Source organism: Microbacterium forte, assembly GCF_031885415.1.
Lineage (GTDB): Bacteria > Actinomycetota > Actinomycetes > Actinomycetales > Microbacteriaceae > Microbacterium > Microbacterium forte.
Genome location: NZ_CP116871.1, coordinates 3,299,027 through 3,353,929 on the forward strand (window position 1 = coordinate 3,299,027; position 54,903 = coordinate 3,353,929).

Consider the following 54,903-nt stretch of genomic DNA (forward strand, 5'->3'; position numbering starts at 1 on the left):
CTCCTCGAGGGCGCGATCGCCACCGACGTGCCGGTGCTGCTCACCGAGTCGACCGAGGCCGAGGCGATCAAGCTCTTCGCCAACACCTACCTGGCGCTGCGCGTGGCGTACTTCAACGAACTCGACACCTATGCGGTCGTGCACGGGCTCGACACCAAGCAGATCATCGAGGGCGTGGGACTCGACCCGCGCATCGGGTCGCACTACAACAACCCCTCCTTCGGCTACGGCGGATACTGCCTGCCGAAGGACACCAAGCAGCTGCTCGCGAACTACTCCAAGGTGCCGCAGAATCTCATCGCCGCGATCGTCGATGCCAACAGCACCCGCAAGGATTTCGTCGCCACCGACATCCTCGCCCGAGAGCCCCGCACCGTCGGCGTCTACCGCCTCGTCATGAAGTCGGGTTCTGACAACTTCCGGGCGTCGTCGATCCAGGGCATCATGAAGCGCATCAAGGCGAAGGGTGTCGAGGTGGTCGTCTACGAGCCGTCCCTCGACGAAGACGAGTTCTTCCACTCGGAGGTCGTGCGCGACCTCGACGAGTTCAAGGCCCGGGCCGATGTCATCATCGCCAATCGCTCGACGGATGCGCTCGACGACGTCGCCCACAAGATCTACACCCGCGACATCTACGGCCGCGACTGAGTCGCCTCCCGGGTGGCGGAATCGGCGTGTGGGGTAACATAATCCGATATGCCGCCCGGGTGCACACTCACCGCGTATCGGGGTAGAGAGAGGTAGAGGATTCCGAATGGGAGCGATGGCTGTGCCCGCGACCGCCGGTCTGACTGAGGTCGGAACCCGTCCCCGGCTCGGCGACTACCTCGCGGAGACTTGGCGACTTCGCACCTTTGCGCTGCGGCTAGCCGGCAGCCGCCTCATCTCCGGCCTGCTGCCGAACCGTCTCGGCGTCCTCTGGATCGTCCTCAAGCCGCTGGCGCTCGCGATCGTCTACGGCACGATCTTTAATTTCATCCTCGCCGGGTCCGCTCGGCCAGCGAACTTCGTTCCCTATCTCATTGTGGGCGTCTTTGTTTTCGAATTCTTCACAGGCTGCTTCGGCAGCGGATCGAAGGCGATCACGAGCAACGCCAAGTTGGTCCAGAGCTTCGGGTTCCCGCGTGTGCTGTTGCCGGTATCCGTGATCGCGGAACAAGCGATGCGGATGATCCCCGTCGTGCTTCTGCTCGGGATCCTCCTCCTCATACTCGGTGAACCGATCACCTGGTCCTGGCTTCTCATCGTCCCTATCCTCGCTGTGATGGGTGCGTTCAATCTCGGCGTAGCGCTGGTGGTCGCTCGGATCGCAGTGCGCACGCGAGACATTCAGCAGTTGGTTCCCATCATCAACCGGGTGCTCTTCTACGCGAGTGGCATCTTCTTCAATGTCGATGGCGCTCTCGCAGGTTTTCCGACTCTGCTCACGATCGTCCATCTGATTCCGACGTACGAGTTCATCTCACTCGCGCGCGACGTGCTGCTGTCCGGCTACTCGGCGCCTCTCCTGGCATGGGTGGCGGCGCCGATCTGGGCCGTGGTCATGCTCGTGGGCGGGGTGCTCTATTTCTGGCGCGGCGAACCGAGGTACGGGCTCAGTGACTGATCTCCTCATGCCCGCGCAGCGGGCTTCCGCCGCCCAAGCGCCTCGCGCGATGATGATCGCCGATGACGTACACGTGAACTATCGCGTATATGCCGCGGGCAAGCGGATGACGGCCCGTGACTCCCTGATGAGCCTCAGCTCCATCCGAGGCGGTCGTGATCTCCAGACGGTGCCCGCGCTCCGAGGGGTGAGCTTCACGGCGAGCGAAGGCGAGTCCATCGGCGTCGTAGGTCATAACGGCTCGGGGAAGTCGACTCTGTTCCGGGCGATGAGTGGTCTCATTCCTCCGTCCGAGGGCGCGATTTTCGCGAGAGAGCGGCCGGTGCTGCTTGGAGTGAACGCGGCGCTCGTTCCCGAGCTGTCCGGCGAGAACAACATCAGGCTCGGGCTGCTGGCGATGGGCTTCGCACCGGATGAGGCGGCGGCTCAAGTCGATGAAATCGCCGACTTCGCCGAGCTCAACGACTTCATTTATCACCCGATGCGTACCTACTCGTCAGGCATGGCGGCGCGACTGCGCTTTGCCATAGCCTCGGCGCGGGCTCATTCTATTTTGCTCATCGACGAGGCGCTCTCGGTAGGTGACCGCCGGTTCCGCGCGAAGAGCGAGAAGCGCATCAATGAGCTTCGCGACAGCGCAGGTCTGGTGATGATTGTCAGCCACTCCGTCGGCTCGCTCAAGGAGACCTGCGAGCGTGTGCTGTGGGTCCACAAGGGCGAACTCATCGCGGATGGCCCTGCGGACGACGTGATTTCCGAATACCTCACCTGGACCAGGAACCCTGGCGCCGGCGCCGTTGGCGCCGCGTCGGCGGCAAAACCCGCGACGAAGAACGCACCTATTGCCGTCGGATTCGATGCGGGTTCAGTCGAGGACGACGATCCATCGAGAGCACACTCTTCGCCCGTCGCTCTGTCATCCGGTTCAGACGAGCCGCGCTCTCGTGCACGTCGAGAGCGTCATCGACGTCTCGAGCAGCGAACGAGGAAGCGGAGCGTCCTGCTGATGGTGCTCTCCGGCGTCGCAGTTCTGCTCGCGGTGGCCGCTGGCGCGATCATCGGTACGCTCAGCAGCGTGGCGGCACCGGTAGACCCAGAGACATCCCCGCGTCCGACGTCGGCGCCAGCCTCAGATGCAGCTGATCCGGTGATCCAGAGCTTCTCCACCAATGTGGCGACCGTCGAATGCGCCTCGGAAGAGGCCGAAGCACAAGTGCTGTTGAGCTGGCAGATCGATGACGCGGAGAGTGTCGCGATCGGAGCGGGAGATGCACAGGTCGACGCGCTCGAGCTTCCCATCGCCGCCGCGCTGCCGGCGAATCTGACTGATCGAGCCGTTCCCTTCTCGTGCGCGGCGGAGGCAGTCGTGTACACCGTCACCGCGGAGAACGCCGATGGGGTGAGAGTCAGTGCGTCCGCCTCGGTCGCGCGGGTGCTGCCGGTCGAGACTGAGGAACCGGACTACGAGGAGCCCCGGCCCGACCCGCGACCCTCCCAGCCGGCGGAGCCCGAGCCGGTCACCCCGCCGGCACCTGAAGTGCCTGTCGAGCCCCAGCCGAGCACGCCGCCCACCGAGCCGACGCCGGAGCCCACGACCCCGCCGATCACCGAGCCGCCCGTCTTCGATCCCGGAACCGGCGCGACCACACCCTGAGCACGCGGCGCGCCAGCACCACACCGCTCGGCATCCGTGAACGGCTCGCCTCGGCGAACGGACTAGATTTACCTCATGCGCCGCCGGGATCCACGATCGTCCAGAGCGCCCCGCGCCACCCGAACCTTCGTGTCGCTCACGGGCCCCGCGGGCAACATCGGCGACGCGCTCATCCGCCGCGAGACGCTCGCATGGGCGGTGGGCACGAGTGACGAGCTGGTCGCCTACACCGGAGATGCACCCGATGTGTGGCTGAGGCAACTGGGTGTGCCTGCCGGGTCCCTCGTGCTGCGGACCAAGAAGTCGGTGCCGCGTTGGCTCCGGCTTCTCGTTCTGGCTCCGCGTCACCCGGTGCTGGTGTTCGAAGCGGGAGAGATCCCGCTCGACCGGGGCAACGGTCTCAGGGAGCTCGTCTTCCTGGCCGAGACTCTGATCGTCCGACTCAAGGGCGGCGTGGTCGTCCGTCCACCGAGGGGGATACGTGCGCCCTCGTGGCCGGCCCTCGCCATTCATCGCCTGGCGGCTCGCCTCTCGCAGGTGACGCTGTGGCGTGACGAAGCGACGCTGGCGACCGCGCGGTGCGGCAGGCTCGCACCGGACATCGGCTTCTCGGCGGGGACACGCGCCGGGCTCCCCTGGGGTGAGCGCTCCGAGTTGCTGGTGAGTCTGCGTGGTGCGCGCCCGATGCCGGATGCGGAGTGGCTGGATGCAGTGCGTGAGGCCGCCGAGCGCGCCGGTCTCTCGATCCGCACCGTCGTGCAGGTGCGCGAAGACGAGAGCCGAGCGCGTGAGCTCGCGCAGCTGCTCGGCGGCGAGTTCGAGGCCTGGGGTGACACCGATCCCCTCGTGCAGGAGGAGAGCCTCCGGCAACGCTACGAGGCGGCGCAGGTCGTCATCAGCGACCGCATGCACGTGCTCGTGCTCGCCGCTCTGAGCGGGGCGGTTCCCGTCGAACTGGTTCCCGGCCCCACGGTGAAGATCACGAAGGCGTTCGCGGCCATCGGGCTGCACGGCGTCTCGGTCGACTCGTCCGCGAGCGACCAGACGCGTATGCGCGCGGCGCTTCTCCCGAGGCCGGAACGCGCGGCGGAGGTCTCCGAACGCGTGCGCATCGCGGCGGCGAAGCTCGAGGGCATTCAGCAGGAGATCCGCGACACTGTGCGTCGGGTGCGAGCATGACCGACGCCGTGGCGCGAGCCGCGCCCGCGCGCATCCTGTTCCTCTCGCACAGTCATCCGTTCGGCGCTTTCCGGGTCGGCAGCCACCACTACGCCCGTGTGCTCTCCGAACGCGGAGCGGACGTCGTGCATCTGAGCACCCCGATCTCGCTCATCCACCGGTTGACCGGACGTGTCGATCGTCAGCAGCTGGCAGGCGTGCCACGTCGCGCTCGGCGAGACGATGACGGGGTGCTGCAGGTCGTCCCGCGCACGATCCTGCCGGCGCCGGTCGGAGCTCCCCGCGTCGCCCGGATGCTGCAGCACGACGGCATCGCCGGGGGATTCGACGCCGTGCTCATCGATCAGCCGCTGCTGTGGGACGCCTCTGTGCGATCGCTCTCGCATCGTGTGATCTATCGGCCCACCGATCTCTACCCCGATGGGGTGAAACACGCCCTGCAGCGACGCATTCTCGACGAGGTCGACGGCGTGATCGCCACCTCCGACGAAGTCCTGCGCGGACTCGGCACCCTGGGCACCCCCTCGCTCGTGCTGGGCAACGGCGCTGAGGTCATCCGCTTCGCACCGGAGGTCGGCGAAGATCGCGCCCGTGCGGCGCGGTGCGTCTACGTCGGTGCGCTCGACGGCCGATTCGACTGGGAGCGCGTCTTCGCCTGGGCGCGAGCACGACCAGACGTCGGCTTCGTCATCGCCGGTCCCGACGCTCGCCCGCCGCACACGGTGCCGTCGAACGTCCACATCATCGGGCCCGTTCCCTACGCCGAGGTTCCGGCGCTGCTGCACACGGCGCGCGTCGGCCTTCTGCCGCTCTCCGACAGTCCGCTCAATGCCGGCCGCAGCCCGATGAAACTCTACGAATACCTCGCGGCGGGTCTGGCCGTGGTGGCGCGCGAGACGCCCGGCATCCGCGAATCATCCGATCTCGGCATCGAGGTGTATGACGACGACCGAGGTGCGGATGCCGCGCTGGAACGCGCCTTGGGACACTCGTCGCCGAACCACGCCGGCATGGACGCGGCATCCTCCGCATCGTGGGAGCGCAAGACCGATTCGCTCGAGGACTTCCTCTGGTCGGTCGAGCGACGCAGAACCTAGTCAGCCGAGCAGTCGGGTGATCGTCTCAGAGACGATCCCCGCGGTGCGGTTCCAGTCGTAGCCCTCGGGTGGTGCGACCCGTCGCCGGGCGGCCACGGCCTCGGTCAACGCGTGCGCCCACTCCTGCACATCGCCGGGGGAGGACACGGCGTGACCGCGGTCTCCGACGATCTCCGCGACCGATTCGCACCCTGCCCAGTACACGACAGGGGTGCCGCAGCGGACCGACTCCAGGGCCGGAAGGCCGAACCCCTCGAGCGTCGAGGGCATCACGGTCGCCGCAGCGCCACGATAGAGATCGGCGAGCCTCTCGTCGTCGACTCCGGTCACCCAGCGCACTCGGGCGTCGACGAGCCGCTGCGTCGCCCTGGTCTCGAGGTCGGCGATCTCGCGCTCGGGAACCACGGCGACGAGGCGCACGTCGCGCGCTGAGACCAGGGCGTCGAGGACCACGTCGAGATTCTTGTGGGCGCGGCCGTTGCCGACGAACAGCACGTAGGGATCGGACTGCTGCAGCGCGCCTGCGCGGGGGTGGAAGGCGTCAGAGCACCCATTGCCCGCATTGACGATCTCGACATCGTCGTCGTTCACCCATGAACGAAGCGCTCGGGCCGATGTCTCGGAGACGGTGAGCACGGCGCCTGCTCTGCGGACGACGTTTCTGACCGGACCGGAGTAGTAGGCCGCGAACTTCCAGCGGTCGAGCCCCGGGGCGCTCAGCTGGATGAGATCGTGCAGCGTGAGCAGCTGCTTTCGGGCTCGAACGAGCGCACCGTAGCCGGGCGAATAGACGAGAGTGCCGGGAGCAGCGGCGGCACCCACCGAGCGGAACGCGTCGACCGCGGAGAACGGGGTGCCACCGAGATGCAGGGGTGCCCAGGGCAGAGACAGCCGGGGGAGGACCTCTGCGGCGTAGCGGCCGATGCCGTGCGTGCCGCGATACCGGTCGTCGACGAGAACGGTCACGCGCTCCTCGTCTCCGGCTGGCGTGCGCCGTCGACAGACTCCGCCACCCACTCCCTGATGCGATCGGCGAACACCGCTTCGGAGAACTTCTCCGCCTGCGTTCGGCAGGCTTCGGGTGAGACGCCGGCGGCCACCTCGACCGCACGGCGCAGCTCGTCGCGCGACCAGTGCTCGACGAACGCGCCGGTGCCGCCGTCGACGATCGTCTCGCCCGTCCCGCCCACGGCGGGGGCGATCACAGGTCGGCCCGCTGCCATGGCCTCGACGGGGACGATGCCGAAGTCCTCCACCGCGGGGAAGACGAGGGCGATGCAGCGCTGCAGCAGCGCCCGGTAGAGCTCCGCTCCCGGCGACCGCACGAAGAAGACCCGACCGGGTGCGCGCTCCTCGGCGAACGAGCGCAGACGTGCCTCGTCCGGTCCCGCACCCGCGAGAACGACGGGAACGTCGGCGGCGATGCCGGCCTCGATCACGAGATCAAGCCGCTTGTAGGGAATGAATCGGGAGAAGCCGAGGAGGAATGTCTCGGGCAGGAGCGCAAGGGCGGCCTCATCGCGTTCGTCCGGTTCCGGTGCGCGGAGGAAACCCGTCACATCGACGGGAGGGTGGATCACCGTGCTCTCGCGATGCCACGCCTGGGCGATGCGCTTCTGCACGAACACGCTGTTCGCGGCGATCGCGACCGGTTCCTGAGCACGCCTGCGATCGAGCCCCTTCAGCATGTTCGCGGCGGTCCTCGCGGCGAACGTGTCGCCGCGCTCATCGAGCTCGGGGTTCCAGATGTAGCGCGCCGGGGTGTGGGCGTAGACGAGCTTCGGGGCGCCGCGCCCGGAGCCCCCGAATCTCGCATGGTGTGCGAAGAGATGCGAGCTCGTGAGGATCCAGTCCGCATCGACGCTCGGAAGAGTCCGCCAGGCGAGCGGCATCAGACCGACGGCTGCGGCCTTGCGTCCGCGCAGCGGTGTGCGGGCCAGCCATGTCTCGCCATCGACGACGAAGCGGCCTTCGCTTTCATTCCACAGGCAATAGCGGGCTGCGTCCGGGAAGACCCGGCTCAGTGCCTCGAAGACGTTCTCGGAGCCGCCTCTCGGAGAGAGCCATTCGTGCACCAGCACACCGCTCACAGTGCCGACCTAGCACCACAGGGCACGCGGGCGCGCAGTGTCGGCTGGGCCTCGGCAAGCATGCGTCGAGTCTAGGGAAGTTCTCGGCGGGTGAGCCCCGGACGGCTGTCAGCTTCGTCCCGAGTGCGACCCGATACATTGGAGACGAACATTCGGGGGAAAGGACATGATGGCTCTGCGCGCGACGAAGAAGACGATCATCATCGCGAGCGCGGTCACCGTGCTCCTTGTCGGCGGCGGTGCCGCGGCTGCGATGGTGATCTCCGGACAGCAGGCGCAGCCTCGCACGGAGGCATCGCGGTCGCCTGAGGCTACTCCCGAGCCTGTCGCGACCGAGCCGCCGGCCGTGGTTCCGGTGACGAACGTCGCACGCGCATCGATCGATGCATGGACGCTCGCGGATCGCGGAGTGGTCGGCACGGTTCTTCCCGAAGTCGGAGACGCCGCGGAGGGCGCTGTGTCCCTGCGGGTGGATGCTCCGGCCGACGATGCGGACATCATCGCCGCGTCTGCTCCGGTCGCGCTCGCTCCGGACACGGAGTACACGCTCAGCGTCTCGGTGCGAGTGCTCGCAGAGGAGAAGACCGAGACGGGCGTTCGCTTGACCGCCGCGGGCCAGACCTTCACTCTTCCCGAGCTGGACGCGGACTGGGAGACGATCGAGTTCCCGTTCACATCGGCGGCCGATCAGGCCGCCGCATCCACGTTCGATGTCGTGCTCTCCGGCGCGGTGCGCGGGTTCGGGATCGATGACGTGTCGATCACCGCGGCCGGCGGCGACAACCTCGTGCCCAACGGATCGTTCGAAGCCGTGCAGACTCCGGCGGGCATCGTCAACGACTCTCTCATCATGACGGACGAATCCGCACTGCTCGCCGTCTCCCTCGCTGAGGGGCCCGCGCAGTGGAGCGCCACATCGACGGCCGGCGGTGAGCCGATCACCGGTGAGTTCGGGTCCGCAGGGCCTCTGTCGGCCCTGCCGTTGACCGGCGTGTCTCAGGGACACTACGCCGTCACTGTCAATGACTCCTCAGGGCGGCAGATCCAGACGGATGTCGCCGTGATCGACGCCGACGGCTTCTCCGTGAGCCAGGACGGACGCTTCGGGGTGGGATCCCACGTCGAGAAGGACCCCTTCATCGGCACAGGTTCTCTTGCGGCCGCGATCGGCTTCGCCGAGGTGCGCAACGACATCTCGTGGGAGCGGAACGAGAAGGTCGCCGGCCAGTACGTGTGGGACCAGAACTATGTGCGCGAGTTCGAGCGCATGCACGCGAACGACGTGAAGCTGCTGGGCCTCGTCGTCTACGGCAACAGGCTCTACGGTGCCAGGAAGGCACCAGGAAACGAGGAGGCGATCCAGGCGTACGGCGCTTATGCGAAGGCCGTCGCCGACCGGTTCGACCTCGTCGGTCTCGAAGTCCTGAACGAGTTCAACCATCGTGAGAACGACACGGCCTGCGGGCCGGCGCCCGCCTGCTACGTGCCGATCGCGCAGTCCGTCCGAGACCACGTCAGCACGGCCTATCCCGATCTCCCCATCGTCACGGGCTCCACAGCCCTCTATGACAGCGAATGGTTCTCCGGGTTCTGGCAGGCCGGCGGCATGGCCGTGACCGACGCGGCGAGTTACCACCCCTACGAGTCGTGGATCAACCGCGACGCCGATCTGATCGCCGGGACCGTGCAGCAGTCCTACGCAGACATGCAGGAGTTCGCGGGCGAGACGCGCCCGGTGTGGGTCACCGAGATGGGATTCCCCACGCACTACGACGGCGTCTCCCTGCTCGAGCAGGGGCAGATGATGGTGCGCAATCAGGCCCTGGCCTTCGCGAACGGAGTCGAGAAGTACTTCTGGTACGACCTCGTCAATGACACCCCCGACCCTGCGGCGGGCGAAGCGAACTTCGGGCTCTACGAGAACGCGCCCAGAGCCGATGTGGTGGCTCTGGCGCCGAAGCCCGGAGCCTTCGCCCAGGCGCTGATGATCACGCAGTTGCGAGACAAGGCGTTCGTCTCAGACGAATCGGACGACACGACCACGGTCGAGGTGTTCGGATCAGGAGACGACGAGACCCGCATCGCGTGGGCGAAGCAGGGCGAGGTGCAGCGCACCTTCGCATCGGACGTCCCGCTGACGGTCACTGACATGTCCGGGCAGACGCAGTCAGTGGTTCCCGAGGACGGCGAGGTCACGCTGACTCTGGGCGCGTCGCCTGTGTTCATCTCTTCGGAGTCGGAGTCGGATTCGGAGTCGGAGTCGGAGTGAGTGCGACCCGAGCGGCCCCAGGCGCCGCAAGTACAATTCATCAGATCCGTACAGCACGAGAGGTAAGTCCTTCATGAGCGCAGAGCGTCGGGATGCGAAGGGCATCGACGAACAGGGATCGGGACGTCAGCGTCGGCGGCGCCGCATCTGGACCGTTGTCATCCTGGTCGTCATCGCGTTCCTCGTCGCCGTCTGCTGGGTGGGGCTGCGTGCCATCACTGTGAAGGACGGTCTGGTCCAGAGCCAGGATCTCATCGAGGAGATTCAGGGAGGAGGCGCTGTCGACGAAGTGCTCCCTGAGCTGTCCGAAAGCGCCGCCAGCGCCGGTGCCGCGGCATCCGACCCGGTGTGGTGGGTCATGGAGTGGATTCCTGTGGTGGGTGACAACCTCAAGGGAGTGCGCCTTGCGGCGCAGTCGCTCGATGCGCTCGTCAACGATGTCGCGCTCCCCGTGATGGGCGATGAGAACTCCACCGGATCGATAACGGAGCGGCTTCTCGATGCCACCGACGATCAGGCGCAGCACGTGACTGAACTCGCTGACGGGCTGGAGTCCGTTTCGAAGTCTCCTTTCCTCGTCTCCGTCGTGCGCGAGGGCGTCGACCAGGTCGAAGAGGTGATGTCGACGGCGGCCCCCATGATCGGTGTTCTTCCGAAGCTTCTCGGAGGTGATGGCGAGCGCAAGTATCTGCTCGTCTTCCAGAACAACGCCGAGACGCTCGCCCTCGGGGGCAGCGCTGCCGCGCAGACTCTCGTGAAGGTCGATGAGGGCGCGATCGAGATAGGCGCGCAGGGCGACAGCGGCAACTACCAGAACGGCGTCGCGGTCGACGTCGACGTGCCCCCCAGCGCCATCGAGCTCTACACGAGCTATCTCGTCGACCACATCAACACGAGCATGAGCCGCCCCGACTTCCCGACCGCGGCGAAGATCATGCGGGCCTGGTGGCAGCGGGACATCGCCGACGACGAGATCGCCGGCGTGATCTCCATCGACCCTCTTGCACTGTCTCGGATCCTCAAGGCGACAGGGCCGATCGAGCTGGCCTCAGGTGAGGTCCTCTCCGAGGAGAATGCGGTCTCGCTGCTGTTGAGTGAGGTCTACGGGCGCTGGGACTCCTACGAGGAGCCCGAGCTCGTCGACGGATTCTTCGCCGACACGGCGGCTGCGGTCTTCGACAAGATCGCAACCGGTGACTTCGATCCGAAGGACATGCTGTGGGCCATCTCGGAGAGCGCGTCGCAGGGCAGCGTGCTGGTCTGGAGCGACGACGAGCAGGTGGCCGATGCGATCGAAGGGGCCAAGATCAGCGGTGTGCTTCCCGCTGACAACTCCAACGTGACCACCATGGGCATCTATTTCAACAACAGCAACGGCTCGAAGATCGACTACTTCACGGAGACCGCGACGACGGCGACGGCCGTATGCGAGGCAGATGCGGCCACGTTCACCGCCACCGCATCGCTCACGCTGCCTCTGACGCAGCGGCAGGCCGAGGCGCTGCCCCGCTACGTGCAGAGCATGACCTTCGGCGCTCGCTTCCGCGACTGGATCTTCATCTACGGGCCTCCGGGAACGACGTTGAGCGACGCGACCTTCAACGGTGACGAGGTCTCGGTGATGCACCGCGACGTCGATGACCTCGGCCGGCCGGTCGTCGCATTCGAGGCCTGGTTCGACCCGGGCGACTCGGTCGATGTCGCAGCGACGTTCGTCGGTGGCGATGGCGACTACGGACCCCTCGAGGTGAGGACCAACCCGATGGTGCGGGGCGCGAAGCCCGTCGTCACCGACGGCTGCGGCGGTTAGGGTCTGTCCCGGCCTCCGGGCAGACCGATATACTTGCTCGCGTTCTGGCGTCAGTACAGCCGAGGGGGTGAGAGTCGTCGTCGTTCAACTTGAGCACGGTGGCTTCAGCGCCCCGCGTGAGTCGACGAGCACCGCCCAGGTTCGCGTGAAGAAGACGCGGCGTGCAGCATGGACCCGGCTCTACGCGAGCCGTCTGTTCTACAACGACGTCGTGGTCGTGCTGCTCACGCTGATCGTCGCCGCGATCATCGTGCTTCCCGGACTGTTGACCGGCGTCTCCTGGCCCGGCGGCCCCCGAGTGTCCTACCTCGTGGTCCTCGCTGCGATCGGCTTCCTCTGGCTGATCGCCCTGGATGTGGCGGATTCGCGGGACCGCCACACCGTGGGACACGGAGCGGACGAATATCGACGCATCTTCAACGCGTCGATCGGCGTATTCGCGGTCACGGTCGCCGTCGCCTTCTTCCTCGGGATGGAGCTCTCCCGCGCCCTCGTCGCGGTCGTCTTCCCCCTCGGCCTGGTCCTTCTGCTGCTGTCGCGGTGGATGTGCCGACAGTGGCTGCGTGGGCGGCAGAAGACCGGACAGTATCTGCACAGAGCGGTGGTGATCGGCGAGCCGTCCAAGGTCGCCCTCGTGGGTCGCGAGATCCGGCGGGCGAAGAGCAGCGGGTACGAGATCCTCGGAGTGATCACCGAGAACACCTCCGCTGCTGACATCTCGGGCTTCGAAGTGCTCGGCGACATCGCCAACGTCGAAAGGGTGCTCGATGAGGTGCGCTTCGACGCGCTGATCATTGTCGGATCCGACGACCTCGACCCGCTGACGATGCGCCGCCTCGGGTACTCCGTCTCCGACCGAGACATCCAACTCATCATGGCTCCGGTGCTGACGGATATCGCCGGGCCCCGCATGCATGCGACCCCCGTCGCCGGTCTTCCTCTCGTCCATGTGGATTTCCCGCGCATGGAAGGGGCGAAGCGCTTCCTTAAGCGCGCCTTTGACATCGTCGGATCATCGTTGCTCCTTGCTGTTCTTTCGCCGGTCTTCCTCATCGCGGCCGTCGCGATCCGAGTCGACGGGCCTGGCGCCATCTTCTTCCATCAGGAGCGGATCGGCCGCGGCGGGCGCACCTTCGGCATGCTGAAGTTCCGGTCGATGGTGGCCGACGCCGACGACCAACTCGCGACCCTTCTCGACCTGCAGGGCGACGCCGGCACGCCGCTGTTCAAGATCAACGACGACCCGCGCATCACCAGGGTCGGACGCTTCTTCCGCAGACACTCCATCGACGAGCTGCCCCAGCTGGTCAACGTGTTCCTCGGGCACATGAGCCTCGTGGGACCGCGGCCCCAGCGGGCTTCCGAGGTCGCGCTCTATGATGACTTCGCGCATCGCCGGCTGCTCGTCAAGCCCGGCATGAGCGGGCTGTGGCAGGTGAGCGGACGCTCCTCGCTCTCGTGGGAGGAGACCATCCGCCTCGACCTCTACTACGTCGAGAACTGGTCGCTCATGCAGGACCTCATCATCCTGTTCCGCACCGTCCGCACAGTGGTCGCCCCCGGCGCCACCGCGCACTGAACCGGAGTCGCGAAGATTCCCGGCGACTGTCCGCGTCGCATCCACGGCTCGGGCGCGGCGCTGGGTACATTCAAAATCATGAGATCCCCCCTTGCCCGGTGTGTCGCCGCGAGTGCTCTGGCCGTCGTCCTCATCGGTGGCGTCTCGGGCTGCGCCGTGCTGCCAGGCGCGTCGAGCCCGGCGCCGACCTCGACGGCCACGACTCCTGATCCCACGCCGTCCGTCGCAGAACCCACCTCCGAGCCCTCGGCCGCCCCGGAACCGACGCAGACTCCGGCTGGCGACTACGGCGGGTTCGCCGGCGCGGAGCTGGCGCAGATCTGCATCGATGCGACGCTCTCGGCGTTCCCGGCCGACGTCGCCTTCACCATCGAGGACACCCGCATCGAGCAGCGGCTGGTCTCGCCCGAGTGGCTCGTGCTGGTTCCGGCGCAGGCATCTGGGCTCGAGGCGCAGGCCCAGTGCACGATCGGCGGCTCGCTCGCCGCGCCCGAGCTCGGCATGTCGTCGGCGTCGCTCGAGCCGCTCCCGGAAGAGCAGATCGAGAACCTGATCCGCGGCGAGAACGAAGGCGGCGATCGCTAGTGTGTGACGCGGGGGACATAGAACCCTCGACGAGACACGTGCCGCAGCCGATCTTCTCGCGGCGCGTGATGCTAATCGCTGCCGGTGCGGCGTTCGGGGCCTCCGCCGTCGGGTGGGACCTGTTCTCGCCGGGGCTCAGCGCGACCGCGGCAGGAACCTATCTTCGGCCATGCGGCAGCGTCCCCATATCGAGCTCCTGGCAAGGACACAAGAACCGTAATCCACCCTCCGGCGAGCCTGGCACCGACTATGCGGTCATCACCGGCACACAGATCCGGGCGGCGGCGAACGGCGTGATCGTGGATCGGAAGGACTCCACGACGACCGCGACCGGACGGTATCTGGCGCTCCGAACCGACGACGGCAACTACATCCGCTATCTGCACCTGCAGTCGAGCACAGTGCCCTTGGGTGCGCGCGTCGCCCGCGGACAGGTGATCGCCTACTCGGGGGCATCAGGCTTCGGAAGCGAGTCGGGCTATGGCCCCCATGTCCACGTCTCCCTCTGGATCGGCGGCACGCCGCTGCAGCTGGGATTCACCAACTCGGTCGACTTCGAGAACTACGCCCAACCGGAGGATCCCGTGCCTATTCATCAGTCCAGCACCTATTCGTGGAATGCCATCGTGCCAGTCGGAGTCTGGACTCGGGTGCCAGTCGCCGCAGACCTGTACTGGCTTGCTCACAGCAGCGCAACAGTGAAAGAAACCGGCGACCTCACGATCTACTTCACCGCGAGTGGAGTTACGAGAGGCTTTCAGGTACGAGTGGTCGCGGAAACGCTCAACGCGAGTGGAGGCGTCACAAACGTCGCTCCTCAACCCGCACTCGAGATCCACGGGACCATCGCCACGACCAGGAACTCTCCTACATACGGTGATTATTCTCTTCCGTACTCGCTCTCCGGGCCGATTCGTCTGTTCGCTGAAGTTCGCGCTCTGAACGGTGGGCTTCGGATCCAGCAGGTGACGGTGAAGAAGAACTACTGGGTCTCGTAAGAGATCAGTACCGAAATACTTCCACCGGAAACCCGTTGCGTGCAGAATGAACGTGCGTCGGGGACCCGGCGCATCAGAACGGATGCAAGGGGGCCCGCAATGGGTATCGATGAGACCGTCAACAAGGGCAAAGATCTGTACGAGCAGAACAAGGACAAGATCGCCGAGGCAGTGAAGAGCGAGCAGGCCGAGGACATCAGCGACAAGGTCCTCGACGGCGTCGCCGACTTCGCCAAGAAGATCGCGCCCGGGGCCGCCGACAAGATCGACGAGATCCGCGACACCGCCGACAAGGCTGTCGGCAACGAATAGGACTCTCGACTGAGACCGAGAGCGGCGACTCCTCCATCGGGGGAGTCGCCGCTCTTCTGCATCCGGCACCAAGTATTCCGCCCGGCGGTATCGCGTTTCACGACAGCGTCCCCTTAGAATGGATGACGATCGCCTGGGGAACTTGCGATCAGGGATGTCGAAGGGGTTCGACCTCCCGCACTCACGCGGTTCGCCGCGTCAAACTGGGGATAACGATTTTGGGGATCATCGTGCGACGCGCGCACTCTGTGCGCTCAGACGTCATCCCGCCCGCGCGGCGGTCGCTTCGCCGCGCCCTCGGTCGAGGATCCCGGCGTCCCTTCACGCCGGGCTCCTCGCGTTCGGTGTGCCCCCTCGCACTGAACGCCCTCCCCAAGCGGGGCGAGGCATGGGGATGCCTCGCCCCGCTCTCACCGCCTTTCTGACGATCGCTCGGGGCATCGCGGGCACGTCGATCCGACCCCGGACGGACGAGTCCAGCGGATGCACAGCGAATGCGACACGCCCGGGTTTGCGCAAGTGAAATCGGCCGTGGCAGAATAGACAGGTTCGACATTCCGGCGCGCTCAGCGTGGCCGGATCACCATCACGACAGTGCATAGGCGGCGCAGACGCGCAGGGACCTAGGCCGCGGGTGGCAGAACGATCCCGACATCTTCATCACGAGGGCTTCGCCGTGCGCGGCGGAGGTCGGACACCCGCTCGCTGCGAGGCGTGCGGGATGACAGCAGAACAGTGGTGCAGCAGATCGACTCGCGAGAGCCGTCTGAGTGCCGAGGCGCGAACAGCGCCGACGTGCGTCCAATGCCCCTGGGTCACCCGGCCCAGGTCGGTAAGACGCTTAAAGAGAGAGAGCAGACAATGGCGGGACAGAAGATCCGCATTCGCCTGAAGTCGTATGACCACGAGGTCATCGACACGTCCGCACGCAAGATCGTCGACACAGTGACCCGCGCGGGCGCAACGGTCGTCGGCCCCGTGCCCCTGCCGACCGAGAAGAACGTCGTGTGCGTCATCCGGTCGCCCCACAAGTACAAGGACAGCCGCGAGCACTTCGAGATGCGCACCCACAAGCGTCTGATCGACATCATCGACCCGACGCCCAAGGCTGTCGACTCGCTGATGCGTCTCGACCTGCCTGCCGATGTCAACATCGAGATCAAGCTCTGAGGTCGGACATGGTTGATATCAACTCCAAGATTTCCAAGGGCATGCTGGGCACCAAGCTCGGTATGACCCAGGTCTGGAACGAGAGCGGCAAGCTCGTTCCCGTCACCGTCATCGAGCTCGCCTCGAACGTGGTCACGCAGATCCGTACGCCCGAGAAGGACGGCTACAACGCCGTTCAGATCGCCTACGGCCAGATCGACCCGCGCAAGGTGAACAAGCCGCTGACCGCCCACTTCGAGGCCGCCGGCGTCACGCCGCGTCGTCACGTCACCGAGATCCGCACCGCGGATGCCGGCGACTACACGCCGGGCCAGGAGCTCACGGTCGACGGCACCTTCGAAGCAGGCCAGCTCGTCGACGTCGTCGGCACGAGCAAGGGCAAGGGCTTCGCCGGTGTCATGAAGCGTCACAACTTCAAGGGCGTCTCGGCTTCGCACGGTTCGCACCGCAACCACCGCAAGCCCGGCTCCATCGGCGCATCGTCGACCCCGAGCCGCGTCTTCAAGGGCATGCGCATGGCCGGCCGTATGGGTGGCGAGCGCGTGACCGTCCTCAACCTCACGGTGCACGCCATCGACATCGAGAAGGGTCTGCTGCTCGTCAAGGGCGCCGTCCCCGGTGCTCGTGGCCGTATCGTCTACGTCCGCAACGCAGTGAAGGGTGCCTGATCATGGCTGACTCCACTCTCGCGCTTGACGTCCTCAACGCAGACGGCAAGAAGGCTGGCTCGATCGAGCTTCCCGCCGCGCTGTTCGACGCCAAGACGAACATCCCGCTCATCCACCAGGTCGTCGTCGCGCAGCTCGCGGCGGCTCGCCAGGGAACCCACTCGACCAAGCGTCGCGGTGAGGTCTCGGGTGCCGGCCGCAAGCCCTTCAAGCAGAAGGGCACGGGTAACGCCCGTCAGGGCTCGATCCGCGCGCCGCACATGACCGGCGGTGGAATCGTGCACGGCCCCAAGCCGCGCGACTACTCGCAGCGCACGCCCAAGAAGATGATCGCGGCCGCCCTCCTGGGTGCGCTCAGCGACCGCTTCCGCGGCGACCGCATCCACGCCATCGAGACCTTCGGCATCAACGGCACGCCTTCGACCAAGACCGCGGTGAACTTCCTCACCAACGTCGTCTCGTCGAAGAACGTGCTCGTCGTGATCGAGCGCAACGACGACGTGACGCTGAAGAGCATCCGCAACCTGTCGAACCTGCACGTACTGACGTTCGACCAGCTCAACGCCTACGACGTGCTCGTCTCCGACGACATCGTCTTCACCCAGGCCGCGCTCGAGGGCTTCATCGCCTCCAAGTCCGGCGCCAACCAGGAGGTCTCCGCATGAGCGAGCAGGCAGCTGTTCTCCAGACGGCCCTGAACAAGGACCCGCGCGACATCATCCTGAAGCCGGTCGTGTCCGAGAAGAGCTACGGTCTCATCGACGAGGGTAAGTACACCTTCCTCGTGGACCCGCGCGCTTCGAAGACCGAGATCAAGCTCGCCATCGAGAAGATCTTCGGCGTCAAGGTCGCTGGGGTCAACACCCTCAACCGCGTCGGCAAGGCTCGTCGCACCCGCTTCGGCGCAGGCAAGCGCAAGGACACCAAGCGTGCCATCGTGACCCTGAAGTCGGGCACCATCGACATCTTCACGGCAATCGGCTGATCCGGGGGATAAGGACAATAATGGCTATTCGCAAGTACAAGCCCACGACCCCGGGCCGTCGCGGCTCGTCGGTGGCTGACTTCGCCGAGATCACCCGATCGACGCCGGAGAAGTCGCTGCTGCGCCCGCTCTCGAAGACCGGTGGTCGCAACAACCAGGGCCGCATCACGACCCGTCACATCGGTGGTGGCCACAAGCGCCAGTACCGCGTCATCGACTTCCGTCGCAATGACAAGGACGGCGTGGACGCCCGTGTCGCTCACATCGAGTACGACCCCAACCGCACGGCTCGCATCGCGCTGCTGCACTACTTCGACGGCGAGAAGCGCTACATCCTCGCGCCGGCGAAGCTGAAGCAGGGCGACGTCATCGAGTCGGGCGCTGGTGCCGACATCAAGCCGGGTAACAACCTCCCGCTGAAGAACATCCCGACGGGTACCGTCATCCACGCGATCGAGCTCCGTCCCGGTGGCGGCGCGAAGATGGCACGTTCGGCCGGTGCATCCGTCCGTCTCGTCGCCAAGGATGGCAACTTCGCCCAGCTGCGTCTGCCCTCGGGCGAGATCCGCAACGTCGACTCGCGCTGCCGCGCGACCATCGGCGAGGTCGGCAACGCCGAGCAGTCGAACATCAACTGGGGCAAGGCCGGCCGCATGCGTTGGAAGGGCGTCCGCCCGACCGTCCGTGGTGTCGCGATGAACCCGGTCGACCACCCGCACGGTGGTGGTGAGGGCAAGACGTCCGGTGGACGTCACCCCGTCTCCCCGTGGGGCCAGGCTGAGGGTCGCACCCGTCACGCCAACAAGGAAAGCGACAAGTACATCGTGCGTCGTCGTAACGCCGGCAAGAAGCGTAAGTAGGAGTAAGAGAAGATGCCTCGCAGTCTTAAGAAGGGCCCCTTCGTCGACGATCACCTGCTTCGCAAGGTGGTCGTGCAGAACGAAGCCGGCACCAAGAACGTCATCAAGACCTGGTCTCGCCGGTCCATGATCATCCCGGCCATGCTGGGTCACACGATCGCGGTCCACGACGGTCGCAAGCACATTCCTGTGTTTGTCTCCGAGACCATGGTCGGCCACAAACTGGGCGAGTTTGCGCCCACCCGCACCTTCCGCGGCCACGAGAAGGACGACAAGAAGGGCCGCCGCCGCTGACGCGGTGGCGATAGAGGAGAGAGAAATGGTGGAGTCCATCGCACGCGTGCGACACATCCGCGTGACCCCTCAGAAGGCTCGTCGTGTCGTCGCGCTCATCAAGGGCAAGCAGGCCCAGGAGGCTCTGGCGATCCTGAAGTTCGCACAGCAGAGCGCCAGTGAGCCGATCTACAAGCTTGTCGCGTCGGCCATGGCCAACGCGCAGGTCAAGGCGGATCGTGACGGCGAGTACCTCGACGAGCAGGACCTGTACGTGGCTAACGCCTACGTAGACGAGGGCACGACGCTCAAGCGTTTCCGCCCCCGTGCACAGGGTCGCGCTTTCCAGATCAAGAAGCGCACGAGCCACATCACGGTCGTGCTCTCGACGCCTGAGGCGGCCCCGGCCGCTGCAAGCGACAGCAACAAGAAGGCGAGCAAGTAATGGGACAGAAAGTAAACCCGTACGGCTTCCGCCTCGGCATCACCACGGACCACGTGTCGCGTTGGTTCTCGGACTCGACGAAGCCGGGTCAGCGTTACGCCGACTACGTCGCCGAGGACATCAAGATCCGCAACCTGCTGAAGACGCAGCTCGACCGCGCCGGTGTCTCGAACATCGAGATCGAGCGCACCCGTGACCGCGTCCGCGTCGACATCCACACCGCCCGTCCGGGCATCGTGATCGGTCGTCGTGGCGCCGAGGCCGAGCGCATCCGCGGCGACCTCGAGAAGCTCTCGGGCAAGCAGATCCAGCTGAACATCCTCGAGGTCAAGAACCCCGAGGCTGACGCTCAGCTCGTCGCACAGGGCATCGCCGAGCAGCTCTCTGCTCGCGTGGCGTTCCGTCGTGCGATGCGCAAGGGTCTCCAGGGCGCTCAGCGCGCTGGCGCCAAGGGCATCCGCATCCAGGTCTCCGGCCGCCTCGGCGGCGCCGAGATGAGCCGCTCGGAGTTCTACCGCGAGGGTCGTGTGCCGCTGCACACGCTGCGCGCGAACATCGACTACGGCTTCTACGAGGCGAAGACCACCTTCGGCCGCATCGGCGTGAAGGTCTGGATCTACAAGGGTGACCTGACCAACAAGGAGCTTGCTCGCGAGCAGGCCAACGCACCGAAGTCCCGTCGTGACGACCGTGGTGGCGACCGCCGCCGCGCGCCGCGCAACGAGGCCCCTGTCGCAGAAGGAGCGTCTGCCTGATGCTTATTCCCCGCAAGGTCAAGTTCCGTAAGCAGCACCACCCCGGTCGCAGCGGCCAGGCGACTGGTGGCACGAAGGTCTCCTTCGGCGACTACGGGATCCAGGCGCTCACGCCTGCCTACGTGACGAACCGTCAGATCGAGTCCGCTCGTATCGCGGTCACGCGTCACATCAAGCGTGGCGGCAAGGTGTGGATCAACATCTACCCCGACCGTCCCCTCACGAAGAAGCCTGCCGAGACCCGCATGGGTTCCGGTAAGGGTTCCCCCGAGTGGTGGGTCGCCAACGTCAAGCCGGGTCGCGTCCTCTTCGAGGTCTCAGGCGTGAGCGAAGAACTCGCTCGCGAGGCACTCACCCGTGCCATTCACAAGCTGCCTCTCAAGGCACGCATCATCAAGCGCGAGGAGGGCGACGCGTAATGGCGATCGGCACCAAGGAGCTCGCTCCGGCAGAGCTCGACACGTTCGAAGACCAGCGCCTCGTTGAGGAGCTGCGTAAGGCCAAGGAGGAGCTGTTCAACCTCCGTTTCCAGTCGGCCACCGGCCAGCTGGAGAGCCACGGCCGCATCCGCGCCGTCAAGCGCGACATCGCGCGTCTCTACACCGTGATCCGCGAACGTGAGCTGGGCATCCGTGCGACGCCCGCTCCCGTCGAGGCTCCGGCCAAGAAGGCGACCAAGTCGAAGGCGAAGAAGGCGGACTCCGCCGACGACGCCGTGAAGGAAGAGGCTGAGTGATGGCCACCAAGAAGGAAGCTGCCGTCGAGGCTGAGCACGCAGCACACGATGTTCGCGATGCGGATGCCCGTGGGTACCGCAAGTCGCGTCGTGGCTACGTCATCAGCGACAAGATGGACAAGACCATCGTGGTCGAGGTCGAGGACCGCGTGAAGCACCCGCTTTACGGCAAGGTCATCCGCCGCACCTCGAAGGTCAAGGCGCACGATGAGGCGAACTCCGCCGGCATCGGCGACCTCGTCCTGATCAACGAGACCCGCCCGCTCAGCGCCACGAAGCGCTGGCGTCTGGTTGAGATTCTGGAGAAGGCCAAGTGATCCAGCAGGAATCCCGCCTCAAGGTCGCCGACAACACCGGCGCGAAGGAACTGCTCACCATCCGTGTGCTCGGCGGCTCGCGCCGTCGTTACGCCGGTCTCGGTGACACGATCATCGCGACCGTCAAGGACGCGATCCCGGGCGGAAACGTCAAGAAGGGCGATGTGGTCAAGGCCGTCATCGTCCGTACGGTCAAGTCCACGCGTCGTCCCGACGGCTCGTACATCAAGTTCGACGAGAACGCCGCCGTGATCCTGAAGAACGACGGGGAGCCCCGCGGCACCCGTATCTTCGGACCGGTCGGTCGCGAGCTTCGTGACAAGAAGTTCATGAAGATCGTCTCGCTGGCGCCGGAGGTTATTTAAGTCATGGCGAAGATCAAGAAAGGTGACCTGGTTCAGGTCATCACCGGAGCGACGCAGGAGCGTGGCGGAGATCGCGGCAAGCAGGGCAAGGTCCTCGAGATCCTGGCCGACAAGAACCGCATCATCGTCGAAGGCGTGAACTACGTCACCAAGCACACGCGCGTCGGTCAGACGCAGCGTGGCACCAAGACGGGCGGCCTCGAGACTGTCGAGGCCTCCATCCACATCTCGAACGTCGCACTCGTCGACCCCTCGACCAAGAAGCCGACCAAGGTCGGCCACCGGGTCGAGGAGCAGACCAAGGACGGCGTCAAGCGCACCGTTCGTGTGCGGTACGCGAAGAAGTCAGGTAAGGACCTCTGATGGCAACCACCGACGCTGCGGTGGCTGGCAAGATCCAGCCCCGCCTGAAGGCGAAGTACAAGGCCGAGATCCAGCAGAAGCTGCAGGATGAGTTCGGCTACACCAACGTGATGCAGATCCCCGGTCTGGTCAAGGTCGTCGTGAACACCGGTGTCGGTGAAGCGGCCCGCGACAGCAAGGTGATCGACGGCGCGATCGACGATCTCACCAAGATCACCGGTCAGAAGCCGCTCGTCACGAAGGCTCGCAAGTCGATCGCGCAGTTCAAGCTGCGCGAGGGCCAGGCCATCGGCGCACACGTCACCCTCCGCGGTGACCGTGCATGGGAGTTCCTGGACCGTCTCGTCTCGCTCGCTCTGCCCCGCATCCGCGACTTCCGCGGTCTGTCGGGCAAGCAGTTCGACGGGAACGGCAACTACACCTTCGGTCTCCAGGAGCAGAGCGTGTTCCACGAGATCGATCAGGACAAGATCGACCGGGTTCGCGGTTTCGACATCACTGTCGTCACCACCGCGAAGACGGACGACGAAGGTCGCGCGCTTCTGCGTCACCTCGGCTTCCCCTTCCGTACGGAAGACGCCAAGGCGTAAGCGGTTTCGGGCGGGGCGCACAGCGCCCCGCCCGATCCCGTACAATTGAAGATTGCGTGTCATCGCAGGCCGTCTGTCGTGTAACGGCAGCCGGAACCTCATGAACAAAGGAAAACAACAATGACAATGACAGACCCGGTCGCAGATCTGCTGACCCGTCTGCGCAACGCGAACTCGGCGCATCACGACTCCGTGACCCTGCCGTCGAGCAAGCTCAAGACGCACATCGCCGAGATCCTCCAGCAGGAGGGTTACATCGCCGGATGGGAGACGACTGACGCTCGCGTCGGCACGAACCTCACCCTGCAGCTGAAGTACGGTCCCAACCGTGAGCGTTCGATCGCGGGCATCAAGCGCGTGTCGAAGCCCGGCCTCCGCGTGTACGCGAAGTCCACCGAGCTGCCCAGGGTCCTCGGCGGACTCGGCGTGGCCATCCTGTCCACCTCCTCCGGTCTTCTCACTGACCGTCAGGCAGAGCAGAAGGGCGTGGGCGGAGAAGTTCTCGCCTACGTGTGGTAATCGAAAATGTCGCGTATTGGACGACTTCCCATCGACGTTCCCGCGGGCGTGACCATCTCGGTCGACGGCCGTGAGGTCGCGGTGAAGGGCCCCAAGGGTGAGCTCACCCTGACGGTCGCCAAGCCCATCGAGGTCGCGGTCGAGGAGAACCAGGTTCTCGTCACCCGTCCCGACGACGAGCGCGAGTCCCGGTCGCTTCACGGCCTGACCCGCACGCTCATCAACAACAACATCATCGGCGTGACCCAGGGCTACACCAAGGGTCTCGAGGTCGTCGGAACCGGTTACCGAGTGGCACAGAAGGGCAGCTCGGTCGAGTTCGCCCTCGGCTTCTCGCACCCGGTCCTCATCGACCCGCCCGCCGGTATCACGCTCACGGTCGAGGGCACCAACAAGCTCACGGTCAGTGGTATCGACAAGCAGGCTGTCGGCGAGGCAGCTGCGAACATCCGCAAGATCCGCAAGCCCGAGCCGTACAAGGGCAAGGGTGTGCGCTACGCCGGCGAGATCGTGCGTCGCAAGGCCGGAAAGAGTGGTAAGTAACCATGGCTCTCAAGTCAAAGTCTGACGCCCGCGCGCGTCGTCATGCCCGCCTTCGCAAGAAGGTCGTCGGCACCGAGTCGCGTCCGCGTCTCGTCGTCAACCGCTCGGCTCGCCACGTCTTCGTGCAGCTTGTCGACGACAGCAAGGGTCACACCGTGGCGTCGGCATCGACGCTCGAGACCGACCTGCGCTCGCTCGAGGGTGACAAGACCGCCAAGGCCCGCAAGGTCGGCGAGCTTCTCGCCGAGCGTGCGAAGTCTGCCGGCGTTTCCGAGGCAGTGTTCGACCGTGGCGGCAACCGCTACGCCGGTCGTGTCGCCGCCATCGCCGACGGCGCCCGCGAAGGGGGTCTGGCACTGTGAGTGACAACAAGGAGAACGAAGTGACCGAAGCGGCAGCTGCCACTTCCGAGACTGCCACCGGCACCACGCAGGCAGAGCCGTCTCAGCGCGACAACCGCCGCGGCGGTGGCCGTGGTGACCGCAACCAGGGTGGCCGTGACCGCAACTCCCGCGACCGTGGGGACAACCAGTTCCTCGAGCGCGTGGTCACCATCAACCGCGTCTCGAAGGTCGTGAAGGGTGGTCGTCGCTTCAGCTTCACCGCTCTCGTGGTCGTCGGTGACGGCAACGGTCTGGTGGGCGTCGGCTACGGCAAGGCTCGCGAGGTCCCCCTGGCGATCGCCAAGGGTGTCGAAGAGGCCAAGCGCAACTTCTTCCGCGTGCCGCGCGTCGGCAGCACCATCCCGCACCCTGTGCAGGGTGAGGCCGCAGCAGGCGTCGTCCTGCTCCGTCCGGCCGCTGCCGGTACCGGTGTCATCGCCGGTGGTCCCGTCCGCGCCGTGCTCGAGTGCGCCGGCATCCACGACGTGCTGTCGAAGTCGCTCGGCTCGTCGAACACGATCAACATCGTGCACGCGACGGTGACGGCCCTGAAGATGCTCGAGGAGCCCCGTGCGGTCGCCGCACGTCGTGGCCTCGAGTTCGACCAGGTCGCACCCGCGCGTCTTGTCCGTGCGGAGGCTGACGCCATCGCCGCACAGAAGGTAGGTGCCTGATGGCTGCGCGCCTGAAGGTCACGCAGGTCAAATCCAAGGTGAGCGAGAAGCAGAACCAGCGTGACACGCTGCGCAGCCTCGGTCTGAAGCGCATCGGTGACAGCACCGTTCGCCCCGACGACGCGCAGACGCGCGGTTACGTCAAGACCGTCGCCCACCTCGTCAAGGTTGAGGAGATCGACTAATGGCTGAGAAGAACGAAGCCGTCGAGGCCGAGAAGGCCCCGAAGAAGGCTGCCGCTCCCAAGGCCGCAGCCGAGAAGAAGCCCGCCGCCAAGAAGGCACCTGCAAAGGCGTCTTCGGCAAAGGCCGACGCCGTCAAGAAGCCCGCTGCCAAGAAGGCTGCGCCGAAGAAGGATGCTCCGGCATCCCGCCCCGGCGTGCTGAAGGTGCACCACCTGCGTCCGGTTCCCGGATCCAACACCGCGAAGACCCGTGTCGGTCGCGGTGAGGGCTCCAAGGGCAAGACCGCGGGTCGCGGTACCAAGGGTACGAGGGCTCGCAACACCGTTCGCGTCGGATTCGAGGGTGGGCAGATGCCGCTGCACATGCGCACCCCGAAGCTGCGCGGGTTCAAGAACCCGTTCCGCGTCGAGTACCAGGTCGTGAACCTGGAGAAGCTCGCGGAGCTGTACCCCAAGGGTGGCGACGTCACCATCGGCGACCTGGTCGCCAAGGGTGCCGTTCGCAAGAACGAGAAGGTCAAGGTTCTCGGAAACGGCGACATCGCCGTGAAGCTCACCGTAGCGGTCGACAAGGTCTCGGGTTCTGCCGAGCAGAAGATCGTGGCGGCCGGCGGATCCGTCAAGTAACCACTTCATGAGAGGGGTCGGAGATTCTCCGGCCCCTCTTATGGGTTAGCCTGTTCTTTCAGCCGTCCTTCAGGGATCGGCAACCTTTCAGGAGGACGTCCTTGTTTAGCGCCATCGCGCGGATCTTCCGCACGCCCGACCTGCGTCGGAAGATCGGTTTCACCCTCGCCATCGTCGCCATCTACCGGCTCGGCTCGAATGTGCCTGCTCCGTTCGTGAACTTCCCGAACGTCGAGGAGTGCCTCGCGTTGAACTCCGGGACAGAGGGACTCCTCGGGCTCGTCAACCTGTTCTCGGGTGGCGCGCTCCTCCAGCTTTCGATCTTCGCGCTCGGTGTCATGCCGTACATCACCGCGACGATCATCACGCAGCTCCTCCGCGTCGTGATCCCTCACTTCGAGGCTCTGCACAAGGAGGGCCAGGCCGGCCAGGCCCGCCTGACCCAGTACACGCGGTACCTCACGATCGCGCTGGCGCTGCTGCAGTCGACCACGCTCGTGACCGTGGCCCGCAGCGGCCAGCTCTTCGGCACGACCGACATCGCGGCGTGCCAGAACCTCCTCACCAACGACGTGTGGTGGGCCCAGCTGCTCATGATCATGACCATGACCGCAGGCACCGGGCTCATCATGTGGTTCGCCGAGCTCGTCACCGAGCGCGGCATCGGCAACGGCATGTCACTGCTCATCTTCACCTCGATCGCCGCCACCTTCCCCGGCGCCATGTGGCTCATCTGGGAGAGCAAGGGCTTCGAGGTCTTCCTCCTGGTGCTCCTGGTCGGAATCATCGTGATGGCGCTCGTCGTGTTCGTCGAGCAGTCGCAGCGGCGCATCCCGGTGCAGTACGCCAAGCGCATGGTCGGTCGTCGCACCTACGGCGGCACCAACACCTACATCCCGATCAAGGTCAACATGGCCGGCGTGATCCCTGTGATCTTCGCCTCGTCGCTGCTGTACATCCCTGCGCTCATCGCGCAGTTCAACACTCCGCAGGACGGCTCCGAGCCGGCTGCATGGGTGACCTGGATCAGCGCGAACTTCACGACAGGCAACAGCCCCATCTACATGGCGGTGTACTTCCTGCTGATCATCGGCTTCACGTACTTCTACGTCGCGATCACCTTCAACCCGGTCGAGGTCGCAGACAACATGAAGAAGTACGGCGGGTTCATCCCCGGCATCCGTGCCGGTCGTCCCACCGCCGAGTACCTCGACTACGTGCTCACCCGCATCACGCTTCCCGGTTCGATCTACCTCGGTCTGATCGCGCTGATCCCGCTGATCGCTCTCGCCACCGTCGGCGCCAACCAGAACTTCCCGTTCGGTGGCGCGTCGATCCTCATCATCGTGGGTGTCGGTCTCGAGACGGTCAAGCAGATCGACGCCCAGCTGCAGCAGCGTCACTACGAAGGGCTTCTCCGATGACTCGATCAGCTCGTCTTCTCATCGTCGGTCCGCAGGGCTCGGGCAAAGGCACCCAGGGTGTCCGCATCGCCGAGTCGTACGGCATCCCGGTCGTCTCGACCGGAGACATCTTCCGCGCGAACATCAAAGAGGGCACGCCGCTCGGCCAGCAGGTCACGGCCGTCCTCGACAAGGGAGACCTCGTTCCCGACGAGCTGACCAGCGAGATCGTTCGCGATCGCCTGTCGCAGGACGACGCCGCGAACGGCTTCCTCCTCGACGGCTACCCGCGCAACGCCGCCCAGGTGCAGCATCTCGACGCGTTCCTGTCCGCTCGCGGCGAGTCGCTCGACGCCGTCATCCTTCTCGACGTTCCCCGCGAGGAGAGCATCGAGCGGTTGAAGCTCCGTGCGGCCGAGCAGGGCCGTTCGGACGACACCGACGAGGCCATCGCGCACCGCCTGGACATCTACGAGCACGAGACGGCCCCGATCCTCGAGGTCTACGGGCCCCGTGGCATCGTCGACCGGATCGACGGCGTCGGCTCGCTCGACGAGATCACCGAGCGCGTCTTCGCGGCTCTCGTCGCTCGCGGCCTGCGTCTCGCGGCCTGAACACCGCGCGATGTTCCGCAAGTCGATCTACAAGAATGCGGCTCAGCTGCGAGCGATGGTCGAGCCCGGCCTCATCACTGCCGCGGCGCTGGACGCCCTCCGGCCGTTGATCCGACCGGGGGTCACGACCCTCGAGCTCGACGCCGAGGCCAACCGCGTGATCCTCGCCCGTGGTGCCGAGTCGAACTTCCAGCTGGTTCGCGGCTACAAGCACACCACGTGCATCTCGGTCAACGAGGAGGTCGTGCACGGCATCCCCGGCGAGCGGATCCTGCAGGCAGGCGACATCGTGTCGATCGACTGCGGCGCGCAGTTCCAAGGGTGGAACGGCGACAGCGCGATCACGGTGGTCGTTCCCGATGACACGCGTCCCGAGCTCGTCGCGCAGCGACAGGAGCTGTCGCGCGTGACAGAGGGGTCCATGTGGGCCGGTATCGCCGCAATGGCGTCCGCTTCCCACCTGGGTGACATCGGCGCCGCCATCCAGGGTTACATCGAGGCTCAGGGACCGTCAGCCGTCTCGGGGGAGACCTACGGCATCCTGCGCGAGTACGTCGGCCACGGCATCGGTCGCAAGATGCACGAGGCTCCGAGCGTCTTCAACTACCGGACGCCCGATCCCGGTGCAGAGGTCAAGCCCGGTCTGGTGCTGGCCATCGAGCCGATGGTGACCGCCGGCAGTGACGATACCTTCGTCGAGGACGACGACTGGACGGTCTCGACGGTCGACGGCACCGACGGATCGCACTGGGAGCACAGCGTCGCCCTGCACGAGGACGGCATCTGGGTGCTCACCGCCCCCGACGGGGGAGCGGCAGGCCTCGCGTCCTTCGGCGTGACGCCGACGCCCATCGCCTGACCTCTCTGCGCCCTCAGACGCGGCGCGAACTGTGATCCTGCACGCGATCACAACGTGCGCATAGGTTTCTCCGGGCACAATGGGTGTATGGGTGCGCATGCACCCGAAGACTTCAGGCCGGGTCCGCCACGTCGGGCCTCGACAGAAACGGAAAGCAATGGCAGCCGCGAAGAGCAACACCAACTGGTTCGTGATCGGCGTCTCGGCGGCAGTGGTGGTCGTGCTGGCCGTGCTGGCCTTCGTCGTCGTGTCCCTGAACAACCAGGCCACCGACCCCGGCACCGCCCCGCAGAGCTCCATCGTCAACGAGGAGACCGGGGCCATCTCGTTCGGCTCCGGCGAGGACGAGATCGACACCTACGTCGACTTCATGTGCCCCGTGTGCGGACAGTTCGAGGACGCCTACGGCGAGCAGCTGCAGGCAGCAGCCGCTGATGACAAGATCACGCTCAACATCCACCCCGTGTCGATCCTCAACAGGCTCTCGACGACCGGGGAGTTCTCCTCGCTGTCGGCCGGCTCGATGTACTGCGTCGCCGCAGAGGCTCCCGACGCCACTCTGGACTACTTCAACCTGCTGTTCGCGAACCAGCCCGAGGAGAACTCCGCCGGACTCAGCGCTGAGGAGCTGAGCGCCCTCGCCGAGCAGGCAGGAGCGGGGGCCGCGGCGGACTGCATCGCCGACGGCACCTACAACAAGTTCGCCGACTCCCAGACCAAGGCGCACGAGATCTCGGGAACCCCGACCGTCGAGATCAACGGCACCCGCATCGACAACAGCGAGATCGCCACGGAGTTCGCCAAGATCCTCGGCTGATCCGCGTCAGTCGCACAACGGGAGTTCCGGCATCCTGGCCAGGTTGCCGGAACTCCCGTTGTCGGATAACATAGATCCTTGGTGCCTTGCGCCTTGATTCGGCGTGTCTGAATCGGCAAGAAGCACCGCAATCCCATCACCCACCGCAGATCGACCGGTCTGCAGAAGCGTCAGCGAGGCTATGGCTAAGAAAGACGGTGTCATCGAGATCGAGGGCGTGATCTCCGAGGCTCTGCCCAACGCGATGTTCCGCGTTGAGCTCTCCAACGGACACAAGGTCCTTGCAACGATCTCAGGCAAGATGCGGCAGAACTACATCCGCATCATCCCCGAAGACCGTGTCGTCGTGGAGCTCAGCCCCTACGACCTCACCCGTGGACGAATCGTCTACCGCTACCGCTGATCGGTCGAGAAGTAACACCCCAGGCACTCAGCCTGCCCGGTGAAGACAGCGAATAGGAAACATCATGAAGGTCAACCCCAGCGTCAAGCCCATGTGCGATCACTGCAAGGTGATCCGCCGCCACGGCCGCGTCATGGTCATCTGCAAGAGCAACCCGCGCCACAAGCAGCGCCAGGGCTGAGCGCCCGTCGGCCTGGCCGGCGGACTCTTCGGAGCTGACTCACAACTCAATACACACAACGGCAGGATCAGATCCCACGAGAGTGGGGGACACCTCGGGGCGGAGGCCCGAGCACCGATCCTGCTCCATACCTCCACAACACTCAGGAGAACCGCATGGCACGTCTTGCCGGCGTTGACATCCCGCGCGATAAGCGCGTGGTGATCGCCCTTACCTACATCTACGGCGTGGGCCGTACCCGCTCGGTCGAGATCCTCAAGGCTACGGAGATCGACGAGAGCATCCGCGTGAAGGACCTCAGCGATGACCAGCTGATCGCCCTCCGCGACTACATCGAAGGCACCTACAAGGTGGAGGGTGACCTGCGCCGCGAGGTCGCAGCAGACATCCGCCGCAAGGTCGAGATCGGCTCCTACGAGGGCGTCCGCCACCGTCGTGGCCTCCCGGTCCGTGGTCAGCGCACCAAGACCAACGCCCGTACCCGCAAGGGCCCGAAGCGCACCGTCGCAGGCAAGAAGAAGGCCCGCTAAGCGCGGCCCCCAGGGACTAGGAGAACACTTTCATGGCTGCACCCAAGGCCGCCGCGCGCAAGCCGCGCCGCAAGGAAAAGAAGAACATCGCGCTGGGCCATGCCCACATCAAGTCGACGTTCAACAACACCATCGTTTCGATCACCGACCCGTCCGGCGCTGTCATCAGCTGGGCATCGTCGGGTGGCGTGGGCTTCAAGGGCTCGCGCAAGTCGACCCCCTACGCCGCTGGTCTGGCCGCCGAGTCGGCTGCCCGTCAGGCGCAGGAGCACGGCGTCAAGAAGGTCGACGTCTTCGTCAAGGGACCGGGCTCGGGTCGCGAGACCGCGATCCGTTCGCTGACGGCCGCCGGCCTCGAGGTCGGCTCGATCCAGGACGTCACCCCGCAGGCGCACAACGGTTGCCGCCCGCCGAAGCGCCGCCGCGTCTGATCCGGCTTGTTGAGCCGCTCGGTCCTTCGGGGCCGAGCGGCTCGACGCCCGCCAGCGCGGGCATCGACTCCCAAAACTCAAAACCTCACCCCACCACATGTCATATAGCGGGCATGTGATCGAAAGGAACACAGAGTGCTTATTGCACAGCGTCCCACACTGACCGAGGAAAAGATCGTCGAGAACCGTAGCCGGTTCATCATCGAGCCTCTGGAGCCCGGCTTCGGATACACGATCGGCAATGCGCTTCGTCGCAGCCTGCTGTCGTCGATCCCCGGCGCCGCGGTCACCAGCGTTCGCATCGACGGCGTGCTGCACGAGTTCAGCACCATCCCCGGCGTGAAGGAGGATGTCACCGAGATCATCCTCAACATCAAGCAGCTCGTGGTCTCGTCGGAGCGCGACGAGCCCATCACTGCTTACCTGCGCAAGACCGGTTCGGGCGAAGTGACCGCCGCTGACATCTCGGCTCCGGCCGGTGTCGAGGTCCAGAACCCCGAGCTCGTCATCGCGACGCTCAACGAGACCGCGAAGTTCGAGCTCGAGCTCACGATCGAGCGTGGCCGTGGCTACGTCTCGGCGACGCAGAACCGCAACGAGTACGCCGAGGCCGGTCAGATCCCGATCGACTCGATCTACTCGCCGGTTCTCAAGGTCAGCTACCGCGTCGACGCCACCCGTGCGGGTGAGCGCACCGACTTCGACAAGCTCGTCCTCGACGTCGAGACCAAGTCCGCCATCAGCCCCCGCGACGCTGTCGCGTCGGCTGCGAAGACGCTCACCGAGCTGTTCGGTCTCGCTCGCGAGCTGAACGTCGAGGCTGAGGGCATCGAGATCGGCCCGGCACCGGTGGAGGCAGTGAACTCCAGCGAGCTGTCGATGCCGATCGAGGACCTCGACCTCTCGGTCCGCTCTTACAACTGCCTGAAGCGTGAGGGCATCAACACTGTTTCCGAGCTCGTCGCCCTGTCGGAGACGCAGCTCATGAACATCCGCAATTTCGGCCAGAAGTCGGTCGACGAGGTGCGCGACAAGCTCATCTCGCTCGGTCTGTCGCTCAAGGATTCGGTGCCCGGTTTCGACGGCGCCCACTTCTACGGCGGCAGCGAAGACGAGTCCTTCTGAAACCCGACCTTTCTGACCAGGAGTTAGACGATTATGCCCAAGCCCACTAAGGGTCCCCGCCTCGGAGGCGGCCCCGCACACGAGCGCCTGCTGCTTGCCAACATGGCGGCGCAGCTCTTCATCCACAAGTCGATCAAGACGACCGAGACCAAGGCCAAGCGCCTGCGTCCGCTCGCGGAGCGTCTCATCACGCTCGGCAAGCGCGGCGACCTGAACGCGCGTCGTCGTGCGATGACCGTGCTGCGCTCCAACAAGGACGCCGGACACGTGCTCTTCACCGAGATCGCCCCGCTCGTCGCAGACCGTGAGGGTGGCTACACCCGCATCACGAAGGTCGGCAACCGCAAGGGTGACAACGCCCCCATGGCAGTGATCGAGCTCGTTCTCGAGCCCGTCACCCCCAAGGCGAAGTCCACCAAGAAGGCTGCCAAGGCTGAGAAGCCCGCCGAGGTCGTCGAGGAGGCTCCCGCTGAGGAGGCTCCCGTCGAGGAGACCACCGACGCCGGCGCCGAGTCGCAGGCCGAGGGAGAGGCAGCCGAGGCTGCCGCCGAGGACGCTGTCGAGAAGAAGTCCGAGTAAGCACCTCGCTCGTTCCAAGAAGCCCGCCGCCCCGAAAGGGACGGCGGGCTTCTTCGTCTCCGGGCGCGGGGATCAGCGCGTGCGCAGATCCTTGCGCAGGATCTTTCCGGATGCCGATTTCGGAATCGTGTCGATGAACTCGACCTGTCGCACCTTCTCATGGGGTGCGACGTGCGCGGCGACGTGTGCCATCACGGCATCCGCATCGAGTTCCGCTCCCTGCTGCAGCACCACGAACGCCTTCGGGACCTCCTGTCCATCGGCGTCCGGCACGCCGATGACAGCCGCATCGGCGATGGACGGATGCTCGAGCAGCACCGCTTCGAGAACCGCCGGCGCGACCTGGTAGCCCTTGTACTTGATGAGTTCCTTGAGCCGGTCGACGATGCGGAAGATGCCGTCGTGCGTCACTGTCGCGACGTCGCCGGTGTGCAGCCAGCCGTCGGCATCGAGCATCTCGGCCGTCGCGTCGGGTCTGTTCAGGTAGCCGGCCATCACCTGGGGTCCGCGGATCAGCAATTCCCCCGGCTCGCTGGCGCCCTCGTCCGGCGCATCGACGTCGGTGCCGTCCTCTGCGACGAGCCGCGCCTCGGTGTTTGCGAGCAGCATGCCGACCGACGACCGGTCGATGTCCGGTCGGTCGTAGGGGATCGCATGGGTCACCGGGCTGGTCTCGGTCATGCCGTACCCCTGGCACACCGTGCAGCCGAGGCGATCAGCGACCGCAGACGCGAGGCCGCCGTCGAGGGGAGCGGCCCCGGAGAAGATGACCTTGATCGCCGAGGTGTCGTACTGGTCGACGAGCGGGTGCTTCGCGAGGGCGACGGCGATCGGCGGCGCGATGAAGACCCAGCTGGTCCGGTGCTCCTGGACGACCCGAAGGAAGTCCGTGAGATCGAACCTGGGCATCGTGACCAGGGCCGCGCGCTGACGCAGCGCGAAGTTCAGAAGCACCGTCATGCCGTAGATGTGGAAGAAGGGCAGGACGGCGAGCACGCGGTCGTCGTCACCGAGAGAGATCGTGGAGCGGCACTGGCTGACATTGGCGATCAGGTTGCGGTGCGTGAGCATGACGCCCTTGGGACGACCGGTGGTGCCTGAGGAGTACGGGAGCACCGCGAGATGTGTCTCCGGATCGAAGCTCACCTCGGGTGCAGTGCGCCCCTCGCCGAGCAGGGCGGGCAGCGACGGATGCCCGTCGGCGCCGTCGAGGACGATGACGTGGTCGTCGTCGAGGCCCACAGCCGCGGCTGCCGCCTTCGCCCCGGCAAGCAGCGGTGAGACGGTGATGAGCCATGTCGCCTCGGCATCCGTCAGCTGAGTCGCGATCTCATCGGGTGTGTAGAGGGAATTGATCGTGGTGGCCGTCGCCCCTGCGCGCAGGATGCCGTGGAAGACCGTCGCGAAGGCAGGGATGTTGGGGCACAACACGCCCACCTTCGTTCCGACGCCCACTCCACGTGCGGCGAGGGCGCCCGCGAACAGGTCGATCTGTGCGATCAGCTGGCGATAGGTCGTGGTGGCACCGCTGACACCGTCGACGATCGCGATCGCGTCGAGGCGGTCGTCCTCGACATCGCCGAACAGGAAGTCGTGGATCGAGACCGCCGGGATCTCGACATCGGGATAGGAACTGCGCACCATGAGATCTCCTTCGATCCGGGTCATCGACGACGCCGTCTGATGCGATCCAGTGTCGCACAGGAGGAGACCGGGTCCCAGGGGGGATCCTTCGCGCGGCGGTCGGGACGAGGGCCCCCGTGGTGCGGCGCGACTGGGGGAGGTCGCCTGCGAGTAGGCTGATCCGGTGACTGATGCAGAGACCCTGAGCAGAGGGCCTCGCGCCTATACGGCATTCATCGGCATCGGCCTGATCGCGGGCCTCCTCTCCGGCCTCTTCGGCGTCGGCGGCGGCACGGTGATCGTTCCGCTGCTCGTGCTCTTCCTGCACTTCAACCAGCGGCTCGGTGCCGGCACGTCGCTCGCCGCGATCGTCCCGACCGCGACGGTCGGCGTCATCTCGTACGCGATCAACGGATCGGTCGCCTGGATCCCCGCGCTGATCCTCGCCGCCGGCTCCGTCGTCGGCGCGCAGATCGGCACCCGGATGCTGCCGAAGATCTCGCAGACCGTGCTGCGCTGGTTCTTCGTCGGCTTCCTCGTCGTCGTCATCGTCAGCCTGTTCCTGGTCATCCCCTCGCGAGACGCGCAGTTCGAGCTGCAGCTGCTCAACGGGATCGCCCTCGTGCTGGTCGGCGTCGCCACCGGCATTCTGGCAGGGCTCATCGGGGTCGGCGGAGGCGTGATCGTCGTGCCGATCCTGATGCTCGCATTCGGCACCAGCGACCTCGTCGCCAAGGGCACGTCGCTGCTCATGATGATCCCCACCGCGATCTCCGGCACGATCGGCAACCTGCGCAACCGCAACGTCGACCTCGTGGCCGCGGCGCTCGTCGGAGTGTCAGCGTGCACCACCACCGCGCTCGGCGCGTGGTTGGCCACGCTGATCGACCCGCAGGTCGGCAACATGCTGTTCGCGGCATACCTCGTGGTCATCGCCGTGCAGATGGCCATGAAGGCGATCAAGGGACGCAAGAAGAAGGACTGAGCAGCTTTTGAACCGGCCTTCGGTCACCGAGCTCCACGACCGAGAACGTAGGATCGAGGGGTGGCAGTGAACCAAGATCTTCTCGGCCGGGAGTTCCCGCCGACGTCCCCCTATCTCGTCGGTCGCGAGAAGGTGCGCGAGTTCGCGCGCGCGGTCTTCGCCGACGCTCCGCAGCACACCGACGTCGAGGCTGCGCGTGCGGCCGGTTTCGCCGATGTCGTGGCGCCGCCCACCTTCGCGATGGTCATTCAGGATCTCACGCTGCAGCAGTTGCTCGCCGAACCGGACTCGGGCATCGTGCTGGCGCGCACGATCCACGCCGAGCAGAAGTTCGCCTACTCGCGCCCGATCGTGGCGGGCGACGAGCTCACCGGCCGGCTGCGCGTGACCGCCATCCGCATGATGGGTGGCAACGCCATGATCACCAGCGCGGCAGAGATCACGGATGCCGCCGGCGAGCACGTCGTCACCGCCACCAGCGTGCTGCTGGTCGGCGCCGAAGAAGGAGCAGAGTGATGTCGTTCGCTGTCGGAGACGTCGTCGCAGAGCGCACGGTGCACATCACCCGCGAGTCGCTGGTGCGCTACGCGGGAGCGTCGGGCGACTTCAACCCGATCCATTACCGTGACGACATCGCCGCCGAGGTGGGTCTGCCCGGCGTCCTCGCGCACGGCATGCTCACGATGGGCATCGCCTCGTCGGTGGTCGTCGCGGCCCTCGAACCGGGCACCCGCATCCTCGACTACGGCGTGCGATTCACCAAGCCGGTCGTGGTCGACCCCGCAGACGGAGCCGACCTTCACGTCGTCGCCACCGTCGGCGCCGTCGATGAGGAATCGACGCGCATCGACCTCAAGGTCACGTTCGGCGAGACGACGGTCCTCGTCAAGGCGCAGCTGCGCGTCGCCTCCTGATGGGCGACGGCGTGGTGCGCGAGGTCGAGCCGCTCAAGCTGGCCACTCTCACGACCCTCCGAACGGGTGGGGCCCCCGAGCGGATGCTCGAGGCGTCGACCTCCGCCGAGCTGGTCGATGCGCTCACCGACGTGTGGTCACGCGGCGACGAGTGGTTCGTCCTCGGCGGCGGCTCCAACCTGTTCATCGGTGACGAACCGTTCGAGGGAACCGTCATCCGGATCCTCACCCGCGGCATCGAGGAGCTCCCGTCGCCGCATGCCGGACGCATCCGCCTTCGTGTGCAGGCGGGGCACGGCTGGGACGATCTCGTCGCCTACGCCGTCGAGCACGGGTATGCCGGACTCGAGGCGATGAGCGGAATTCCGGGCACCGTCGGCGCCTCGCCGGTGCAGAACATCGGTGCGTACGGTCAGGAGATCCAAGAGACCCTGGTCGAGGTCGAGCTCATCGACGAGGCGACGGGCGAGGTGTCGGTCGTCCCGGCATCCGAGCTCGGGCTCGGGTTCCGAACCTCCGTGCTCAAGCATCACTACGGCGGTGTGCCGCAGCGCCGTGCCGTCATCCTGTCGGTCACGGTCGATCTTCTCGTCGCCGAGGAGCGCGTCGTCCGCGGCGAGCAGCTGCGCAGGGCGCTGGGGCTCGACTCCGACGCCCCTGTGCCGCTCACGTGGGTGCGGGAGCGGATCCTCGCCACGCGCGCGTCGAAGGGGATGCTGCTCGATGAGAACGACCCCGACACGCACGGCGTCGGCTCGTTCTTCCAGAATGCGATCGTGCCCGAGGTCGTCGCCCGCGCCCTTCCGCCCGAGTGCCCGCGGTGGCCGGTGACCCCTGACCTCGACACCGTCACGGTGATCCCCCTCGCCTCGTACGACGGCTATGTTCCCGCCGCGAAGCCAGAAGCGCCCGACGTGAAGGTGAGTGCCGCCTGGCTGATCGAGCAGGCCGGGATCCGCAAGGGTTTCAAGCTGCCGAGGTCACGGGCATCCGTCTCTACCAAGCACGCCCTCGCCCTCACCAACCGCGGCGGCGCGACGGCCGCCGAGGTCTCAGAGCTCGCCCGCTTCATCCAGAGCCGCGTCCATGCGGAGTTCGGGCTCGTGCTGCAGCCGGAGCCCGTGCTTCTCGGCGTCGAACTGTAGCGGCCCGTGTTCGAGTGGCTCCAGGCCGAGTGGCCTCAGGTTCTCGGCTTCATCACGGGCGCGGTCTGCGTGTGGCTCGCGGGCCGCCGTAACGTCTGGAACTACCCGATCGGCATCGCCAACAACGTGGTGCTGTTCGTCGTCTTCATCGGCGCGGGGCTGTACGCGACATCGGCCCTCCAGGTCGTCTACCTGCTGATGGGTCTGCATGGGTGGTGGCGATGGACGCGCGGTGCGGAGCAGAGTCGCACGTATGTCGTCAACACGCCGCGTCGGGCATGGCCATGGCTGGCTCTCGCCGCGGTCGCGGGCACGGCCGTGCTGGTGTGGGTGCTCACGACGTTCACCGACTCGCAGGTCGCGATCGCCGATGCGGCGACCACTGCGGCGAGTCTCGTGGCGCAGTACATGCTGAACCGCAAGTGGATCGAGAACTGGTTCGTGTGGATCTGCGTCGACATCGCCTTCGTCGGCCTCTCGATCGCCGCGGGTCTCTGGGTCATCGCGGCGCTGTACGTGCTCTTCATCGCCCTGTGCGTGATCGGCTACCGCTCGTGGCGTCAGGCGGCCGTCGCCGACCGCGAGACCCCTGCGGTCGCGGCGTCCGCCCGAGCGTGAGGTGAGGCGCATGAGCGGACACGGTCTCGTCCTCGGCAAGTTCTATCCCTTTCACAGCGGGCATTCGCACCTGATCCGTCGGGCGCAGCGCGACAGCGACCGGGTCACCGTGCAGGTGCTGGGCGCGTCGGTGGAGTCGATCCCGCTGGAGGTGCGCGCGAGCTGGATCCGCGAGTCGCACCCCGGCGCGCGCGTCGTCGCGGCGATGGACGACGCCCCGGTCGACTTCGAGTCGCAGGCAGCGTGGGACGAGCACATGGCGCTGATCGCCTCGCTGCTCGACGGCCCGGTCGACACGGTCTTCTCGTGCGACTCGTATGGCGGCGAACTGGCCAGGAGCCTCGACGCGCGCTGGGTGCAGATCGACGAGGGCCGCCGGATCAATCCCGTCTCCGGCACGGCGATCCGTGCCGACGTCGCCGGCAACTGGCATGAGCTCGCACCGGCCGTGCGCGCATGGCTGACCGCGCGCGTGGTGGTGCTGGGCGCGGAATCCACCGGCTCGACGACTCTCGCCGAAGCGCTCGCCGATCGGCTGGGCACGCTCTGGGTGCCGGAGTACGGCCGCGAGCACTCCGTCATCCGCGAGGGCGGGCTGAGCGCGCCGTGGCGCAGCGATGAGTTCGACCTCATCGTCGACCGGCAGATCGCCCTCGAGCAGCAGGCGCTCAGGCAGGTACCGGTGCCGGTGCTCGTGTGCGACACCGATGTGCTCGCGACGGCACTGTGGCATGAGCGCTACGTCGGCGCGGTGGCGCCGCGCCTGCATGAGGCGGCAGCCGCGCACCCGCCGCTCCTCTACGTGCTCACCGGCGACGAGATCCCCTTCGAGCAGGACGGCCTGCGCGACGGCGAGCACATCCGTCACGACATGCAACAGCGTTTCCGCGACGTGCTCGCCGCGCAGGACGTGCCATGGCTCGAGGTGCATGGCGATGTCTCGAGACGGGTCGACGCCGCGGCATCCGCGCTCGCACCGCTCCTCGCCGAGCACCTGAGCTTCGCCCTTCCGCTCGAAGCTCGGCCCCTCGACGAGCAGCGGGCGCTCCAGCAGAACGCCCGATCGACATCGTTAGGATGATCGCATGCCCGACCGCTGGAACCGAGTGTCCGCCTCACCCACGAACCCCGGCAGCGGCCACGGCGTCGAGTCTCTGACAGCCGAGGATCTCTTCCGCCCGGCCGCGCGCAGCACGGTGCCGCTGGATGAGAAGCTGCGCCAGGTCTACTACTGGATCGTCAACCGCGCAGTCATCTCGCCCTACTACGACATGGAGTTCTCGCACGGAGAGCCGCTGTCGATCGGGCTGGGGGATGCCGGCGCCGCGGTGTCCCTCCCGACGCAGGCGTCGTTCTCGTCGAACGTCCTCGTGCCGCTGCTCACCTTCGCTGTCGGGGGCAAGTGCCTGCTCATCGGAGGTCCGGGGCGCGGCAAGACGACGGTCGCCGTGCTCATGGGCGTGCTGGCCGGCACCGCCTCCGACGACGTGCGGCGCAGCGTGCAGCAGGGGCAGCCGCAGCTGACGGTCAGCGACCTCGTGGGCATCCCTCTTCCTCGCGACCTGGTCGCCGCCGAGCGTCTCACCGACATCCGCATCGCCTGGCGCGACTGGCTCGGGTTGCCCGTCAAGATCATCGACGAGTACAACCGCATCCCCACCAAGACCCAGTCGGCGCTGCTCACCATGGTGGCCGAGGGGTATGTCGAGAGCCACGACCAGATGCGCCGCACCGCGCCGGACGGCGGTGTGGAGAGCTGGTTCTTCACGGCCAACGACGATGCGGGCGGCGGTACCTTCCCCGTGATCCAAGCCCTTCGCGACCGGATGGACGTCACGGTGCAGGCGGCCGGATTCAACAGCCGATTCTTCGATGAGCTGATCACCCGCGTCGAGGCGGGGGAGAAGCCCGAGGAGCATGTGCCCGCCGAGCTGACCTTCGATTCGGCCGAGCAGACCGAGATGCGCGCGCAGATCCGCGCGGTGCCGATTCCGGATGCCGTGCGCGAGCGCCTGCGATTCTTCCTCAGCCACTTCGAGTTCGTGCAGCACGGCGGGCGCCGCTTCGAATACCGCACGAAAGACGTGGTGACCACCGCGGGCGGCCGGGTCGGCGAGGTGATCGAGGCGAACAGCGGCGCCGACCTCGAGATCGACCTCGGCGCGCAGACCCGCAACGGCGTGTCGGTGCGCGCCTTGCAGACGCTCATCATCTACGCGAAGGCGATCGCGTGGTTCCGGGGTGCGGATGCCGTCGAAATCGATGACGTCGCGGCGGTGCTGCCGTTCGTGCTCCGCGGAAAGCTGCTGCCGAACGCCACACATCCGCGGTTCGATGTCGGGGCGGAGCGCGAGCTCAGCACCGACACGGTGAGTTGGCTGGCCGACCTGTTCACGCAGTCATGCCGCCAATACGACGCCCTCGGGCGCGACGCCGACGATGCGGTCGCTGCCCTGCTCAGCGAGTTCGACCGCGGGCTCGATGGCCTCCCGGCGCTCGAGGCATCCCGCCGCATCACCGCCGTCGAGGCCCAGCTGCGCCGGATCGCGACGGTGGGCAAGCTCTACGGTCGTGACTTCGACGACGTGATCGCGCTGAAGTATCTGCATCAGCGGTACACGGCGTATGTGCGCTGGCAGGAGCTGCGCGGGTGAATCGCATCCCCGTGCAGCTGGCGAATGCGCCGGCTCCGTTCCCTCCCGCTGACCTGCCCGATCTCTCCGCCGCCGGACTCGACACCGCGCTGGCGTCGACCTCGGTGCGGGTCGCGCACGGCACTCCGCTGCTGTTCGCCAGGGCGCTCGCCGCGGGACTGGCGCAGGATCCGGCGGCGGCGACCGACCGCGACCGGGCGCTCGATCTCGTGTCGGTCGCCGCGTGGCGGTCGGGCGCTCTCGGTCTGCGCGTCGACGCACTTGATCGGCTCGAGCATCTCGACACCCCCGAGCAACGTCTGGCCGCTGCGGCGACGCTCGGACTCGGCGTCGACGTGCTCGACGAATTCCGTCGCAGGCAGCGGAAGGATCGCTTCTGGTGGCCCGGTCGCGCCGACCAGCGCGGGTATGTGCTCGCTGTCGGGGGGTTCCGCGGAATCGGGGGCGCCTGGATCCGGCCTCCCGAACGCGTCGACACTCTGGCGGACGCCGGAGCCTTCGCGATCCTCGTCGCGGGTTCGTGGTGGCGACTCGACAGCGACGTCTGGGGTGCGCGTCTCTCCGTGCTCTCCGAGGCGCCCAGCGAGGTGCATACCCGCGACGACGGGGTGAGCATCGTCATCGGACCCGACACCCATCTCGCCTGGGTGCATGTGCGGGAGCAGGAGTGAAGGCTCCTGTCGATCGGGTGCCGCTCACCAACGATGCCCGCGCGGCGTGGGAACGGGCTCTGGATCTCTGGCGGGTGCGGCTCGACGATCCGGCGGTGCGTCCGGGCGCAGCCGACGAGCACGGTGCGCCGGCCTGGTTCTCGTTTCCGCCGTCGGTGACCGTCGACCCTCGCTACCTGGCCGAGCGCGGCCTGGCCGATGAGCTGTGGAGCATGTTCGCCCACGAGATCGGCCACCACGTGCTCGCCCCCAGCACGCGGATCGACTCGCTCAAGATCGACCATCAGATGGCGAAGGCGATCGCCGCCGTGTCGCTGCGCCCGAATCCGGGGGAGGGAGCGCGGCGGCTGTCGAACCTGTGGAGCGATCTGCTGGTCAACACGCGGCTCGCGCAGCTGCAGCGGGCCGAGCAGCGGAGTGCGGGCACCGCCACGCGTGATCTCGGCATCGTGCGCCTCGGTCGAGCGCTCTACCCGGCACCCCAGGGAAGCACGGACCGCCTCTGGTGGGTGTACTGCCGAGCGTACGAGCTGCTGTGGCAGCTGCCGTCCGGCACCCTCTGCGAGCTCGACCCGCCTCCGCGGCCGGCGCGGGCTCTCGCGCACACGAACCTCGTGCCGCTGAGCCGGATCCCCGAGAAGCACCGTGAGAAGGAGCGACTGCTGCGTGCGGCACAGGCGGAGAGCGCGCGGGTGGCTGCCGAGCTCGCCGGCGCGACCGCCACCAACCCCGCCGTCGACGCGGCCTTCATCGCCGACGCCGTGCGGACCTTCAGCACCGACCCGGTGTCGGGTGCCGCCCGCTTCGGCGTGGTCGCCGCGCCGTACCTGGCCGAGCTCGAGGGTGCTGCTGAGAGCGGTGCCGGCGAGCCGGTCAGCGGATGCGGTGTCGACGACGCGCCGGCGACGGCCGAGGAGCTCGGCCGCATCCTCGCCGACCAGCGCCTGCGAGACGACCTGCCTCGGCATCCGGGCATGGTGCTCGACCCCGAAGGCGAGGACGCTGCAGATGACGCATCGGATGCGGGTTCCGGCAAGGACGGCCAGCGTCTGACGATCGCGCGGACGCTCTCGCTCTATCGGGAGAGCGGTGAGGACGCCGTGCTCTCGGCCTGGTACCGCAACGAGGCGGCCCGGTGGGTGCGCCCCTACACCCGCCCCGCACCCATGAGGCCGGTCGGCGGCATCCCCGGTCCTGTCGAACTGTGGGAGGTGGGCGATGCGCTCGCCGACCTCGACTGGCCGTTGACGATGCGCTCGGGCACTGTGATCCCCGGCGTCACCACACGCCGGCGTTCAGAGCTCGCCGACGAGCCCCTCGTGCAGGAGACGAGTCTCGAACTCGACCTCTACATCGACTCCTCGGGTTCCATGGCACATCCGCGACAGGGCTCACCCGCGGTGCTCGCGGGGACGATCCTCGCGCTGTCGATCCTCCGCGGCGGTGGCAGGGTCAGAGTGACCAGCTTCTCGGGAACCGGAGACGTGGCGGGGATGCCGCGCTTCGGCCGCGATCCGTCTGAGATCATCGCCGCGATCTCGCTGTTCTTCGGTCGATCGACGTCGTTCCCGCTCGACCTGTACTCCGCCAGATACGCCGGTCTTCCCGCGGCAGCAGAAGACGCGCCCCGTCATGTGGTGGTGCTGTCGGACGACGGACTCGTATCGATGTTCGGGGTGGGCAACGAACCGTACGCCGGCGTCGCCAGGACCGTTCGCGAGGTGCTCACGACGGGTACGCTCGTGCTCATGGACCCCCGACGCCAGGTCGCGACGCTCGCCGAGCGCGACGGCTACGACGTGGTGTACCTCCGGACGATGGCCGATGCACCGGCTGCGTGCGCGGCTCTGGCGGCGGCGCTGCATGGCTGACACCGAGGCGCTGCTCGCCGCCTGGAGCGAGCGCTCGGACGGAGAGGCTGCGGCCTGGGCTCGCGCGAGGCCGGGGCCGTCGCTGGAGTCCGTCGCGACGCGGATCTCCCGCATCCCTCAGGAGTTCCTCGATGAGCGCATCTCGCTGCGAGCGCTCGCCGGAGACATCCTGGGCGGGCAGATCAGCGCTTCGGCATTCGACGAAGACCCGCGCGTGCGCCAGGGTGCCGCGATCGGCCTGTGGCTCGTCGCCAGCGAAGACGTCCTCGAGCCGCTCGAGCCGGCACTCGCGAGCGGCTGGGCCGCCCTCGCGGTCGACGCGCTCGCACTGCGCGTGGCCCCGGTCGCGTCGCCGTCGGACTGGACCTCAGACGATGAACGGCGCACCGAAGCCGCGCGCACGTTCCTGCTCTGGTGCGGGTTCCTTCCGGCAGGCGAGGATGCCGCGACCGCCGCCTCCCTGCTGGCGGCCTGCGACTCGCTCGCCCGCAACCGGGCGCTCGCCGAGGCATTCGAGGGGCACCGGCACAGGGCCGAGATCGCTCGGAAGCTCGCAGAGGCACGCCGCAAGGAGGCGGCTGCGAGGTACTCCAGTGAGTGACCCCGACCTCCGAGGGGCGCTCGCGCTCGCCGAATACGCACCGGGGGAGGCCGCGGTGCTCTCCGATGCCGAGCGCTGGCCGACGATCGACGCCGCAGGCACTGCTCGACTGACCCGTTGGCGGGAGCATCCCGACGCTCCGCACTGGACGCATGCCACGGGCGACCGCCTCACCGCAGAACAGGTGCAGCGGGTGCGGCATCCGCTCTCGACCGATGGCTGGCTGGTCGATCATCTCGCCGCCGCGCGACGCACGCTGCGGTATCGCGGGATGCCGACAGATGCCGCGCTCGACGACTTCCCCACGATCTCGCGGTCGGACCTCGTCGACGACCTCGCGGCGTTCGTGCCGCTCGATGCGGATCTCTCCCGGATGCTGCACGGCACGAGCTCCGGTTCGACGGGCGCGGCGCTGCTCATCCCCGATGACGTCGAGGAGGTCGCGCGCGGCTTCCACCTGCTCGTCGCGCTCGCGGCGTCTGCGGGGGCCACGGTGACGGCCGACGGCGAGCGGGTGGCGGTGGCGAACCTCGTCTTCCAGCGTCAGGCCTTCACCTACGTGTCCACGATCTCGAGCTTCGCACACCGGGCGATGGCGCGGCTCAATCTGCATCCGACGGCGTGGAGCGGTCTCGATGCCCGCGCCCGATTTCTGGCCGAGGCGGACCCGCAGATCCTCAGCGGACACCCGACGAGCCTCGCCGAGCTGCTCGACGCCGGACTCGACGCCGTGCTGCATCCCGCCGTGGTCTTCTCCGGCGCGATGGCGCTGTCGGCTGCGCTGCGTGCACGACTCCACGCGGCGTTCGAGTGTCCCGTGGTCGACGTGTACGGCTTGCACGAGACGCGCCCGATCGCCGCGCGCACCGATGACGAGCCGTTCCGGGTGCTCGATCGCCGCGTGCACGTCGAGGTGTGGGATCCCCGGCGCGAGGTCGCGCTGCCTCTCGGCGAGATGGGCGAGATCGTCGTGACCGCGGGAGAGAACCCCCTGCTGCCGCTGGTGAGGTACCGCACGGGCGACTACGGGCGCCTGGTGCACCTCGACGATGGGGTGCTCGGCATCGCCGACCTCGAGGGGCGCCAGAACACGCGGTTCCGGGCCGGCGACGGCACTCTCGTTCCCTGTGTCGAGCTCACGCAGCATCTGCAGGCACGCGGTGCCCAGGGGTGGTCGATCGAGCAGGCTGCCTCCGGTCGCGTGCACGCCGTGATCGTCGGCGGAGACGAGCCCGCCATCCGCGTGGCGCTGGACGCGCTGCTCGGGGTCGAGATCGAGCTGCGGCAGGTCGAGCGCCTGATCGACCTCGGCGAGGGCAAGCCCCGGCGCTATCGCAGCGCCGTGCCCGACTGACAACGTCGCCCGTTCGCCGTACACTCGCGGCATGAGCGGACCGATCCCCTACCTTCTGTTCCCCGGGAACGCAGCCGAAGCGCTGGAGCACTACCGTTCGGTCTTCGGGGGTGAGCTTCAACTCCTCGACTACGCCGGCGCCGGACGACACGACGGGCCGGGAGATGCGATCGCACACGGCCAACTCGCGGGGCCGGTCGGGCTCGCGGGTGCGGATGCCGGAGCCGACGACGACGCGGTGCAGATGAGCGGGATGTTCCTGTCGCTGCTCGGCACCGCGGATGCCTCGACGCGGACCAGCTGGTACGACCAGCTGGCCTCGGACGGTCGCGTGATCGACGCCCTGCAGAAGCGCCCCTGGGGCGACTACGACGGCACGGTCATCGATCGCTACGGCATCCGCTGGCTGATCGGATTCCACGACGAGGAATGAGCGCGAGCGGGACTCTGATCATCGAGTCCGGCCATGACGCCGAGACCCCCTCACATCCATGTGGAGTGAGGGGGTCCCGGGTGTCGCGGCAGAGTGGGAGTGCGACTCAGGCGAACAGACGCTGCAGGCGCTGCACGCCCTCGAGGAGCTGGTCGTCGCCGAGCGCGTACGACATGCGGATGTAGCCGGAGGGACCGAACGCCTCGCCGGGAACCACGGCGACCTCTGCCTGCTCGAGGATGAGGTCGGCGAGTTCGAGCGAAGTGGTCGGCGTCGTGCCGCCCCAGGTGCGGCCGAGCAGACCCTGCACGTCGGGGTAGACGTAGAACGCGCCGAGCGGGTTGGGCACGACGAGTCCGTCGATCTTCGACAGCTCCGACACGATCAGGCGGCGACGGCGGTCGAACGCCTCGCGGAACTGCTCGGCCTCGGTCTGGGGGCCGTTGAGTGCGGCGATCGCGGCCTTCTGGGCGACGTTGTTCACGTTGCTCGACAGGTGCGACTGCAGGTTGGCGGCGACCTTGATGGCATCCGCCGGTCCGACCATCCAGCCCACGCGCCAGCCGGTCATCGCGTAGGTCTTCGCGACGCCGTTGACGAGGATCGTCTGGCCGGCCACCTCGGGCACGGCCTCGACGATCGAGGTCGCCTTGACGCCCTCGTAGGTCAGGTTCTGGTAGATCTCGTCGGAGATGACCCAGATCCCGTGCTCGAGAGCCCACTCGCCGATGGCCTTGGTCTCTTCAGCCGTGTAGACGGAGCCCGTGGGGTTCGAGGGGGAGACGAACACGAGCGCGGTGGTGCGCTCGGTGCGAGCGGCCTCGAGCTGCTCGACGGTGACCTTGTAGTCCTGGTCGGCGCCCGCGAACACCTCGACGGGGGTGCCGTCGGCGAGGCGGATCGCCTCGGGGTAGGTGGTCCAGTACGGAGCGGGAAGAAGCACCTCGTCGCCGGGGTTCACCACTGCCTGGAACGCCTGGTACACGGACTGCTTGCCGCCGTTGGTCACGATCACCTGGCTCGGTGAGACCTCGAGTCCCGAGTCGCGCAGCGTCTTCGCGGCGATGGCCTCCCGCAGCGCCGGAAGACCCGGAGCCGGGGTGTAGCGGTAGCTCGCCGGGTCGGCGAGAGCCTCGGCCGCTGCGTCGACGATGAACTGCGGCGTCGCGAAGTCGGGCTCGCCCGCGGCATACGAGATGACGGGCTTGCCTTCGGCCTTGAGGGCCTTCGCCTTGGCGTCGACCTTGAGGGTCGCGGATTCGGCGATGGAGGAGAGCTTGCGAGAGAGAGGAGCGCGTTCGGTCACGACTACGAGCGTACTCGGGTGGGGCGCCCGGATGACGGGTCGGATGCCGTCAAGAATCGTGGTTCTTTCCGGCGCTCGCCGCGGACTCGACGGGCGCAGCGTCTCGTGCCCACGGAACTCGTCGGTGAGCGCGGTCGAGATCGCGATCGCCGGCATCAGCACGGCGCCGACGATCGCACCCGGCCGTGAACCCCGCACGGACTATCTGGTGTGTCCGCAGCTGCTCAGGCGGACGTGAGGCCGTGGGCCTTCGCCACGGCATCCAGGGTGATGCGTCCACCCTGGACGTTGAGGCCCTTGGCGAGTGCAGCGTCGTCTGCCGCAGCGCGCTCCCAGCCCTTGCCGGCGATGGCAGAGACGTAGGGGAGGGTGGCGTTGGTCAGCGCCCTCGTGGCGGTCTCGGGCACGGCGCCGGGCATGTTCGCGACGCAGTAGTAGATCGAGTCGTGCACCGCGAAGGTGGGGTCGTCGTGCGTCGTCGGACGGGATCCCTCGAAGCATCCGCCCTGGTCGATCGCGATGTCGACGAGCACCGAGCCGGGCTTCATCCCGGCGACCATGTCGTCGGTGACGAGCTTCGGCGCTGCGGCACCGGGGATCAGCACCGATCCGATCACCAGATCCGCCGTCGCGAGCTCTTCGGCGATGTCGTACCGGCTCGACGCACGCGTCTGGAGAGCGCCGCCGTAACGGTGCTCGAGCTCGCGCAGACGCGGAAGCGAGATGTCGATCACCGTGACCTGGGACCCGAGGCCGAGCGCGTTCGCAGCCGCATGCTCGCCGGCGACGCCGCCGCCGATCACGACGGTCTTGGCGCGCGGGGCCCCTGCGATGCCGCCCATCAGCACTCCGCGTCCCCCCGCGGATCGCATGAGTGAGTATGAGCCCATCGTCACAGAGAGGCGACCGGCGATCTCGCTCATCGGCACGAGCAGAGGCAGGCTGCGGTCGGGCAGCTGCACCGTCTCATAGGCGACGGCCGTGGTTCCCGCGTCGACGAGCGCGGTCGTCAGCGCCCGATCTGCGGCGAGATGCAGATACGTGAAGAGGGTGAGGTCCGAGCGCAGGAATCCGTACTCCTGGGCGATCGGCTCCTTCACCTTGATGAGAAGGTCTGCCTCGCCCCAGGTCTCCTCGGCGGTCTCGACGATCTCGGCGCCGGCGATCCGGTACGCCTCGTCGGAGATGCCTGAGCCGACTCCCGCTCCTGACTGCACGAGCACGCGGTGGCCCTCGTGAACCAGCCGATCTGCACCCGCGGGGGTGAGCGCGGTGCGGTTCTCGTTGTTCTTGACCTCGGTCGGCACGCCGATCTTCATCGATCCTCCAAGTGACGGTTGCGTGAGTGCATCTCAGAATCGCAGAAACGTCGATGATTCGACAGATTCCCTGAAGAACATTCGTTTCACCTGCGAATCCTGCATAATCATTCGCATGGAGACGTCATCCGAAGCCCTTCAGGCGAACACCCTTCGGGCGCCGGCACTCGATGCAGTCGATGCCAGGATCGTACAGCTGCTGAGCGCGGACGGCCGGATGACCAACGCAGAGCTCGCAGGCCAGCTCGGAGTGGCACCGTCGACCGCGCACGCCCGTCTGCGCGCACTCGTCGAGCGGGGAGTCATCAGCGGCTTCCACGCGAGCGTCGACGAGCGGATGCTGGGCGCCGGACTGCAGGCCATCATCGGCGTGACCCTGCGTCCCAGCGGGCGCAGGGAGAGCATCGTCGAGTTCGCCGACCGGGTGCGGGTGCTGCCGCAGGTCATCCAGGTGTTCTTCCTCGGCGGAGACGACGACTTCCTGTTGCACATCGCCGTGGCGGACTCCTCGGAGATGCGCGAATTCGTGCTCGAGCACCTCTCTGCGCAGAGCAGCGTCGCCTCGACCCGGACCAGCATCGTGTTCGACTATCACCGCAACTCGGTCGCCGCGTCCTTCCGCTGAGCTGCCGACGTCACCCGCCGTCGGACCGCGCATCCGCCGCCTCGGTGCGCGGCGTCGACGTCGTGCGGGGCTCGGTCGAACGTATATATTGCTGTGCCTCATCGAGCGGAATTATCGTGAGGGCGGGGATTGGGGCGGGCGCAGAAGGCCGCTCGCACCCGCTGGGGGATGCGATGGCACGAGTACTCGATGATGCGGAGATGGCCGCATGGCTGGGTCGGCTCTCAGGCGGACTGTGGTCGCCGCCAACAGGAGGAGCAGACGGTGGGGTGCCGGCGTGGTTCGGCACCGAGGTGATCCGGCTCGACGGCCATCACGGGATGCTCCAGCTGTCGAACTTCGGGGCGATGAGATCCGACGATCCCGACGCGTTCGAAGCCGCGCTCCTTCGTCGGTCCATCGGCATGACCATGCTCTACAGCACACTCGAGACAGCTCACACCGTGAGCTACGACGGCGCCACCCTCGAAGACGAGGACATCATCATCATCGGAATGGTGAGCCAGGGTGGACAGCGCCTACACACGGCCGCGGGAGTGCAGTCCATGGTCGTCGGGAGAATGGGATTCATGTCGAGCCTGGGGCCATCGGCCGTCGAGCAGCTCGGTGTGACCGACACGACAGGAGTCGTCGTGCCCGCCGCTGCTGTCGCGGGCTATCGGCATGTCCTGGCCCGCGGAGCCGACATCTTTCCGGATACCCCGCTCACCCGCGCGGCCGGTGCGTCTCTGGCGCGGATGCTGTTCGAGTGGGCCCAGGATCCTGACCAGGGTGTGGGCGCGCTCGCCGGCACCGAGGCCGCACTGCTCGCGATGGTGCGGGGCTTGTTCCGGCAATTCCCCGGTGACGGCGAGATGGACAGGGCCAGCGAACTCCGCGCCGAGGCCGGAAGGATCATCGAGCGACGCCATCGCGACGCGTCGTTCGGCATCGAGGATCTCGCGGTCGAACTCCACGTGAGTCGACGCCAGCTGTTCCGGCTGTATGCGGGAACCGACGAGAGTCTTGCGGCGCGCCTGCTGCGACGACGACTGATCACTGCACGAGAGGAGCTGCTGTCCGTTCCCCCGCAAGACCTCTCCGCGGTCGCCGAGCGATCGGGCTTCTCCGATGCGGCAGCCTTGCGCGCGCAGTTCTCGCGCCACGTCGGGCACAGTCCCAGTGCCTTCCGTCTCGCTGCGCGCAGTCGACCAGCGCGTCTGGCAGAGGCGATGCTCCTCAGCGATGAGCAGCAGGGGCCGTCCGTCTGATCCATCGCCACCATGTCGGTCCGCTCGTGGCCGCAATGAGTCGATCCGCGGTCTTCTTCCGCATGTCAATGCCTGCACCGGGCGGGGCGCAGGCGAAGAACGCTCTGAACCGGCGCGCGGGAGACGTGGTGTGCACGGTGCGCGAAGTGACGCCCGACCGCGAATCCGGCGCCATCGGGCGCACTGAGTGCCGAAGTTCGTGCTCCCGGTGACAGGTCGATCGCGAGCGCTTCTGGTTCGGCCGGCCGCGTGCATAACCTGAACCTGCCCGTGTCCCCAGGCGGGCCATGACGGCAGGTGAGGGAGAAGCCGCGGCTTCCGACACGCCCGTCGTCACGGCTTCCGGACGAGGCGGGATCGCCCGTCCGGAAGCTCGGGGGAAGGCGCGAGAGCGTCGGGCACGACGGATCGTCGGCGCGCAGCGCCGGCGGACGTGCGGGTGCCTCGGTCGGGGGGACCGAGGCGCCCGCGAACCCGGCTGCGGAGGATGCTGTCAGGCGCCGAACGACGAGGGCAGTGCGCAGTAGTCGGCGAAGCGTCGGGTCGGCTGATCGGGGTCTGAGACATCGACGATCGCAGTGGCGATCGAGTGCGGCGTCTCGTCGCCGGCGAGCTGCCACACGATGAAGTTCCAGAGTCCGCGCGCTGTCGTGCTGAGCAACTCGGGCGGACCCGAGACGATGAGAACGGTGCCGCTGTCGGGTGCGGCGCGGAACGGAGCGATGATGTCGGCGCGCAGAGCCTGCTCGTCGCCGTCTGCGCTGTGCTTCCGCTCGACCTGCTGACCCGCGGACGTCAGGGCGGAGGCGAGGTCGTCCGCTGCGCGGCGTGAGCGCTCGGCATCCGCTCCGGCGACGACGACCAGCCGTCGCCCGCGAGGATACAGGTGCAGGAACTCGGAGGAGATGTCGGACCAGACGTCGCTCATGATCTCAGGCTACGCCCGTTCTCGAGGGGCGGACCCGACCCTTCGGCGAACGTCCGGCGTCGCGTGACAGAGCCCCTCGGATGCCGAACTGCGGCATCCGAGGGGCCCTTGTGCAGAGGGTCAGGCCTCCTCGACGAGGAAGCGGCTGTAGGCGCCGAGCGTCAGGAACGCCGGGAACTCCTCGTGCAGCGCGACATCGCGGAACACGGATGCCGCGTCGTCGAAGCGGTCGTCGTCGCGTCGTTCGACCTCGTCGAGCACCTCGCCGATCAAGCCCTCGATGTACTCGGCGGTGATCGGCGTGCCGTCCTCCGTGGTGCGGTCCTGATGGATCCACTGCCACACCTGCGAGCGACTGATCTCGGCGGTCGCGGCATCCTCCATCAGGTTGTCGATGGCCACCGCGCCGAGGCCCCGCAACCACGCCTCGAGGTACCGGATCGCCACAGACACGTTGTCACGCACGCCCTGAGCCGTGATCGGGCGACCGATGTGCAGGTCGAGCAGCTGCGACGCGGTCACGGTGACCTCGGGAAGCTGACGGTCGACCTGGTTCGGGCGATCGCCGAGAACGGCGTCGAATTCGGCCTGCGCGGTCGGGATCAGGTCGGGGTGCGCCACCCATGTGCCGTCGAAGCCGTCGCCGGCCTCGCGCTTCTTGTCGGCCGAGACCTTCTCGATCGCCCGTGCCGTCACCTCAGGGTCGCGCCGGTTCGGGATGAAGGCGCTCATGCCGCCGATCGCGTAGGCGCCCCGCTTGTGGCAGGTCTGCACGAGAAGCTCGGTGTACGCCCGCATGAAGGGAACGGTCATCGTCACCTCGCTGCGGTCGGGAAGCACGAAGCGCGCGCCCCGGCCGCGGTAGTTCTTGATGATCGAGAAGATGTAGTCCCAGCGTCCGGCGTTGAGGCCGGCGCAGTGATCACGCAGCTCGAAGAGGATCTCGTCCATCTCGAACGCCGCGGGGAGGGTCTCGATGAGCACCGTCGCGCGGATCGTGCCGTGCGGGATGCCGATGTACTCCTCGCTGAAAGTGAACACGTCGTCCCACAGCTTCGCCTCTTCGCTCGACTCGAGCTTGGCGATGTAGAAGTACGGTCCGCGGCCGTTTGCGATCAGTTCCCGAGCGTTGTGCAGGAAGTACAGTCCGAAGTCGACGAGCGAACCGGATGCCGCAGTGCGGCGCCCCGCGCGATCGGTGAACTGCAGGTGCTTCTCGGGCAGGTGCCAGCCGCGAGGGCGCATCACGATCGTCGGCGTGCGTTCGGCGGTGACGCGGTACTCCTTGCCCGGCCCTGCGTCGCTCGCAGGTCCGGTGAAGGAGAGCTCGCCGCGGATCGCGTCGCGCAGCGAGAGCTGACCCTCGATGACGTTCTTCCACGTGGGGCTCGTGGCGTCCTCCTGGTCGGCGAGCCACACCCGCGCTCCGGAGTTCAGCGCGTTGATCGTCATCTTCGGATCCGTCGGTCCGGTGATCTCGACCCGACGGTCTTCGAGTCCGGGGCCGGGGCCGGCGACACGCCAGTCGGCATCCTGACGGATGTGCGCGGTGTCGTCGCGGAAGCGCGGGTCGTGCCCGTTGCCGATCTCGAACCGGCGGCGCATGCGGTCGGCGAGCCGGTCGTGACGGCGAGCGGCGAAGCGGTGGTGCAGTTCGGTGAGGAACGCGATCGCCTCGGGGGTGAGGATCTCGTCGTAGCGCTCACGCAGCGGGCCGGTGACGCTGATGGCCGGGCCCTGCTGTGTCGTCTGGATCGGCGCGGTGGTCGGGGGAGCGGTGGGAGTGGTCATGATCTGAGTCCTTTGGAAAGGCTTAGTGGAACTGCGCGGCTTCGGTGGAGCCGGCGAGGGCGAGGGTCGCGCTGTCGGGGTTGAGCGCGGTCGAGATGACGTCGAAGTAGCCGGTGCCCGCCTCGCGCTGGTGCTTGGTGGCGGTGTAGCCGTTCGCCTCTGCGGCGAACTCGGCCTCCTGCAGCTCGACGTACGCGCTCATGGCGCGATCGGCGTAGCCGCGGGCGAGGTCGAACATCGAGTGGTTCAGGGCGTGGAAGCCGGCGAGCGTGATGAACTGGAACTTGTAGCCCAGGTCGGCCAGCTCCTGCTGGAACGTCGCGATCTCGGCGTCCGACAGGTGGCGCTTCCAGTTGAAGCTGGGGGAGCAGTTGTAGGCGAGCATCTTGCCGGGGAACTGCTCGTGGATCGCCGCGGCGAACGCACGCGCCAGCTCGATGTCGGGCTCGCCCGTCTCTACCCACAGCAGGTCGGCGTACGGCGCGAATGCCAGGCCGCGACTGATGACCGACTCGATGCCGGGGCGGATGCGGTAGAAGCCCTCGGTCGTGCGCTCGCCGGTGGTGAACTGCTGGTCGCGCTCATCGACGTCGCTCGTCAGCAGATCGGCTGCGAGAGCATCCGTCCTGGCGATGATGACCGTCGGGACCCCCGACACGTCGGCCGCGAGACGTGCCGCGTTCAGCGTGCGGATGTGCTGCTGAGTGGGCACGAGCACCTTGCCGCCCAGGTGGCCGCACTTCTTCTCGCTCGCCAGCTGGTCCTCCCAGTGGATCGCCGCGGCGCCCGCCTGGATCAGCGATTGCGCGAGCTCGTAGGCGTTGAGCGGCCCGCCGAACCCGGCCTCGGCATCGGCGACGATCGGGGCGAGCCAGTCCTGGGTGATCTCTCCCTCGGCGTGCTCGAGCTGGTCCTGACGGATCAGCGCGTTGTTGATGCGACGCACGACCGCCGGTACCGAGTTCGCCGGGTAGAGCGACTGGTCGGGGTAGGTCTGGCCGGCGAGGTTGCCGTCGGCGGCGACCTGCCACCCCGAGAGGTAGATGGCCTTGAGGCCCGCCCGCACCTGCTGCACCGCCTGGCCGCCGGTGTAGGCGCCGAGCGCCCGCACGTAGTCCTCGGTGTGCAGCAGGTTCCACAGGTTCTCGGCCCCGCGGTGGGCGAGGGTCGCGTCTTCGCGCACCGAGCCGCGGATGCGGATGACGTCTTCGGCCGAGTAGGTGCGCTGGACGCCGTCCCAACGGGGATCCGTCTCCCAGATCTCCCGGAGCTCGGCGGCCGTCTGAACCTGGTCGCCGGCGCGCAGACCGGCGGGGCGAGGTGCGGGGTTCTGAGCGGTGTTCGTCATGGTGTCTCCTCCGTTGGATGCCCGGACCGTGAAGCCGGGTGGCGTGTTTCCACTGTGCGTGAAGATCTACCCTGAAACCGGCCACTCGGCTTGTGAAGATCGCGCGAAATTCTGTTTCTGTGACAGAATCGGCCGCATGAGCACTTCAGCGGTCGAAGAAGACGCCGACTCCCTCACGATCGGTCGACGCATCCGTCAGCTGCGCACCGCGCGGGGAATGACCCTCGACGACCTCGCGGCGGCCGTCGATCGAGCACCGAGCCAGATGTCGATGATCGAGACCGGCAAGCGCGAACCGAAGCTCACCCAGCTTCAAGCGATCGCGCGCGCTCTCGGTGTCACGATCGATGCGCTGCTCGAGGGTGAGCCACTCGACGAGCGCAGCGCGATCGAGATCGCCCTCGAGCGCGCCATGAAAGGCCAGACGTTCCAGGCGCTCGGGATCGAGCCTTTCCGCATCGCCAAGAGCATGCCGACGGATGCGCTGAAGGCGCTGCTCGCGCTGCACGGCGAGATCGACCGGCTCAGGGACGAGCGGGCCGCGACCCCGGAGGAGGCCAGGCGAGCGAACGTCGAGCTGCGTCACCTCATGCGCAGGCAGGACAACCATTTCGTCGACCTCGAGAGCAAGGCCGCCGAGATACTCGCGGCGGTCGGGCACCCGGGTGGACCGCTCACGCAGCGCACCGCATCCGAGATCGCCGCCTATCTCGGATTCACCCTGCACTACGCGCCCGATCTGCCGCAGACCACGCGCAGTGTCGCCGACCTCGCGAACGGGCGGCTCTATCTGTCGAGCAGTGTGCCGGCCAAGGGCGATGCGAGAACGGCTGTGCTGCAGGCGCTGTCCAGCCGCATCCTCGGGCATGCCGAACCGCGCAGCTATGCC

At 67.0% G+C, this 54,903-nt stretch carries 65 protein-coding genes (2 of these 65 only partly in view); 57 read left to right on the forward strand and 8 right to left on the reverse strand.

Features of this window, described 5'->3' with window-relative positions; genetic code table 11:
- The 5 genes from OB895_RS15900 to OB895_RS15920 form a co-directional block, all read left to right on the forward strand.
- Positions 1-648: the 3' portion of a nucleotide sugar dehydrogenase gene (locus OB895_RS15900; RefSeq protein WP_309690876.1), read on the forward strand. It extends 519 nt beyond the left edge of the window; only the last 648 of its 1,167 coding nucleotides appear in the window; its start codon lies off the left edge, out of view; the stop codon is at positions 646-648.
- A 106-nt stretch (positions 649-754) separates the two neighbouring features.
- Entirely contained in the window at positions 755-1,606 is an 852-nt protein-coding gene (locus OB895_RS15905; RefSeq protein WP_311878131.1) for an ABC transporter permease, read from the forward strand.
- 49 nt (positions 1,607-1,655) lie between these two features.
- A complete protein-coding gene (locus OB895_RS15910) occupies positions 1,656-3,260 on the forward strand; it encodes an ABC transporter ATP-binding protein (protein ID WP_311878132.1) in 1,605 nt (534 codons plus the stop codon).
- Positions 3,261-3,335: 75 nt separating this feature from the next.
- Positions 3,336-4,439, forward strand: coding sequence for a hypothetical protein (locus OB895_RS15915; protein ID WP_311878134.1), 1,104 nt, complete (start codon positions 3,336-3,338; stop codon positions 4,437-4,439).
- A complete protein-coding gene (locus OB895_RS15920; protein ID WP_311878139.1) occupies positions 4,436-5,536 on the forward strand; it encodes a glycosyltransferase in 1,101 nt (366 codons plus the stop codon). The genes OB895_RS15915 and OB895_RS15920 overlap by 4 nt, the downstream gene beginning before the upstream one ends.
- Here OB895_RS15920 and OB895_RS15925 read toward each other — a convergent pair whose 3' ends face one another.
- Together OB895_RS15925 and OB895_RS15930 are read right to left on the reverse strand one after the other, a co-directional pair.
- Complete coding sequence (locus OB895_RS15925) at positions 5,537-6,502, reverse strand: glycosyltransferase family 4 protein (protein WP_311878141.1); 966 nt, start codon at positions 6,500-6,502, stop codon at positions 5,537-5,539. It abuts the gene before it with no gap.
- Positions 6,499-7,626, reverse strand: coding sequence for a glycosyltransferase (locus OB895_RS15930; protein ID WP_311878143.1), 1,128 nt, complete (start codon positions 7,624-7,626; stop codon positions 6,499-6,501). The genes OB895_RS15925 and OB895_RS15930 overlap by 4 nt, the downstream gene beginning before the upstream one ends.
- A gap of 166 nt (positions 7,627-7,792) precedes the next feature.
- Between OB895_RS15930 and OB895_RS15935 the strand changes: the two genes are divergently transcribed.
- From OB895_RS15935 to rplQ, 36 genes are all read left to right on the forward strand, one after another.
- The gene (locus OB895_RS15935) at positions 7,793-9,895 is read left to right on the forward strand and encodes a glycosyl hydrolase (protein WP_311878145.1); all 2,103 of its coding nucleotides are present in this window, start codon (positions 7,793-7,795) and stop codon (positions 9,893-9,895) included.
- A 73-nt stretch (positions 9,896-9,968) separates the two neighbouring features.
- Complete coding sequence (locus tag OB895_RS15940; RefSeq protein ID WP_309690855.1) at positions 9,969-11,705, forward strand: DUF4012 domain-containing protein; 1,737 nt, start codon at positions 9,969-9,971, stop codon at positions 11,703-11,705.
- Positions 11,706-11,850: 145 nt separating this feature from the next.
- The gene (locus OB895_RS15945) at positions 11,851-13,284 is read left to right on the forward strand and encodes a sugar transferase (RefSeq protein ID WP_311878148.1); all 1,434 of its coding nucleotides are present in this window, start codon (positions 11,851-11,853) and stop codon (positions 13,282-13,284) included.
- 78 nt (positions 13,285-13,362) lie between these two features.
- Positions 13,363-13,869, forward strand: coding sequence for a hypothetical protein (locus tag OB895_RS15950; RefSeq protein WP_311878149.1), 507 nt, complete (start codon positions 13,363-13,365; stop codon positions 13,867-13,869).
- A gap of 38 nt (positions 13,870-13,907) precedes the next feature.
- Positions 13,908-14,867 (forward strand): M23 family metallopeptidase, encoded by a 960-nt coding sequence (locus tag OB895_RS15955; protein ID WP_376708817.1) that lies wholly within the window; start codon positions 13,908-13,910, stop codon positions 14,865-14,867.
- 99 nt (positions 14,868-14,966) lie between these two features.
- On the forward strand, positions 14,967-15,179 hold the full coding sequence (locus OB895_RS15960) for a hypothetical protein (protein WP_042538748.1): 213 nt from the start codon (positions 14,967-14,969) through the stop codon (positions 15,177-15,179).
- An 861-nt stretch (positions 15,180-16,040) separates the two neighbouring features.
- Positions 16,041-16,349: a 30S ribosomal protein S10 gene (gene rpsJ / locus OB895_RS15965; protein WP_005050520.1), complete on the forward strand. Its 309-nt coding sequence runs from the start codon at positions 16,041-16,043 to the stop codon at positions 16,347-16,349.
- Between the two features lie 8 nt (positions 16,350-16,357).
- The gene (gene rplC, locus OB895_RS15970; protein ID WP_042538750.1) at positions 16,358-17,017 is read left to right on the forward strand and encodes a 50S ribosomal protein L3; all 660 of its coding nucleotides are present in this window, start codon (positions 16,358-16,360) and stop codon (positions 17,015-17,017) included.
- A gap of 2 nt (positions 17,018-17,019) precedes the next feature.
- Entirely contained in the window at positions 17,020-17,682 is a 663-nt protein-coding gene (rplD, locus tag OB895_RS15975; protein ID WP_042538752.1) for a 50S ribosomal protein L4, read from the forward strand.
- Complete coding sequence (gene rplW, locus OB895_RS15980; protein ID WP_042538754.1) at positions 17,679-18,002, forward strand: 50S ribosomal protein L23; 324 nt, start codon at positions 17,679-17,681, stop codon at positions 18,000-18,002. The genes rplD and rplW overlap by 4 nt, the downstream gene beginning before the upstream one ends.
- Before the next feature lie 20 nt (positions 18,003-18,022).
- Positions 18,023-18,862 carry a 50S ribosomal protein L2 gene (gene rplB / locus OB895_RS15985; protein ID WP_042538755.1) on the forward strand — a complete coding sequence of 280 codons (840 nt, stop codon included), beginning with the start codon at positions 18,023-18,025 and terminating at the stop codon, positions 18,860-18,862.
- A gap of 12 nt (positions 18,863-18,874) precedes the next feature.
- Positions 18,875-19,156: a 30S ribosomal protein S19 gene (gene rpsS, locus OB895_RS15990; protein WP_017829205.1), complete on the forward strand. Its 282-nt coding sequence runs from the start codon at positions 18,875-18,877 to the stop codon at positions 19,154-19,156.
- Positions 19,157-19,181: 25 nt separating this feature from the next.
- Positions 19,182-19,580: a 50S ribosomal protein L22 gene (gene rplV / locus OB895_RS15995; RefSeq protein ID WP_042538756.1), complete on the forward strand. Its 399-nt coding sequence runs from the start codon at positions 19,182-19,184 to the stop codon at positions 19,578-19,580.
- On the forward strand, positions 19,580-20,335 hold the full coding sequence (gene rpsC / locus OB895_RS16000) for a 30S ribosomal protein S3 (protein WP_042538759.1): 756 nt from the start codon (positions 19,580-19,582) through the stop codon (positions 20,333-20,335). Before rplV ends, rpsC begins: the two co-directional genes overlap by 1 nt.
- The gene (gene rplP, locus OB895_RS16005; protein WP_042538761.1) at positions 20,335-20,754 is read left to right on the forward strand and encodes a 50S ribosomal protein L16; all 420 of its coding nucleotides are present in this window, start codon (positions 20,335-20,337) and stop codon (positions 20,752-20,754) included. Before rpsC ends, rplP begins: the two co-directional genes overlap by 1 nt.
- On the forward strand, positions 20,754-21,071 hold the full coding sequence (rpmC, locus tag OB895_RS16010) for a 50S ribosomal protein L29 (RefSeq protein WP_017829202.1): 318 nt from the start codon (positions 20,754-20,756) through the stop codon (positions 21,069-21,071). The genes rplP and rpmC overlap by 1 nt, the downstream gene beginning before the upstream one ends.
- Complete coding sequence (gene rpsQ, locus OB895_RS16015) at positions 21,071-21,388, forward strand: 30S ribosomal protein S17 (protein ID WP_042538763.1); 318 nt, start codon at positions 21,071-21,073, stop codon at positions 21,386-21,388. Before rpmC ends, rpsQ begins: the two co-directional genes overlap by 1 nt.
- Positions 21,385-21,753, forward strand: a complete 369-nt coding sequence (rplN, locus tag OB895_RS16020; protein WP_042538766.1) for a 50S ribosomal protein L14 — start codon at positions 21,385-21,387, stop codon at positions 21,751-21,753. Before rpsQ ends, rplN begins: the two co-directional genes overlap by 4 nt.
- 3 nt (positions 21,754-21,756) lie before the next feature.
- Positions 21,757-22,116, forward strand: a complete 360-nt coding sequence (gene rplX, locus OB895_RS16025; protein ID WP_042538767.1) for a 50S ribosomal protein L24 — start codon at positions 21,757-21,759, stop codon at positions 22,114-22,116.
- Positions 22,116-22,706: a 50S ribosomal protein L5 gene (gene rplE, locus OB895_RS16030; RefSeq protein WP_042538772.1), complete on the forward strand. Its 591-nt coding sequence runs from the start codon at positions 22,116-22,118 to the stop codon at positions 22,704-22,706. The genes rplX and rplE overlap by 1 nt, the downstream gene beginning before the upstream one ends.
- Positions 22,707-22,826: 120 nt before the next feature.
- Positions 22,827-23,225 carry a 30S ribosomal protein S8 gene (gene rpsH / locus OB895_RS16035; RefSeq protein ID WP_042538774.1) on the forward strand — a complete coding sequence of 133 codons (399 nt, stop codon included), beginning with the start codon at positions 22,827-22,829 and terminating at the stop codon, positions 23,223-23,225.
- A gap of 6 nt (positions 23,226-23,231) precedes the next feature.
- Positions 23,232-23,768: a 50S ribosomal protein L6 gene (gene rplF / locus OB895_RS16040; RefSeq protein WP_042538776.1), complete on the forward strand. Its 537-nt coding sequence runs from the start codon at positions 23,232-23,234 to the stop codon at positions 23,766-23,768.
- 2 nt (positions 23,769-23,770) lie between these two features.
- Entirely contained in the window at positions 23,771-24,130 is a 360-nt protein-coding gene (rplR, locus tag OB895_RS16045; protein WP_042538778.1) for a 50S ribosomal protein L18, read from the forward strand.
- Between the two features lie 20 nt (positions 24,131-24,150).
- Positions 24,151-24,825 (forward strand): 30S ribosomal protein S5, encoded by a 675-nt coding sequence (gene rpsE / locus OB895_RS16050; RefSeq protein WP_052492887.1) that lies wholly within the window; start codon positions 24,151-24,153, stop codon positions 24,823-24,825.
- Positions 24,825-25,010, forward strand: coding sequence for a 50S ribosomal protein L30 (gene rpmD, locus OB895_RS16055; RefSeq protein WP_042538783.1), 186 nt, complete (start codon positions 24,825-24,827; stop codon positions 25,008-25,010). The genes rpsE and rpmD overlap by 1 nt, the downstream gene beginning before the upstream one ends.
- Positions 25,010-25,636: a 50S ribosomal protein L15 gene (gene rplO / locus OB895_RS16060; protein ID WP_079113390.1), complete on the forward strand. Its 627-nt coding sequence runs from the start codon at positions 25,010-25,012 to the stop codon at positions 25,634-25,636. Before rpmD ends, rplO begins: the two co-directional genes overlap by 1 nt.
- Positions 25,637-25,737: 101 nt before the next feature.
- A complete protein-coding gene (secY, locus tag OB895_RS16065; protein WP_042538786.1) occupies positions 25,738-27,060 on the forward strand; it encodes a preprotein translocase subunit SecY in 1,323 nt (440 codons plus the stop codon).
- Complete coding sequence (locus OB895_RS16070) at positions 27,057-27,653, forward strand: adenylate kinase (RefSeq protein ID WP_042538788.1); 597 nt, start codon at positions 27,057-27,059, stop codon at positions 27,651-27,653. The genes secY and OB895_RS16070 overlap by 4 nt, the downstream gene beginning before the upstream one ends.
- 10 nt (positions 27,654-27,663) lie before the next feature.
- Positions 27,664-28,512, forward strand: coding sequence for a type I methionyl aminopeptidase (map, locus tag OB895_RS16075; protein ID WP_311878242.1), 849 nt, complete (start codon positions 27,664-27,666; stop codon positions 28,510-28,512).
- A gap of 157 nt (positions 28,513-28,669) precedes the next feature.
- Complete coding sequence (locus OB895_RS16080) at positions 28,670-29,329, forward strand: DsbA family protein (RefSeq protein ID WP_042538792.1); 660 nt, start codon at positions 28,670-28,672, stop codon at positions 29,327-29,329.
- 181 nt (positions 29,330-29,510) lie between these two features.
- Positions 29,511-29,732 (forward strand): translation initiation factor IF-1, encoded by a 222-nt coding sequence (gene infA / locus OB895_RS16085; protein WP_017201569.1) that lies wholly within the window; start codon positions 29,511-29,513, stop codon positions 29,730-29,732.
- 64 nt (positions 29,733-29,796) lie between these two features.
- Positions 29,797-29,913, forward strand: a complete 117-nt coding sequence (gene rpmJ, locus OB895_RS16090; protein ID WP_033106073.1) for a 50S ribosomal protein L36 — start codon at positions 29,797-29,799, stop codon at positions 29,911-29,913.
- A 155-nt stretch (positions 29,914-30,068) separates the two neighbouring features.
- Entirely contained in the window at positions 30,069-30,443 is a 375-nt protein-coding gene (gene rpsM / locus OB895_RS16095; RefSeq protein ID WP_042538794.1) for a 30S ribosomal protein S13, read from the forward strand.
- Positions 30,444-30,475: 32 nt separating this feature from the next.
- Positions 30,476-30,874 carry a 30S ribosomal protein S11 gene (gene rpsK / locus OB895_RS16100; protein WP_042538796.1) on the forward strand — a complete coding sequence of 133 codons (399 nt, stop codon included), beginning with the start codon at positions 30,476-30,478 and terminating at the stop codon, positions 30,872-30,874.
- A gap of 135 nt (positions 30,875-31,009) precedes the next feature.
- Positions 31,010-31,999, forward strand: coding sequence for a DNA-directed RNA polymerase subunit alpha (locus OB895_RS16105; protein WP_042538798.1), 990 nt, complete (start codon positions 31,010-31,012; stop codon positions 31,997-31,999).
- Between the two features lie 33 nt (positions 32,000-32,032).
- Positions 32,033-32,578, forward strand: a complete 546-nt coding sequence (gene rplQ, locus OB895_RS16110) for a 50S ribosomal protein L17 (RefSeq protein WP_042538800.1) — start codon at positions 32,033-32,035, stop codon at positions 32,576-32,578.
- Between the two features lie 72 nt (positions 32,579-32,650).
- Here the strand turns inward: rplQ and OB895_RS16115 are convergent, their stop codons facing one another.
- The gene (locus tag OB895_RS16115) at positions 32,651-34,222 is read right to left on the reverse strand and encodes an AMP-binding protein (RefSeq protein ID WP_311878246.1); all 1,572 of its coding nucleotides are present in this window, start codon (positions 34,220-34,222) and stop codon (positions 32,651-32,653) included.
- Between the two features lie 163 nt (positions 34,223-34,385).
- Between OB895_RS16115 and OB895_RS16120 the strand changes: the two genes are divergently transcribed.
- Genes OB895_RS16120 through OB895_RS16175 form a run of 12 tightly spaced genes read left to right on the forward strand, consistent with a single transcriptional unit; the run spans position 34,386 to position 45,447 of the window.
- Positions 34,386-35,186, forward strand: coding sequence for a sulfite exporter TauE/SafE family protein (locus OB895_RS16120; RefSeq protein WP_311878248.1), 801 nt, complete (start codon positions 34,386-34,388; stop codon positions 35,184-35,186).
- A 60-nt stretch (positions 35,187-35,246) separates the two neighbouring features.
- A complete protein-coding gene (locus OB895_RS16125) occupies positions 35,247-35,702 on the forward strand; it encodes an FAS1-like dehydratase domain-containing protein (RefSeq protein ID WP_056373836.1) in 456 nt (151 codons plus the stop codon).
- The gene (locus OB895_RS16130; RefSeq protein WP_311878250.1) at positions 35,702-36,100 is read left to right on the forward strand and encodes a MaoC/PaaZ C-terminal domain-containing protein; all 399 of its coding nucleotides are present in this window, start codon (positions 35,702-35,704) and stop codon (positions 36,098-36,100) included. Before OB895_RS16125 ends, OB895_RS16130 begins: the two co-directional genes overlap by 1 nt.
- Positions 36,100-37,245 (forward strand): UDP-N-acetylmuramate dehydrogenase, encoded by a 1,146-nt coding sequence (locus OB895_RS16135; protein WP_376708818.1) that lies wholly within the window; start codon positions 36,100-36,102, stop codon positions 37,243-37,245. The genes OB895_RS16130 and OB895_RS16135 overlap by 1 nt, the downstream gene beginning before the upstream one ends.
- A 6-nt stretch (positions 37,246-37,251) precedes the next feature.
- Positions 37,252-37,863 carry a nicotinamide riboside transporter PnuC gene (gene pnuC, locus OB895_RS16140; RefSeq protein ID WP_311878252.1) on the forward strand — a complete coding sequence of 204 codons (612 nt, stop codon included), beginning with the start codon at positions 37,252-37,254 and terminating at the stop codon, positions 37,861-37,863.
- A gap of 10 nt (positions 37,864-37,873) precedes the next feature.
- Positions 37,874-38,944: an AAA family ATPase gene (locus OB895_RS16145; protein ID WP_311878253.1), complete on the forward strand. Its 1,071-nt coding sequence runs from the start codon at positions 37,874-37,876 to the stop codon at positions 38,942-38,944.
- A gap of 4 nt (positions 38,945-38,948) precedes the next feature.
- Complete coding sequence (locus OB895_RS16150) at positions 38,949-40,517, forward strand: AAA family ATPase (protein WP_311878254.1); 1,569 nt, start codon at positions 38,949-38,951, stop codon at positions 40,515-40,517.
- Entirely contained in the window at positions 40,514-41,188 is a 675-nt protein-coding gene (locus OB895_RS16155; RefSeq protein WP_311878255.1) for a potassium transporter Kef, read from the forward strand. The genes OB895_RS16150 and OB895_RS16155 overlap by 4 nt, the downstream gene beginning before the upstream one ends.
- A complete protein-coding gene (locus OB895_RS16160; RefSeq protein ID WP_311878256.1) occupies positions 41,185-43,059 on the forward strand; it encodes a VWA domain-containing protein in 1,875 nt (624 codons plus the stop codon). Before OB895_RS16155 ends, OB895_RS16160 begins: the two co-directional genes overlap by 4 nt.
- Positions 43,052-43,660: a phosphohydrolase gene (locus OB895_RS16165; protein ID WP_311878257.1), complete on the forward strand. Its 609-nt coding sequence runs from the start codon at positions 43,052-43,054 to the stop codon at positions 43,658-43,660. Before OB895_RS16160 ends, OB895_RS16165 begins: the two co-directional genes overlap by 8 nt.
- Positions 43,653-45,014 carry an AMP-binding protein gene (locus OB895_RS16170; RefSeq protein WP_311878258.1) on the forward strand — a complete coding sequence of 454 codons (1,362 nt, stop codon included), beginning with the start codon at positions 43,653-43,655 and terminating at the stop codon, positions 45,012-45,014. The genes OB895_RS16165 and OB895_RS16170 overlap by 8 nt, the downstream gene beginning before the upstream one ends.
- Positions 45,015-45,045: 31 nt before the next feature.
- Positions 45,046-45,447, forward strand: a complete 402-nt coding sequence (locus OB895_RS16175; RefSeq protein WP_079113382.1) for a VOC family protein — start codon at positions 45,046-45,048, stop codon at positions 45,445-45,447.
- A gap of 106 nt (positions 45,448-45,553) precedes the next feature.
- Here the strand turns inward: OB895_RS16175 and OB895_RS16180 are convergent, their stop codons facing one another.
- Positions 45,554-46,753, reverse strand: coding sequence for a pyridoxal phosphate-dependent aminotransferase (locus OB895_RS16180; protein ID WP_311878260.1), 1,200 nt, complete (start codon positions 46,751-46,753; stop codon positions 45,554-45,556).
- Between the two features lie 58 nt (positions 46,754-46,811).
- Here OB895_RS16180 and OB895_RS16185 point away from each other — a divergent pair, with 58 nt between their 5' ends.
- Complete coding sequence (locus OB895_RS16185) at positions 46,812-46,991, forward strand: hypothetical protein (protein WP_153302237.1); 180 nt, start codon at positions 46,812-46,814, stop codon at positions 46,989-46,991.
- Here the strand turns inward: OB895_RS16185 and ald are convergent.
- A complete protein-coding gene (gene ald / locus OB895_RS16190; protein WP_079113380.1) occupies positions 46,978-48,072 on the reverse strand; it encodes an alanine dehydrogenase in 1,095 nt (364 codons plus the stop codon). The two genes, OB895_RS16185 and ald, sit on opposite strands and share 14 nt — an antisense overlap.
- A gap of 115 nt (positions 48,073-48,187) precedes the next feature.
- Between ald and OB895_RS16195 the strand changes: the two genes are divergently transcribed.
- The gene (locus OB895_RS16195; protein WP_079113379.1) at positions 48,188-48,697 is read left to right on the forward strand and encodes an Lrp/AsnC family transcriptional regulator; all 510 of its coding nucleotides are present in this window, start codon (positions 48,188-48,190) and stop codon (positions 48,695-48,697) included.
- A gap of 173 nt (positions 48,698-48,870) precedes the next feature.
- Complete coding sequence (locus OB895_RS16200; protein ID WP_079113378.1) at positions 48,871-49,947, forward strand: AraC family transcriptional regulator; 1,077 nt, start codon at positions 48,871-48,873, stop codon at positions 49,945-49,947.
- A 493-nt stretch (positions 49,948-50,440) separates the two neighbouring features.
- On the opposite strand, the gene OB895_RS16205 is transcribed toward OB895_RS16200, so the two are convergent.
- The 3 genes from OB895_RS16205 to aceA all read right to left on the reverse strand — a co-directional run bounded on the left by OB895_RS16205 (position 50,441) and on the right by aceA (position 54,014).
- Positions 50,441-50,875 carry a hypothetical protein gene (locus OB895_RS16205; RefSeq protein ID WP_079113377.1) on the reverse strand — a complete coding sequence of 145 codons (435 nt, stop codon included), beginning with the start codon at positions 50,873-50,875 and terminating at the stop codon, positions 50,441-50,443.
- A 120-nt stretch (positions 50,876-50,995) separates the two neighbouring features.
- Positions 50,996-52,666, reverse strand: a complete 1,671-nt coding sequence (gene aceB, locus OB895_RS16210) for a malate synthase A (RefSeq protein WP_042539514.1) — start codon at positions 52,664-52,666, stop codon at positions 50,996-50,998.
- 22 nt (positions 52,667-52,688) lie between these two features.
- On the reverse strand, positions 52,689-54,014 hold the full coding sequence (aceA, locus tag OB895_RS16215) for an isocitrate lyase (protein ID WP_079113376.1): 1,326 nt from the start codon (positions 54,012-54,014) through the stop codon (positions 52,689-52,691).
- A 136-nt stretch (positions 54,015-54,150) separates the two neighbouring features.
- Here aceA and OB895_RS16220 point away from each other — a divergent pair, with 136 nt between their 5' ends.
- A protein-coding gene (locus OB895_RS16220; RefSeq protein ID WP_079113375.1) for a helix-turn-helix domain-containing protein crosses the window boundary here: on the forward strand, positions 54,151-54,903 show its 5' portion. It continues 699 nt past the right edge of the window; only the first 753 of its 1,452 coding nucleotides appear in the window; it begins with the start codon at positions 54,151-54,153; the stop codon falls past the right edge of the window.

Excerpts from the sequence above, each read along its gene's own strand:
- OB895_RS15905 (WP_311878131.1), top strand. The coding sequence starts at position 755 with ATGGGAGCGATGGCTGTGCCCGCGACCGCCGGTCTGACTGAGGTCGGA.
- OB895_RS15910 (WP_311878132.1), top strand. The coding sequence starts at position 1,656 with ATGATGATCGCCGATGACGTACACGTGAACTATCGCGTATATGCCGCG.
- OB895_RS15915 (WP_311878134.1), top strand. The coding sequence starts at position 3,336 with ATGCGCCGCCGGGATCCACGATCGTCCAGAGCGCCCCGCGCCACCCGA.
- OB895_RS15920 (WP_311878139.1), top strand. The coding sequence starts at position 4,436 with ATGACCGACGCCGTGGCGCGAGCCGCGCCCGCGCGCATCCTGTTCCTC.
- OB895_RS15935 (WP_311878145.1), top strand. The coding sequence starts at position 7,793 with ATGATGGCTCTGCGCGCGACGAAGAAGACGATCATCATCGCGAGCGCG.
- OB895_RS15940 (WP_309690855.1), top strand. The coding sequence starts at position 9,969 with ATGAGCGCAGAGCGTCGGGATGCGAAGGGCATCGACGAACAGGGATCG.
- OB895_RS15950 (WP_311878149.1), top strand. The coding sequence starts at position 13,363 with ATGAGATCCCCCCTTGCCCGGTGTGTCGCCGCGAGTGCTCTGGCCGTC.
- OB895_RS15960 (WP_042538748.1), top strand. The coding sequence starts at position 14,967 with ATGGGTATCGATGAGACCGTCAACAAGGGCAAAGATCTGTACGAGCAG.
- rpsJ (WP_005050520.1), top strand. The coding sequence starts at position 16,041 with ATGGCGGGACAGAAGATCCGCATTCGCCTGAAGTCGTATGACCACGAG.
- rplC (WP_042538750.1), top strand. The coding sequence starts at position 16,358 with ATGGTTGATATCAACTCCAAGATTTCCAAGGGCATGCTGGGCACCAAG.
- rplD (WP_042538752.1), top strand. The coding sequence starts at position 17,020 with ATGGCTGACTCCACTCTCGCGCTTGACGTCCTCAACGCAGACGGCAAG.
- rplW (WP_042538754.1), top strand. The coding sequence starts at position 17,679 with ATGAGCGAGCAGGCAGCTGTTCTCCAGACGGCCCTGAACAAGGACCCG.
- rplB (WP_042538755.1), top strand. The coding sequence starts at position 18,023 with ATGGCTATTCGCAAGTACAAGCCCACGACCCCGGGCCGTCGCGGCTCG.
- rpsS (WP_017829205.1), top strand. The coding sequence starts at position 18,875 with ATGCCTCGCAGTCTTAAGAAGGGCCCCTTCGTCGACGATCACCTGCTT.
- rplV (WP_042538756.1), top strand. The coding sequence starts at position 19,182 with ATGGTGGAGTCCATCGCACGCGTGCGACACATCCGCGTGACCCCTCAG.
- rpsC (WP_042538759.1), top strand. The coding sequence starts at position 19,580 with ATGGGACAGAAAGTAAACCCGTACGGCTTCCGCCTCGGCATCACCACG.
- rplP (WP_042538761.1), top strand. The coding sequence starts at position 20,335 with ATGCTTATTCCCCGCAAGGTCAAGTTCCGTAAGCAGCACCACCCCGGT.
- rpmC (WP_017829202.1), top strand. The coding sequence starts at position 20,754 with ATGGCGATCGGCACCAAGGAGCTCGCTCCGGCAGAGCTCGACACGTTC.
- rpsQ (WP_042538763.1), top strand. The coding sequence starts at position 21,071 with ATGGCCACCAAGAAGGAAGCTGCCGTCGAGGCTGAGCACGCAGCACAC.
- rplX (WP_042538767.1), top strand. The coding sequence starts at position 21,757 with ATGGCGAAGATCAAGAAAGGTGACCTGGTTCAGGTCATCACCGGAGCG.
- rplE (WP_042538772.1), top strand. The coding sequence starts at position 22,116 with ATGGCAACCACCGACGCTGCGGTGGCTGGCAAGATCCAGCCCCGCCTG.
- rpsH (WP_042538774.1), top strand. The coding sequence starts at position 22,827 with ATGACAATGACAGACCCGGTCGCAGATCTGCTGACCCGTCTGCGCAAC.
- rplF (WP_042538776.1), top strand. The coding sequence starts at position 23,232 with ATGTCGCGTATTGGACGACTTCCCATCGACGTTCCCGCGGGCGTGACC.
- rplR (WP_042538778.1), top strand. The coding sequence starts at position 23,771 with ATGGCTCTCAAGTCAAAGTCTGACGCCCGCGCGCGTCGTCATGCCCGC.
- rpmD (WP_042538783.1), top strand. The coding sequence starts at position 24,825 with ATGGCTGCGCGCCTGAAGGTCACGCAGGTCAAATCCAAGGTGAGCGAG.
- rplO (WP_079113390.1), top strand. The coding sequence starts at position 25,010 with ATGGCTGAGAAGAACGAAGCCGTCGAGGCCGAGAAGGCCCCGAAGAAG.
- OB895_RS16070 (WP_042538788.1), top strand. The coding sequence starts at position 27,057 with ATGACTCGATCAGCTCGTCTTCTCATCGTCGGTCCGCAGGGCTCGGGC.
- map (WP_311878242.1), top strand. The coding sequence starts at position 27,664 with ATGTTCCGCAAGTCGATCTACAAGAATGCGGCTCAGCTGCGAGCGATG.
- OB895_RS16080 (WP_042538792.1), top strand. The coding sequence starts at position 28,670 with ATGGCAGCCGCGAAGAGCAACACCAACTGGTTCGTGATCGGCGTCTCG.
- infA (WP_017201569.1), top strand. The coding sequence starts at position 29,511 with ATGGCTAAGAAAGACGGTGTCATCGAGATCGAGGGCGTGATCTCCGAG.
- rpmJ (WP_033106073.1), top strand. The coding sequence starts at position 29,797 with ATGAAGGTCAACCCCAGCGTCAAGCCCATGTGCGATCACTGCAAGGTG.
- rpsM (WP_042538794.1), top strand. The coding sequence starts at position 30,069 with ATGGCACGTCTTGCCGGCGTTGACATCCCGCGCGATAAGCGCGTGGTG.
- rpsK (WP_042538796.1), top strand. The coding sequence starts at position 30,476 with ATGGCTGCACCCAAGGCCGCCGCGCGCAAGCCGCGCCGCAAGGAAAAG.
- rplQ (WP_042538800.1), top strand. The coding sequence starts at position 32,033 with ATGCCCAAGCCCACTAAGGGTCCCCGCCTCGGAGGCGGCCCCGCACAC.
- OB895_RS16115 (WP_311878246.1), bottom strand. The coding sequence starts at position 34,222 with ATGGTGCGCAGTTCCTATCCCGATGTCGAGATCCCGGCGGTCTCGATC.
- OB895_RS16130 (WP_311878250.1), top strand. The coding sequence starts at position 35,702 with ATGTCGTTCGCTGTCGGAGACGTCGTCGCAGAGCGCACGGTGCACATC.
- OB895_RS16135 (WP_376708818.1), top strand. The coding sequence starts at position 36,100 with ATGGGCGACGGCGTGGTGCGCGAGGTCGAGCCGCTCAAGCTGGCCACT.
- OB895_RS16145 (WP_311878253.1), top strand. The coding sequence starts at position 37,874 with ATGAGCGGACACGGTCTCGTCCTCGGCAAGTTCTATCCCTTTCACAGC.
- OB895_RS16150 (WP_311878254.1), top strand. The coding sequence starts at position 38,949 with ATGCCCGACCGCTGGAACCGAGTGTCCGCCTCACCCACGAACCCCGGC.
- OB895_RS16165 (WP_311878257.1), top strand. The coding sequence starts at position 43,052 with ATGGCTGACACCGAGGCGCTGCTCGCCGCCTGGAGCGAGCGCTCGGAC.
- OB895_RS16175 (WP_079113382.1), top strand. The coding sequence starts at position 45,046 with ATGAGCGGACCGATCCCCTACCTTCTGTTCCCCGGGAACGCAGCCGAA.
- ald (WP_079113380.1), bottom strand. The coding sequence starts at position 48,072 with ATGAAGATCGGCGTGCCGACCGAGGTCAAGAACAACGAGAACCGCACC.
- OB895_RS16195 (WP_079113379.1), top strand. The coding sequence starts at position 48,188 with ATGGAGACGTCATCCGAAGCCCTTCAGGCGAACACCCTTCGGGCGCCG.
- OB895_RS16200 (WP_079113378.1), top strand. The coding sequence starts at position 48,871 with ATGGCACGAGTACTCGATGATGCGGAGATGGCCGCATGGCTGGGTCGG.
- OB895_RS16205 (WP_079113377.1), bottom strand. The coding sequence starts at position 50,875 with ATGAGCGACGTCTGGTCCGACATCTCCTCCGAGTTCCTGCACCTGTAT.
- aceB (WP_042539514.1), bottom strand. The coding sequence starts at position 52,666 with ATGACCACTCCCACCGCTCCCCCGACCACCGCGCCGATCCAGACGACA.
- aceA (WP_079113376.1), bottom strand. The coding sequence starts at position 54,014 with ATGACGAACACCGCTCAGAACCCCGCACCTCGCCCCGCCGGTCTGCGC.